This window comes from Stenotrophomonas sp. I18B00994 (genome assembly GCF_014145825.1).
Taxonomy (GTDB): Bacteria; Pseudomonadota; Gammaproteobacteria; order Xanthomonadales; family Xanthomonadaceae; genus Stenotrophomonas; species Stenotrophomonas maltophilia.
On sequence record NZ_JACIUW010000025.1, the window covers coordinates 1 to 56,856 of the forward strand.

A 56,856-nucleotide genomic window follows, 5' to 3' on the forward strand; every position below is an offset into this window, starting at 1 on the left:
AAGGCCAAGGGCAAAGCGAGCAAGGTGGCGCTCGTGGCGGTCATGCGCAAAATGCTGGTGATCCTCAACGCCCGTAAGCGAGACGCCGAGGTGGCCCTCGGCTGCCCCTGACAAGACAGTTGCTACTTCTTTGCGGCGGCCTTCTTCGCCGGGGCCTTCTTCGCGGCGGCCTTCTTTACTGCTTTCTTGGCCGTGGCCTTCTTGGCAGGCGCTTTCTTTGCAGCGGCCTTCTTCGGCGCCGCTTCCTTCTTCACTGCCGCCTTCTTGGCCGGGGCTTTCTTCGCGGCGGCCTTCTTGGCACCGAAGCCCTTGCGCACCGGCTTGCCGGTTTCTTCCATCAACTGCTGCACTTCAGCCAGGGTCAGCGACGCCGGTTCGCGATCCTTGGGGATCTTGCCGTTCATCCTGCCGTCGCTGATGTACGGGCCGAAGCGGCCGTTCAACACCTGGATGTCGCTGCCCTCGAACTCCTTGATGATCCGGTTGCGCGCGATCTCTTCCTTCTCTTCGATCAGGAACACGGCGCGCGCCAGGTCGATGGTGTACGGGTCGTCCTCCTTCTTCAGCGAGGCATAGGTGCTGCCGCGCTTGGCGAACGGGCCGAAGCGGCCGATGCCGACGCTGACCGGCTCGCCGTTGTCCTCGCCCAGTGCGCGCGGCATCAGGAACAGCTCCAGCGCGTCTTCCAGGGAAATGGTGTGCATCGACTGGCCAGGGCGCAGCGAAGCGAACTTCGGCTTCTCCTCGGCATCTTCGGCGGTGCTGCCGATGGCGGCATAAGGCCCGAAACGGCCCAACCGCACGCTGACCGGCTTGCCGGTCTTGGGGTCGGTGCCGAGCTCGCGCGCGCCACTGGCCTCCGCGCGGTCGACCGATTCCTTCTTGTCTTCGACCAGTTCCTTGAACGGTTCCCAGAAGCGCGACATCAGCGGGATCCAGTCTTCTTCGCCACGCGAGACGGCATCGAGCTCGTCTTCAAGCTTGGCGGTGAAGTCGTAATCCACGTACTGGGTGAAGTGGCTGGACAGGAACTTGGAAACCGCGCGGCCCACATCGGACGGGCGGAAGCTGCGCCCTTCCATTTCCACGTACTTGCGGAACAACAGGGTCTGGATGATCGAGGCGTAGGTCGAGGGACGGCCGATGCCGTACTCTTCCAGCGCCTTCACCAGCGCCGCTTCGGTGTAGCGCGGCGGCGGCTGGGTGAAATGCTGTTCGGCCTGGATGCGTTCCAGCGGCACGCGGTCGCCGGGCTTCATCGCCGGCAGCTTGCGGCCTTCGTCCTCGTCCTCGGCACTCTTGTTGTCCTTGCCTTCCTCGTACACGGCCAGGAAGCCGGGCACGACCACGGTGGTGCCGCTGGCACGGAACACGTGTTCGCTGCCGGCCGACAGGTCGACGCTGACCGTGTTGAGCGTGGCCGGAATCATCTGGCAGGCCACTGCACGCTTCCAGATCAGCTCGTACAGGCGGCGCTCGTCGTCGGTGAGGAAGCGTGCGACCTGGGCCGGGGTGCGCAGGGCCGAGGTCGGGCGTACCGCTTCGTGCGCTTCCTGGGCGTTCTTCGACTTGGTCTGGTAGGTGTTGGGCTGGTCGGGCAGCGAGGCGATGCCGTAGTCACGGGCGATCACGTCGCGGATCTCGGCCAGCGCATCCTGCGACAGGTTCACCGAGTCGGTACGCATATACGAGATCAGGCCGACGGTGCCTTCGTCACCAATCGCCACGCCTTCATACAGCTTCTGCGCCACCTGCATGGTCTTGCGGGTGGTGAAGCCGAGCTTGCGCGAGGCTTCCTGCTGCAGGGTGGAGGTGGTGAACGGCGGCGCCGGGCGGCGCTTGCGCTCCTTGCTGGCCACGTCGGTGACGTGCAGCGAGCCCTGCGCGGCCTGCTGGATGCGCATCCGCGCCGCTTCAGCGGTGTCGCCATCGGTGATGGTGAACTGCTCGAACTTCTGCCCGTCCAGCTTGATCAGCTTGGCGTTGAAGTGCTGCGACGGGTGCGCGCACTCGGCGGCGATCGACCAGTACTCGCGGGCGATGAAGGCTTCGATCTCTTCCTCGCGCTCGACGATCATGCGCAGCGCCGGGCTCTGCACGCGGCCGGCGGACAGGCCGCGCTGGACCTTGCGCCACAGCACCGGCGACAGGTTGAACCCGACCAGGTAATCCAGCGCGCGGCGCGCCTGCTGGGCATCGACCAGGTCGCTGGCGATCGCGCGCGGCTGGCTGATGGCTTCCTTGATGGCGCGCGGGGTGATCTCGGTGAACACCACGCGCTGCATCGGCTTGTCCTTGACCAGCCCGCGTTCCTTCAGGATCTCGGCGATATGCCAGCTGATCGCTTCACCCTCGCGATCCGGGTCGGTCGCCAGCAGGATGTCGTCGGCGCCCTTGGCGGCCTTGGCGATCGCATCGACGTGCTTCTCGTTCTTGTCGATCACGTCATAGTGCATGGCGAACCCGTTGTCCGGGTCGACCGCGCCTTCCTTCGGAATCAGGTCACGCACATGCCCATACGAGGCCAGGACGGTGTAGTCCTTGCCGAGGTATTTGTTGATCGTCTTGGCCTTGGCCGGCGATTCGACGATGAGCAGGTGCTTGGGCATGGCAGCAGGGTCTGTGGGGCGAACCGTGGGGAAGGGGCCGCTAGGGTGGAGCAAATGGCCGCATTAGTGAAGCGGCCACGCGCAAATCCATAAACTGAACGCCCGGTAATGTGCCGGGCGTTCAGGTTTCACCTTATTAGAGGAATCACGCCCGGCCAGCCCGTGTCAAGCAGCCAGCCGTGAGGATGGCCGTTCAGGAGGCCATCTTGGCGATGAAGCCGACCGCGAACACCAGCAGCGCCAGGCCCACCAGCGACAGTACTGCGGTCAACACCAGTACCAGCACGGTGACGGTGCCCAGCTCGCGGCGCTGCAGGTGGGGTTGGTCGGTGTAGGCCCAGCGGTCGACCACCAGAGTGTCGCAGATCATGTCGTGCAGGCCCTGCTTGCGCTCGGTGAAGGCCGCCATCAGGAAGCCGATGCCGAGGGTGAAGCTGCTCAGCAGCATGGCCCAGTAACGACCGAACGCGCGGGCCTTGGTCAGGCGCTCGCCGTTGCCGCGAACGACCTTGATGCCGACCGCCATCTTGCCCAGCGTGGCGCCGCCCTTCGAGGCATGGAACCAGGTGTAGTACGCCATGCCGATGCAGAGGTTGATCAGGGCACTGGCCAGCTGGGCCACGATCTCGATGGCCGATTCGCCACTGCCCACCGCGCCCATGCTGGCGCCCAGGATCGCACCGAGGATGGCCCCGATGATGCTGCCGGGGATGACCAGCACGAAGTAGTCGATCATGTAGGCCGCCACGCGCTTCCAGAAGCCTGCGTAGACCACTTCACCGCCAACCACAGGCTGTGCGTGGCCACCGCTGCCGACGGCGGCTGGAGCGCTGTATGGCGAGCTGCTGAGCGCGCCGGTGCCGGGCAGCGGTGCGGTGCCGCTGTCGATGGCGGCATAGTCGCTGCGCAGGTCGAACCCGCCGCTGCTGGTGGCCGTACTGGCATCGGCCAGCGTCTGCAGGCCGAGCTCGTCGACCACCTGGCGCAGTGCAGCCCACTGGGCCATGCCCTCGCGCCAGACCAGGGTGTCCAGGTTCAACTGGCCGCGCTGGAAGCGCTGGCGGATCTCCTGGACCGGCAGCGGGCCCTGGCGTTGCTGTCCTTCGGCGTAGTACCACTCAGTCATTGCATGTTCCCTGTTGAATCATCCTTGGAGGTGCTGGCGTGCGCGTGGCTCAGCCGCGGCACGTCGGCGGCAGGTACTTGTCGTTGCTTTCGCCACTGCATTCCCAGCGGCCGCTGTCGCGATCGTATTCCAGCCACAGCAGGTCGCCGTCGATGCCCTTGCCTGGTACCGCCAGCGTTGCTTCGATACCGCAGTGACCGTTGTTGAAGCGGCCGATGTTCACCGCCGACAGGCCCGCGTTGGCGAAGTCGCCCGGGGCCGGGAAGCCGGCGTCATTGGCACCCGGGCAGCGGCCTTCGTCATCGGCGAAATGCTGCACCTGGTCCTTCAGCGGCTGCAGCGCGGCCACGGCGCCGGCGACTTTGCTGCGCACGGTGTAGTCGTTGTAGGCCGGCAGCGCGATGGCGGCCAGGATGGCCACGATCGGGACCAGTACCAGCAACAGGGCACCACCGATGATGGCGGTCAGCGCACAGCCGGACAGCTTCTTTTTCGGTGCCGGCAGGACGGTGGCCGATGCACTGGCGGCGTAGGGCGTGGACGCCGGCAGTACCGGCGGCTGCGGCGGAGGCGGTGCGACGGGTTCCGGTTCCGGTTCGGGTTCGACCGGCGGTACGGCGGCGTCCAGCGCCGGCACGATCAGGCCGAGTTCGTCCACGACGGTGCGCAACGGCTGCCATTGCGGCAGTCCGTCGCGCCACACCAGGGTGTCCAGGGTGATCTGGTTGTTGCGGAACAGCTCGACCAATTGTTCCGCCGGCAGCGGACCTTGCTGCCGGTTGCCTTCTGCATGGAACCACTCGCTCACGGGGACGCTCCTGAATGCGCTATGCCCCCAAGTGTACGGTCAGTGCAGGGGTTCTGGCTCGTCCATGAACATCTGCGTCTCCATCCAGGCATAGGCCGCTTCGGAGCCAGGCTGGTTGAACAGCACCATCAGTACGACCCACTTCAGGTCGTCCAGGTCCAGTTCGTCCTGGTCCAGGGCCATCGCCCGGTCCAGCACCAGCTCGCGCTGGTCGGCGTCGAGGATGCCGTGCTGTTCCAGGTACAGCAGGAAGCCGCGGCATTCCACGTCCAGCTTGTCCAGCTCGGGGCCGTGGTAGACGCGCACGGGGCCGTCGACCCGTGCCTGGGCCACGCTCGGCCGCTGCGCGGCCAGGGCGTCGAGCCAGTCGAACGCCTTGTTGATCTCGGTTGGGCTGAAACCGGCCTGGATCAGGCCGTTCTGGAGCGAATCGCGGTCACGGATCAGGTCCGCGTCTTCGCTGAAATAGTGTTCAAACAGGTACAGCAGTACGTCCAGGATGCTCTCTTTCATTGCCCCTCGGCCTGCGTCGCGCGACGCTGTGGAGGTGAAGAAACTAGGGAGTTCGACAGTAGCGGCCGTGTACGCACACCACGATTCCCGCCAGTTCCATGGCCAGCAGCATGGAGGACACCTGGGGCGCCGTCAATGCACAGCGTGTGATCAGTGAATCCATACTGCTTGGGTCGTGGTCCAGGGCCCGCCACAAGCACTGGTAGTCAGGGTCGTCGGCCCAGCGCGCCGGCAGGAGCGCCGGCGGTGCCTGTTCAGTGGGGGTGCCCAGCCGTGATTGCAAGCCCGGCAGCTGCTGGCGAAGGGCAGGGGCCAGCAGTTCCAGCACTTCCTCGGGGCGCTCGACCAGTGCGGCCCCTTCACGGATCAGCCGGTGGCAGCCCGCTGCGCGTGGGTTGAGTACCGAGCCGGGCAGGGCACAGACTTCACGGCCCGCCTCGGCAGCCAGCCGTGCGGTGATCAGGGCGCCGGAGCGTTGCGCGGCCTCGACCACCACCGTCGCCAGCGCCAGCCCGGCCACCAGGCGGTTGCGCCTGGGGAAGTGGCCCGGGCGTGCCGGTGTGCCGGGCAGGTACTCGCTGAGCACCGCGCCCTCGGCGGCGATCCGCCCCTGCAACCGTTGGTGGCTGTTCGGATAGGCCCGATCAGGGCCGGTTCCGATCACCGCCACGGTGCAGCCGCCTGCCTCCAGTGTGGCCAGGTGGGCGGCCGCGTCGATGCCGGCCGCCAGGCCACTGGTTACGGCCAGTCCGGCCTCGACGAAGCAGCCGGCAAAGCGCGCGGCCAGCGCGCGTCCTCCCGGGGTTGGCGAGCGGCTGCCGACCAGCGCCACCGAGGGCCGCCAGGCCAGGCTCGGATCGCCCGCCACGAACAGCGCCAGTGGCGGGTTCGGGACGTCCAGCAGGGGCGGCGGAAAGGCCGCATCGGCGAAGGACAGCAGATGGTGGTCGTCGTCTTCCAGCCAGTGCCGTGCCACGGTCCAGGCGCGGGCGTCGGGGTGTTCCAGTGCAGCGCACTGCTCTGGCGTGCAACCGTGCGCGCGCCAGTTCGCGGCGCCCTGCGCGATCGCGGTCTCCGCGCTGCCCGCGGCCTGCAGCAGGGTCCGCCGTGGCGCCAGCGCGCCGCCTGCCATCACCAGGCGCAGCAGCGCCTCATCAGCTTGCTTGGTCATTCCCCACTATCGAGCGCATGCAACAAAGGCGCCCTAGGGCGCCTTCGCATGTGGCTGTCAGACTTTGCCGGAGACCGCCCCTGTAGAGTCGACTGTCACTCGACTACCGCGCGCAGCGCGGGCGCTTTCGGGGGGCGGTGAAGAGCAGTCGACTGTCAGTCGACTACCGCGCGTCCGGGTGCAGCGCGTTGTACCCCACGCGCACCGGCTTCACGCCCTGCATCACCAGCGCGTAGCTGACATTGTCGAAGGTGCGGAACACCATGGCATGCGCCGCGTACTCGTCCGGCAGCGAGACCCGGCCGGCGCCGGTGCTGAGCGAATCGTCCGTGCGCGACGAGTTCGGGTACTTCATGCGGTGCGCCACATGGCGGCCCGGGCGCCACAGCGAGAACACGGTTCCATTGTCCACGCCCTGCGTGCGACCAGCCGAGATCGCGATCACGTCGCGGGGGCCGCCGGCGGTGAACATGTCGGTGACGGCCAGCACGCGTACGTCGACGCCCTCGACGCCTGCGGCGGGGACATGGGGCACGAACTGCAGGTCGTACGGCCTGGCCTCGATCGGCACCAGGCGGTCGCCGGCACGCACCTCGCGGCCGCCTTCGTTCTTGTCCAGTACCAGGGTGGACGCCTCGACCTTGCCTCCGGCGACATGGGTGATGGTGCCGGTGGCGACCTGGGCCAGCTCATAGCCGAGCACGCCGCGGCGATGGTTGGGTGCGCTGTAGGCGCGCCACAGGTTGCCGCTGCCCGGGGTGACGTCGCCGTTGGCGGTCAGGTCCTCGGTCGGCTTGGGCTGGGCGTAGCGCACGGTCGGGCGGACAACCGCCCAGCGCTGGCCCACCTGGGCGTCGGCCAGGCGCACATAGACGGCGTGGCCGCTGGTGGCGCGCAGGCGTTCCTCTTCCAGGCCGGCCACGTAGGGCAGCTGCTCGATGCTGTCGACTACGCTCAGCTGCTTCAGGAACGGCTCGACCTGGGCCAGCGGAATGGCGTCGATCGGGGCCTCCTGGCGCGGGCCGGGCCGGGCCGCCACGGTCACCCGGTCCAGGTAGGCCAGGCTCAGGACGTCACCGGGATAGATCAGGTGCGGATTGGCGATCTGCGGATTGGCCTGCCAGATCTCCGGCCACAGCCACGGCTTCTGCAGGAAACGTGCGGCGATATCCCACAACGTATCCCCTTTTCGGACCACATAGGTGTCCGGGTGCCCGCCATTCACTTCCACGGCGGTAGCATAGGCAGCCACGGTCAGCATCGCCGCGGCGACGACCGTACGAAAACGAAGCAACATAGGTGTGAAGCCCTGATTCCCCAACAGGTCCGCGCACTATAGTCCAGAAACCGGGGCGCAAGGCAAGCGTTGGAGCTAGAATCTGCGACGTATGCCGGCGTGCCGGCCCCCTATCCGGAAACAGCCATGGCCCTTCTCCCCATTCTCGAGTTCCCCGATCCGCGCCTGCGTACCAAGGCCGCGTTGATCGAAGCTGCCGAAGTCACCACGCCGGCCTTCCAGGAACTGATCGACAACATGTTCCTGACCATGTACGACGCCCCGGGCATCGGCCTGGCCGCCACCCAGGTGGACGTGCACAAGCGCTTCATGGTCATCGACGTCAGCGAAGAAAAGAATGAACCGCATGTGTTCATCAATCCGGAAATCGTCGCCAAGGACGGGGGCCGGGTGTACCAGGAGGGCTGCCTGTCGGTTCCGGGCATCTTCGCCGACGTGACCCGTGCCGACACCATCACCGTGAAGTACCTGGATCGCAACGGCCAGGAACAGCAGATGGAGGCTGGTGACGTGCTGGCCACCTGCATCCAGCACGAGATGGATCACCTGGACGGCAAGCTGTTCATCGACTATCTGTCGCCGCTCAAGCGCGAGATGGTGCGCAAGAAGCTGGCCAAGCAGCGCAAGCACGTGGCGTGATCGCCAATCCGGGCCACCCTTCGGGTGGCCCGTGCCTGCGCGGCTCGCGCGGGCTCTACGGCGCCGGCCGACGGCGCCGTTTTCTTTCCTGCACGAATCCATCCTGCAAGTGGGGTAGCCATGAGGATTGTCTTTGCCGGTACGCCGGAATTCGCGGTGTCGTCGCTGCGCGCGGCTGCGCGCCACCATGAGGTCGTGGCCGTCTATACCCAGCCTGATCGCCCGGCCGGCCGAGGCCGTGGCCTGGCGCCTTCGCCGGTCAAGCTCGAAGCCGTGGCCCGTGGCATTCCGGTCTACCAGCCGGAGTCGCTGAAGGACGCGGCCGCCCAGCAGCAGTTGCGCGACCTGCAGCCGGACCTGATGGTGGTGGTGGCCTATGGCCTGATCCTGCCCAAGGCAGTACTGGCCATCCCGACCCATGGTTGCTGGAACGTGCATGCCTCGCTGCTGCCGCGCTGGCGCGGCGCTGCGCCGATCCAGCGTGCGATCCAGGCTGGTGACGCGAAGACCGGGGTGTGCCTGATGCAGATGGAGGCTGGCCTGGATACCGGCCCGGTGCTGCTGCACCAGGAGCTGCCGATCGCCGCCACCGATACCGGCGGCCAGCTGCACGACAAGCTGGCCGAGCTTGGTGCCCAGGTGTTGTCCGATGGCCTGGGCCTGCTGCGCGCGGGCATCAAGCCGATCGCGCGACCGCAGCCGGAACAGGGCGTGACGTACGCGCACAAGCTGGACAAGGCCGAAGCCAGGCTGGACTGGGCGCAGGACGCCGACGCGCTGGCGCGTACCGTGCGCGCGTTCAATCCGTGGCCGATCGCCGAGGCAACGCTGGCTGGCGAACGCGTGCGCATCCATGGTGCGGTGGCACTGGAGGCAGACCACGGCCAGGCGCCGGGCACCGTGCTGGCCGCCGGCCGCGACGGCATCGACATTGCCTGTGGCCAGGGCGCGCTGCGCCTGCGCGTGCTGCAGCGTGAAGGCGGCAAGGCGATCACCGCTGCCGATTACCTCAACGCTCGCCGCGACCTGCGCGTGGGGGCATAAGCGGTGTCCAAGCAGAACGATTTCTCCGTCGCCAAGGCGGCACCGGGCGCGGCCACGCGCATGCTGGCCGCACGCGTGCTGGCACAGGTGTTCACCCGTGGCCGTTCGCTGAAGGCCGAACTGGCCTGGGCGCTGCCGAAGCTGGCCGACAGCCGCGACCGCGCGCTGCTGGAAGCCCTGTGTTTCGCTGTGCTGCGCCGTCGCAGCACCTATGACGCGGCCTTGCAGGCCTGGATGCAGAAGCCGCTGTCGGCGCGCGATGCCGACCTGCGCACGCTGCTGATGGTCGGTTTCGCCCAGCTGGACGTGCTCGAACTGCCTGCGCACGCAGCGCTTTCGGCTACGGTCGATGCGGCGCGCGCGCTGGGCCGTGAGCGCCAGGCAGGACTGGTCAACGCGATCCTGCGCCGCGCCCAGCGCGAGGGGTTCCCCGAGCAGCCTGCGCGCGACGCTTTCCCGGAATGGTTGGCTGATGCGATCGAACGCGACTGGCCGGCGCAGGCCGAAGCGATCTTCAGCGCCAGCCTGCAACCCGCGCCCTTGTGGCTGCGTGCCAACCGCCAGCACGGCGGTCGCGACAAGGCCCTGGCGACGCTGGCCGAGGCCGGCATTGCCGCTGAAGCCACTGCACTGTGCGCCGATGCGTTGCGCCTGGCGACCCCCGTTGCTGTGAACCAGCTGCCGGGCTTCGGCGATGGTGCACTGTCGGTGCAGGACCTGTCGGCACAATGCGCGGCCGATGCGTTGGCACCCGTGACCGGTGCCCGCGTGCTGGATGCCTGCGCGGCACCCGGCGGCAAATCGGCGCATCTGCTGGAGCGTGATCCGAGCCTGCGCCTGCTGGCGCTGGATATCGACGCGCGCCGTCTGGCCCGGGCACGTGACACTTACACCCGCACCGGTGTGGGCGAGCATGTGCAGACCCTGGTCGCCGATGCCAGCGATCCCGGTTCGTGGTGGGACGGCGTGCCGTTCGACGCGATCCTGCTGGATGCGCCATGTTCGGCCACGGGCGTGATCCGCCGCCAGCCGGATGTGATGTTCCACCGTCGCGCCGAGGACGTCGATGCACTGGTGGGCGTGCAGGCGCGCCTGCTGGAAGCCTGCTGGTCGATGCTGCGCCCCGGCGGCGTGCTGCTGTACGCCACCTGCTCGATCCTGCGCGCCGAGAACATCGATCAGGTGCGTGCGTTCCTGAAGTGGCATCCGGACGCGGTGGCGCAGCCGCTGGGCGATGCGTTCGGCGTGGATTGCGAAGGCGTGGCACGCCAGCGACTGCCTGGTGACAACGATGCTGACGGTTTCTTCTACGCGCGTCTGATAAAAGCAGCCTGACCCCCGCTGCCGTTTCGAGTCCCATGCTGAAGACCCACGCGTCGCGCCAGACGTGGTTGTTCGTGGTGGTGGCCCTGCTGGTGCTGGGGGCCGGGCTCGGTCTCCGCGATCCGTGGCCCTCTGACGAACCACGCTTCGCGCTGGTGGCCAGGCAGATGGTCGACAGCGGTTACTGGTTGTTCCCGCATCGCGGTACCGAGCTGTATTCGGACAAGCCGCCGATGCTGATGTGGTGGCAGGCCTCGCTGTATGGCCTGGTTGGCCACTGGCGCGTGGCCTTCCTGCTGCCCTCGCTGCTGGCCGCATTGGGCACGCTGTGGTGCGTGGTCGATCTGGGGCGCCGGCTGTGGACGCGGCAGGTCGGGCTCTGCGCAGGGTGGGCACTGCTGTTCGCGCTGCAGTTCACCTTCCAGGCGAAAAAGGCGCAGATCGATCCGCTGCTGGTGCTGTTCATCACCCTGGCCAACTATGGCCTGCTGCGCCACCTGCTGCTGGGCCCGGCCTGGCGCTGGTGGTGGCTGGGCTGGTTCTTTGCCGGTATCGGGGTGATCACCAAGGGCGTGGGCATGCTGGCGCTGCTGATGATCGTGCCGGCGGCCATCGCTGCAGCCCTGCAGTGGCCCCGCGTTTCCCTGCACGCACGCGATGGCCGCTTCTGGCTGGCACCGCTGGCCTTCCTGCTGGCGATATCGCTGTGGCTGGCGCCGATGCTGCTGGCCGCGCTGGGCACCGGATCGGACGAGTACCGCGGCTACATCAACGACATCCTGGTGCGGCAGACGGCCCGCCGCTACACGCAGTCCTGGGACCATCACCAGCCGTGGTGGTACTTCTTCGGTGTCATGCCAACGATGTGGATACCCGCGTTCCTGGCGCTGCCATGGGCGATCCCGGCGTGGCGGCGGCGCCTGTGCCGCCGCGATCCACGCTACCTGCTGCCGCTGGCCTGGTGGTTGCTGGTCGTGCTGTTCTTCTCGATTCCCCAGGGCAAGCGTGATGTCTACATCCTGCCGGCGCTGCCGATGTTCTGCCTGGCGCTGGCGCCGCTGCTGCCCGGGCTGCTGAAGCGGCGCGATGTGCAGCGCGTGCTGGGAGGGTTTGCCGCGTTGCTGGCACTGGGATTGAGCCTGGTCGGGGCGCTCGCGTTGCTGGGTGATCCGCGCTTCGAGGTGAACCTTGCCCATGGACGCGGATTGCCGCCCGGCGCGACCGATGCACTGGCGTGGACGATCCTGGCGATGGGGCTCTGGGGTGGCTTGAGCCTGGTGGTGACCGGCTGGCGTCGAAGCCACCTGGCGCTGCTATCGACCCTGGCCGTGGCCTGGGTGCTCTACGGCCTGTTCGGCTACCCGTTGCTGAATGATTCAAGCTCTGCGCGTGGTCTGATGCGTGACGTCGGCGCGCGTCTCGGGCCAGGCGCGGAACTGGGGCTGGTGGCCTGGAAGGAACAGAATCTGCTGATGGCGGACCGCCGCGCGGCGACCTTTGGATTCGAGAACCGCTGGCATGAACAGCTGCAGGCGGCCGTGCGCTGGCAGCGGCTGGTTCCGCAGCACCGCTGGCTGCTGGTGAACGAAGATGCGATGCAGGCCTGCATTGACCGTGCGCAGGCCGAAATGGCGGGCATTTCCAATCGTCGCCGCTGGTGGCTGGTGCCTGCCGACGCGGTCGCCGGCACCTGCCGGCCGTCGGCGGCGGAACTCGAGCACGAGCGCCGCCTGCAGGGGCCCGGCCTTACCGATTGAGCGTTCGGGCAATGTGGCTCAGGTGCTGGCCAAGGCGGCGTGATAGCTGGCCAGGGTCGCCCCGGCGAAGGTCTGCAGGCCGAACTCACGCTCTGCATGGCGGCGGGCGGCCATGCCCATCGCCGACAGCGCCTGGCGTTGTTCATACATCGCCTGCACCTGTGCGGCGATGGCGGCCACGTTGCGGGTGGGCACGACCCAGCCGTCGACTCCCTGCTCGATGTTTTCCGGCAGCCCCGCGTAGTCGCTGACCAGCATCGGCCTGGCGCTGGCCATCATTTCGCGGCAGGCGAAGGAAATTGTTTCGATGTCGTTGGACAGCACGAAGCCGACGTCGCCGGCGGCGATCAGTGGGCGCGTATCGGCCAGCAGTCCGGTGAAGTGGACCTGCGTGGCGACATCGCCGAGGGCCTGCACCTGCGCGCGTTGCTGCGCGTTGGGCAGGTGACCTGCGACCGCCATGTGTACGTGCGGCCGGATCGCGTCGGGGAGCAGGGCAATGGCCTGCGCAAGGTCGATCCAGCCCTTGTAGTCATCGGTGCCGGCGTTGCTGACCAGCAGCAGCGCATCCGGGTCCTGCGTCCATTGCTGCCGCATTGCCTGGCCGGCGTCGGCCGGCAGCGGCGCGAAGCGGTCCAGGTCGACGCCGTTGCGGACCACATCGATCGGGCAGCGCCGGTACGGGCCCTGCTCCAGCAGGCGCCCGGTGTGTGCCGAAACCGCAATCACGCGGTCGGTGGCCCAGCGGGCCCTGAAGGCATTGCCAAGCGTACGGGTGGGCTTGCTGTTGTGCTTGGTCAGGATGATCGGCGGGCGGCGCATGCCGAGCAGTCCCTGCATCACGAAGCGGTGATCACGAGCACCGTTGACGTGGACCAGGTCGATGCCCTCGTCCCGCACCAGCCGGCGCAGCGCATGCTGTTCGGCCAGTTGTCGTGGCAAGGTCGGCAGGCCGCTGCCAAAGGCCATCGGCAGCGGGGTGGCGATTCCTTCCTCGGCCACCGTGCGCAGCAGGCGGCTGTCGGCGGGGGCTGCGACATGGAGCGTGTGCTGGCCATGCAGGGCGCGCGCCAGGGACACGATGTACGTGGTGTGGCCGCCACCGTCGCCATAGTGGAAGTTGGTGTACAGGATTTTCATGGGGGATCTTCAGGCAACGCGCGGCAAGTGTGACACAGCCGGCTCAGGGCCGTTCCACAGGGGCTGGAGGATCGGCCACCGCCTGGCCGTTGCCCAGCATCCACAGCATGATGGTCTTCTGCCGTACGTAGTTGGCACGCACATAGGCATAGACCAGGCCGTGCCAGCCGTCGCGGAAGCCGCCGCGGAACAGGAAGCCACGCCAGAACCGCCAGGCCGGCGCCAGCACCAGCTTGCCCAGCGTGGCGCGCTTGCCACGCGCGAACTCGTGCTCGGCCATCATCCGCGCATACTTCTCGGTCTTGGCCAGCTGCTGCTGCAACGATCGATAGGGATAGTGGATGAGATCGCCGCGCAGGGTGCCGACGCTGCCATCGACGCTGGCCGCCTCGTGGATCTCTCGCTTGCCGCGCCAGCCGCCCTGGCGGCGGTCGAACAGGCGCATCACCCGGTCCGGGTAGGCATTGCCGTGGCGCAGGAACCTGCCAAAGTATTCGGACAGGCGGGCGAAGCGGTAGCCGGCGTGGCCGGCGAAGCCGCCGTCACGGGCCTGTTCGATGGCCGCACGCAGCTCGGGGCTGATGCGCTCGTCGGCATCCAAACACAGTACCCAGTCGTGGCTGGCCTGCTCGACGCAGAACGCCTTCTGGCTGCGGAAGCCCTCGAACCGACGCTGCAGCACGCGGGCACCGGCAGCCTCAGCGATGGCCACGGTCGCATCGGTGGACTGCGAGTCCACCACCACGATCTCATCGCAGAAGGTCAGCGAGGCCAGGCAGTCGCCGATGCGCCCGGCCTCGTTGAACGCGATAATGCACGCCGAGATGCGAGGCCGTTCGATGGGAGCGGTCGTGGAGGACATGATGGCCGGGTACCTGTTGTTTGCGACGGAGCGCTATGCGCTGCCTATTCTCGCCCCGTTGGCGCAGGCGTTGCACGCGTCCGGGCAGGAGGTTGCGGCCTGGTTCGAAGGCGGCGCGGCCGGCAGCAGCCTGCCGGGGGTGGCCAACGTCGGCCTGAAGCAGGCCCTGGCAATGCGCCCGCGGGCGGTGTTCAGCGCGGCCAACTGGGTGCCGACTTTCCTTTCGGGGGCCAAGGTGCAGCTGTTCCATGGCTTCAACGTGGAAAAGCGCGACAGCGCGCGCGGCCACTTCCGGGTGCGCGGCATGTTCGACCTGTACTGCACGCAGGGGCCGGCCACCACCACACCGTTCCGCGAGATCGCGGCCCAGCAGGGCCACTTCGCGGTGGCCGAGACCGGCTGGCCGAAGCTGGACCCGCTGTTCCGCGATGACGGTGGCGAGAGCGCCGCACTGCGCGCGCCGGCCGGCGATCGCCCGGTGATCCTGTTTGGTTCCACCTTCACCGAGCGGCTGAGTGCGGCACCGCACCTGCATGCGCAGATCGCCGCCGATATCGCTGCCGGTGGGCGCTACTGGCTGCTGACCCTGCATCCCAAATGTCCGCCGGAACTGTTCGAGCGCTACCGCGCGCTGGCCGGTGCCAATGCCCGCTTCATCGAGCCGGAGCAGGTGATGGCCGCGCAGCGCGCCGCCGATGTGCTGGTGTCGGACACCTCGTCGATCGTTTCGGAGTTCATCGTCCAGCACAAGCCGGTGGTGACCTTCCGCAACCGCGTGCCGAAGCCGCACATGATTGATTTCGACGACCCGGCACAGCTGCCGGCGATGCTGCAGCGCGCGCTGCATCCGGACGCCGCGCTGCAGGCGGAAATCGTGCGTTACGCCGATGCCATCCATCCGTACCGCGACGGCCTGTCCAGCGAGCGGGTAATCGCGGCCACCGAGGATTTCCTGTCCGGTGAAATGGGTGCGCTGCGCCGCAAGCCTCTCGGCAGCTGGGTGCGCGATCTGCAGATCCGAAGGGACCTGGGCTATTGGGGCCCCTCGCAGCGATGATGCCTCGCTGACCCTGCTCGCGGTAGTGCCGGCCGCTGGCCGGCAAACTGGGGGATGTGCAGTTGCCGGCCAGCGGCCGGCACTACCTGATTCAGGCCGGGATCCGACCCCGCATCACCAGCGCAGTTTGCGCCGCGCCAGCGCGGCCGCCAGTTGATCCATCGCCTGCTGTGCCTGTGCCTGCGGCAGATGGTGCAGCGTGAGTGCCACGTCGCCATGCGCACCGGCGGTATCCAGTTGCAGGCTGCTGGTGCCCAGCACCTTGTCCAGCGGTGAACGCTGCAGGCGCAGGCCCTGCACCTTGTCCAGCTCGGCCCAGCGCCACCAGCGTTTCCACCAGCCGCCGCGCACGGCCACATAGTGCTCGTCCAGATACCAGCCCATGCGTGCCATCTGCCGGTGTGCGACCAACAACGCGACCGGCAGCCAGGCCAGCACGACCAGGCCCCATGGGCCCCAGCGCCAGTACGCGGCGGCGGCCAGCAGCGGCACCAGCAGCAGCGCGCCCAGGCACAGCCGCCACCAGCCACGTTGCGGGATGGACTGCCATTGCGCCGGTGGCCAGTGCAGCTGGGGGAGCAGGTGCTGCACCAGTTGCGTGCAATGCTCGCGGGTTGCCAGCGGCGCCAGTTCGCGCAGGGCGCGGTCCTCATCACGCGAAGGGCCACCGGCGGCACTGTCGATGCGCAGCTGGCGCAGCCCGAACCAGCGCGGCAGGGTGCCTTCGCGCAGCGTCCAGGCCTGGATGCGGCGACGTGCCACGCTGCTGCGGGTGCGGCTGAGCATCCCGGCCGACACCGTCAGGCGGCGGTCCTGCTCGACGAGGGTGAAGCCGTGGTAACGCAACAGGGTCAGCACCACCGACAGCACGCGCAGCGCCAGCCAGCCCAGCAGCAGGGCCGCCGCCGCCAGCAGCAACGCGCCGGTCACGCCGGGATGCAGGTGGCTGGCATAGCCGAAGGCCTCGCGGCCGCCGCGCTGGATGGCATCGTCCATCACCGGCCGTGGCACGGTCTGGAACAGGACGCCGAACGCGGCCACCGCCAGCGCCCAACCGCGGTTGGAGAGCAGGCCCATGCGCACCACGTCCCAGCTGGACAGTCGCAGCAGTACGCGTTCGCTGTCGACGTCGGCAATGGGCGGTGCATCGACGGCGTCGTTGGCCTGCGGCGTCTGTCCGCGTTGGCGGACCAGCCGTTCCAGCGCCAGTGCCTGGTCCAGCTTCAGTACCCGCATCTCCGCTTCAGGGCGCACACCGCCGGCCGATTCCAGGCGCAGCTCGGCCACGCCGAACAGGCGGTGCAGCGGGTTCTGCCGCACTTCCACGTTGTGGATGCGGGCGAACGGGATCTCGCGGCGGTTGCGCGCCAACAGGCCACTGCGCACGGTGATCGCATCGCTGCCGATGCGGTAGCGGTAGCTGAGGTACTGCATCACCGACACCAGGACCAGGGCGGCAATTGCCGTCAGCGGAATCAGCTGCGCCCACATCGGATCGCGGTCGCCGCGCTGGCCGAACACCAGCAGCGCGACCAGTGGCAGGAAGTAGTGGCGCAGCTGCATCAGCAGCACGAACAGCCACGACCACGGGTGCAGGCGGTGGTCCTCGGTACCGGAGGGCGGCGGTGCAGGCAGGGGCGGCGGCAGGCTCACAGGGCGTCGGCGTCCTGGTCGAGCTGGTGGGACAGGGTGTCGCGCAGGCGCTCCGCATCCGCCTCGTCCAGGCCGCTCACGGTCACCGCGCTCATGCGGGTGCCTGCGGTGTGCACGATCAGCGTGGCCAGGCCGGCACGGCGCTCCAGCGGGCCCCGGCGCAGATCGAGATGCTGCACCCGCGAGAGCGGGATGCGCGTCTCCAGCTGCCACATGAGGTCGCGGCGCAGGCCCAGGCCCTGTGCGTCCAGCCGCCAACGGGTGCGGACCAGGCGTCGACGGCCCAGCCACGCACCAAAAGCCACACCCATCAGCAGCCCGGCTGCAGCGGTCCACAGGCCACCGGGCAGATCGAAGAACCACGCCGCTGCCGCCAGTGGCAGGCCCGGGACGAACAGGCCGCCAAAGGCACCTTCCAGTGCGGCCAGGCGGGCTGCACGTTGCGGCAGTGACTGCCAGTCGGTGGCGGGTGGTGCGGGAATCGTGGCGTCGGTCACGCGGGCTCCGTCAGGCAGCAGGGCGGGCGGTAGCGGCCGTGGCCGCACCGCGCAGACGGTAGCAGGTCGGCTGCGTTACTGGGCAGCCTGGATCAGCGCATCGACATCCAGCAGGTGGCCGGCACGGTCGGCCTTGGTGCGCAGGTAGTTCTCGTTCTCGGCAGTGATCTCGCCGGTGACCGGAATGCAGTCCAGCACTTCGATGCCGGCATTGCGCAGGCGCTGTGCCTTGGTCGGGTTGTTGCTGAGCAGCGCCACGCGCGAAATGCCCAGGCCACGCAGCATCGCCACCGCGCTGCCGTAGCGCCGCTCGTCGGCACCGAAGCCCAGCTGCGCATCGGCGTCGATGGTATCCAGGCCGTCGTGCTGATAGCCATAGGCGCGCATCTTGGCGGCGATGCCGGTGCCGCGGCCTTCCTGGTCCAGGTACAGCAGCACGCCACCGCCCAGGTCCTTCAGCTTGCGCAGGCCACGCCGCAGCTGGTCGCCGCAGTCGCACTTGAGTGAACCGAACAGATCGCCGGTCAGGCACGAAGAATGCACGCGTACCGGCACCACTGCCGACAGGTCCGGCTCGCCGACGATGATCGCGACCTGGTCGCGCTGCGCCACGCCGCCGCGGAAGACTGCAAAGGTGGTCATGCCGACGTCGCGCAGCGGAACCGGCGAACGCGCCACCAGTTCGTAGTCGTGGGCCGCATGTGCTGCGCCTTCGGCCAGGTCGCACAGGGCCACCTCGGCCGCACCGTCGAAAGTGTGGTCATCGAGGTCCAGGCGCACCGCGACCATCGCTGGCAGCAGCAGACCCAGGCGGGCAAGCTCCACCGCGCCGGCATCGAAGGCGTCGCCGGCGCTCCAGCTTTCGGGCATCGGCCCGGGTTCGCGCAGGTAGCCCAGCGAGGGCAGGGCCTCGAAGGCCACGCCGCTCAGCGGCAGGCGCGCGCCCTGTGGTGCCTCCACGCCGAGCACGCGGGCGCGGGTGGCGGTCAGGAACAGGTAATGGCGCTCGCGGGCGGCAGCGGCGAAGGCGGCGAAGCTGCTGGTCGTGGCGCTGTCCAGCGCGATCACCGCCAGGCGCTGGCCCTGGCCATCGTGGAGCAGCACCGGGCGACCGGCGCGCAGTTCGGCCACCGCGCGTTCGCAGCGGATCGCGGCCGGATCGCCGAACAGGGAAGAAGCAGCAGGCATGGCAGGACCGGGGGAGGCGGACATCGCAGTCTCTATGGGGGCGCCGGCGTCGTATTCAACGTGGTGCGGCCAGTGGTCGCAGGCGGCCGTCAGTGGGGGTGTTCCTCAGTTGCGTACGGGTCTTCCTCGCTACTGCCCGGTGGCCGCAGCGTATAGCGCTTGTAGGTCCACTGGTACTGCGCCGGGTCGCGGCGGGCGATGCGTTCGATGCCGGCGTTGAGGGCAGTGGCCGCCACCAGCGGGTCCGGATCGGCCACCGCCGGGTCGGTCGGCTCGATGTGCAGGGCGAACTCCATGTCCGGCCCGATGCGTTCGCACCAGCCATAGAGCACGGTGGCACCCGTGCGTTCGGCCAGCCGGTTGACCAGGGTCATGGTCAGCGCCTGCACGCCGAAGAACGGCACGAACACGCCATCGCCGGCCTTGGGCTGCTGGTCGGGCAGGATGCCGGTGGCGCCGCCGTCCTTGAGCACCTTGAACAGCTGGCGCACGGCCGGGCCTTCGGCGCGCACCTGCTGTACGTTCTGGCCGCCGCGCACCAGCTGCAGGAAGGCATCGCTGGCCTCGTCCTCCGGCGGCTTGTAGACGATGGCGATCTGCCCGCGCGAGGCCAGCCACTGGTTCAGCAGCTCCCAGTTGCCGAAGTGCGGCGCGGCCACGATCACGCCCTTGCCGCTGGCCAGGGCGGCGTCGTACAGGGCCTCGCCATGGCGCTGCTTCAGGTGCAGGCGCAGGTTGTCGGCCGGCGCCTGGCTCCACAGCCGCAGGGTTTCGATGGCCTGCAGCGCGGTGGAGCGCAGCAGATCACGGTGCAGGCGGTCGCGCGCGGCGCCATCCAGCTCCGGGTAGGCCAGTTCCAGGTTGCGCCGGGTGACGCGGCTCTCACGGGCATCGAGGGCGATCCACGCCCACGCCAGGGCGCGCGCGAACGCCCGCAGCAGCGGCCAGGGCAGGCGGGCGAACAGGGTGGTGGCGCGGTAGACCAGCCGGGCTTTGCGTTGCGGATTCATCGGCGCCAGTTTAGCCAAGGGCGCTGCTATCGTGGCCGGCCCTGTTCATTGGAAGCCCACGATGCTCGTCCTGATCCAGCGTGTCAGCCAGGCTGCCGTCCATGTCGACGATGAGGCCGTGGGGCAGATCGGCCCTGGCCTGTTGGCCCTAGTCGGCATGGAGCCGGGCGATACCGAGGCCCAGTTGCGGCGGATGGCCGAGCGCCTGCTGGGCTACCGGGTATTCGCCGACGAGGCCGGGAAGATGAACCGCTCGCTGCGCGATACCGGCGGCGGCCTGCTGCTGGTCAGCCAGTTCACCCTGGCCGCCGACACCCGTTCGGGCATGCGGCCGAGCTTCACCACGGCCGCGCCGCCGGAAGAGGCTGAACGCGGGTTCAACCGTTTTGTTGAGATCTGTCGTGAAAATCACGCGCCAGGGGTGGAAACGGGCCGATTTGGTGCCCATATGGTCGTCAGCCTGGTCAATGACGGTCCCGTGACCTTCCTTCTCCGGCCCTGAGCCTGCGGGACCACCGCCCGGCAGGCAGGGCCCCGGGCTGGTATAATGCTACGTTCCCTATTTCTCCCTGCCGGTGGCGCGAGCACTACATGGCCAACGAACGTCCTGCCCAATCCGAAATCAAGCAACTGATCAGCAAGGGCCTGGAACAGGGCTACCTGACCTACGCCGAAGTCAATGACCATCTGCCGGACGACATGGTCGACCCGGAACAGATCGAAGACATCATCGGCATGATCAACGGCATGGGCATCGATGTCCATGAAGTTGCGCCGGATGTGGAAACCCTGCTTCTCAACGATGGCAACACCGGCAACCGCGAAGTCGATGACACCGCGGCTGAAGAAGCTGCCGCTGCGCTGAGCGCGCTCGACACCGAAGGTGGCCGTACCACCGACCCGGTGCGCATGTACATGCGCGAAATGGGCACCGTCGAGCTGCTGACCCGCGAAGGCGAAATTGCCATCGCCAAGCGCATCGAGGAAGGCCTTTCGCAGGTCCAGGCGGCCCTGGGCCAGTTCCCGGTTTCGGTCGAGTCGCTGCTGAACGACTACGAAGCCCACAAGGAAGGCAAGAAGCGCCTGGCCGAAGTGATCGTCGGCTTCAACGACCTGGTCGACGAAGAGCCGGCGCCGCCGGCGGTCGCTGCCGATGACAGCGCCGATGCGGACGCCGAAGGCGACGAGGACGAGGACGACGATGTCGACGGTGGCGATGAAGAAGCCGCACCGACCGGTCCGGATCCGGAGGAAGTCGCCGCGCGTATGCAGGCGCTGAGCGATGCCTTCAACGCCTTCAAGAAGGCCGCGACCAAGGGCGACAAGAAGAACCTGCCGCGCCTGCGCGAAGAAATGTCGGCGGTGTTCGTCACCCTGAAGCTGCCGCTGCCGCTGACCGACGTGCTGACCAAGCAGCTGCGCGACACCATGGCATCGATCAAGGCCCATGAGCGCCGCGTGCTGAACCTGGCGACCGTTACCGCCCGCATGCCGCGCAAGGACTTCATCCGTTCCTGGGAAGGCAACCAGACCAACCTGGAGTGGGTGGAAGACGCACTGAAGCGCAAGCAGAAGTGGTCCTCGGCGCTGCGCGAAGTGAAGGACCAGATCATTGCCGAACAGCAGGCGACGATCGACATCGAGACGCTGACCCAGCTGGACCTGGAAGAGCTGAAGGAAATCAGCCGTGCCATGGCCTACGGTGAAGCCAAGGCGCGCAAGGCCAAGAAGGAAATGGTCGAGGCCAACCTGCGCCTGGTGATCTCGATCGCCAAGAAGTACACCAACCGTGGCCTGCAGTTCCTCGACCTGATCCAGGAAGGCAACATCGGCCTGATGAAGGCCGTGGACAAGTTCGAATACCGCCGCGGTTACAAGTTCTCGACCTATGCCACCTGGTGGATCCGCCAGGCGATCACCCGCTCGATCGCCGACCAGGCACGCACCATCCGTATTCCGGTGCACATGATCGAGACGATCAACAAGTTGAACCGCATTTCCCGCCAGATGCTCCAGCAGTACGGCCGCGAGGCTACGCCGGAGGAGCTGGCCAAGGAAATGGACATGCCGGAAGACAAGATCCGCAAGGTGATGAAGATCGCCAAGGAGCCGATCTCGATGGAAACCCCGATCGGCGACGACGAGGATTCCCATCTGGGCGACTTCATCGAGGACACCAACGTGGAGTCCCCGATCGAGAACACCACCAACATCAATCTGTCTGAAACCGTGCGCGACGTCCTGGCCGGCCTCACCCCGAGGGAAGCCAAGGTGCTGCGCATGCGCTTCGGCATCGACATGAACACCGACCACACGTTGGAAGAGGTCGGCAAGCAGTTCGACGTTACCCGCGAGCGCATCCGCCAGATCGAAGCGAAGGCCCTGCGCAAGCTGCGTCACCCGAGCCGCTCGGAGCAGCTGCGCAGCTTCCTGGATATCGATTGATTTCCAGCGGCTGTTGAAGCGTTGAGAGGAACCCCGCCTGGTGCGGGGTTTTTCTTTTTGGGGGGTGTGTGCTTTCTGTAGAGTCGAGCCAGCTGCTGTTTGCGATGACGTATCCAGCAGGTCTTCTCAACGGCTGCGCGTTTGCGCCGCTACTGCATTGGGAAGATGTGATGCGCGACGAGCGCGAGGATTCACTGGGATTTGCCCGAAGAGCGACGCTGGCATTGCTGACGCAGTCTGGTGCTGGGTTGCTTGCGGGCTTCGGCGGCGACAAGCAGAAGGGGCTGGAAGAGGCCAGGAGGACGGTGGCGCTGTTCCAGGCACACCTGCGGCGGCAGCTGTGGTTTACGGACGTGGCGGAGAAGCGGTTGGGGCGGGTTGCTGAGGCTCTTGCTGCTGCCGGGTAGCCGATCAAGCGCAGCCTCCACTACACTGTGAGGCTGCGCAGGGCCTATAGCTCAACGGTTAGAGCAGGGGACTCATAATCCCTTGGTTTCAGGTTCGAATCCTGATGGGCCCACCACATTGACGTCCAATGGCGTCCCTGAGGCCATCGTGGTGCTTGATTCATGGCCGCATCCAGCGATATTCAGCGGCGTCCAATTGCATCCACAGAAAAGTGAGTCAGGCTGAGTGTCGGCGGGCGAGAGGCCCTGGACGACTCACAGTCTCTCACCTTTGTCTGGGGGCAATGAACCATCAGCTGTGAAGGGCGCCCTCCTAGGGGTAGCGCGGCGCCATCGTGCTCGCTCTCGCTGCGGCGGGAGGTACGGGCTTGGTGCCGTCCGGCCGCAATCATGTCGGCCTGCAGCATGCTGGGTGCCACGACCTTGAGTGGGTTTCCATGGGCAAACGCCCCGATCGCGATTCCTCGCAATCGGGGCCTATGTTTCAGCGGGTCCCTGTATGCAAGCGCCAGCCGGGGTTGTAGCGGGTTGCGGAGGCTGGTGAGAACAGCAGGCCATCCGTTGCCTGCCCGTACCGGATTTCCACATCATCATTCGCCGAGTGGATGAGTATGTCGGTGCGCCCGTCGCCATCGAAGTCGTTGGTCAGCAAGTGATGCCCAGGGCTCCAGCTGGAGACGCTCTGCGCGGAGAACCGAAGACCACCACTGGCTTGGCCGTAGCGGATTTCGGAGTGTCCGTTCGCTGCATAGATCAGAACGTCGTCTCTGCCGTCGCCATTGAAATCACCCGTCAACAGCGTGTGCCCGGTGGACCATAGGTCGGTCGTGCTCGGTGCAAAGCGCAAACCGCCGTTCATCTGCCCATAGCGGATCTCAGTGGCTCCGTCGGCGGCATAGATCAGCACATCGCTGTATCCATCGCCGTTGAAATCCGCAATCTTCAATGTATGGCCAGCCCGCCATTGATCATGCTGACCGGGTTCTGCGCGCAGTCCGTCGGTGGCCTGTCCGTAGAAGAGGTCGACCTCACCGTTGGGTCCATACAGCAACAGGTCATCAAGGCCGTCGCCATTGAAGTCGCCAACATGTGGGCGGCTGCCCAGGGCGACCTGCCGTTGCGATTGTGGGGCGAAGCGCAATCCGCGATCACTGCCTCCGTAGCGGATCTCGAGAGCGCCGCTGTCCTGCAGGATGAGTACGTCGCTCCGTCCATCACCGTTGAAATCTCCTGCCATCAATTGACTGCCCACATTCCATGCAGTGCGTGATGGAAGATGTTCGGTGAATCGAGCGTCAGGACGTCCATAGTGGAGCCGTACGCTACCGTCGCCGCCGTGCACCAGCAGATCGGAGAAGCCATCGGCGTCGAAGTCGCCACTGACCAGTTTGGCCGAGGTTGCCCATGGCGCCGAGGGGGCATCCGTCAGCGAATGGGTCACCAGGCCCGCATGGGGGGCCAGCTGTCCGGTTGCCACCGACGCGCTGCCAGAGGGTGGGTTGTACAGGATGACGTCGCCGCCACCATCGCCGTTGTAGTCCACAGAGCGCACTGCAGCGCAACTGCCATTGGCGCGGCGGAGACTTCCGGCATGATCGCCTCGCGCAGGACATGTTCGTGGTGCCAACTGCTCCACCTTGACCCAATCGACATGAAAATCTGCAGGCAGAACGGTGTTGGATGTCATCCGATTGTTGATGCCTCCAGGTGTTGTAGTCGGAGGTGCAAGATTAGTATTCAGATTCACGAGCATTGGAACGCTCGGAATATTCAGTGTTGTTCGATAGAACTCCACTCCATCCACAGAGTATGCGATGTGGATGGGGCTCCACTCTGCGGAGAACACATGATAGTTGCTGGAATAGTCGACAGATCCAAGCTTGGTGTAGGCTGAAAGCGTTGCATCCGCCACTGCGGTGGAGCAATCGGCAGGGTTCGTAAACCAGTAATGTTGCACATTGATCGTGCGCGGGTCGGACTTCTGCAGCCCAGTGGCCTCAAAGATATCTATCTCACCGCATGCAGGCCCATATGACACCAGCGAGAATGCGGGAATGACGCCTGGCGTGTTAGTCATTTTCACACGGGCAGAGTAGCGACCATAGGTGAAGTACCTAGGGTAGTAGATGCCACCTGTCTGATAGAACGGGAAGGTGTCTTGGACATCACCGCGGAAGACAGCATCTCCTTGGGCCACGAACGCATTTCCAGGCTTGTAGGTGTACGACACTTTCCCGGACTTGTCGGTCACATCCCCTGCCCACGGGATCCAGTAGCTGAGACTAGGGTCATCGAAATGCTCTTCCATGACGGTGATCCACTCATTCTCTGTATTCTGCGCTTGTGCAGCTGACACGACTGAAGTCGCAACCGATGCGGCGAGTACAAGCTTCCTTAACATTGCCAATTCCCTGATGTAGAGCCGCGGGATGCGACCGCCTGTGAGTTTGACAGTTTGGCGGTGACTTCTTAGTGGCCAGGGCTTGGGGATGAGCCGTGTCCGCGGATTGATTGCAAGCGAAGTGTCTCGGAGAGCGGATTACGATAGTCGAACCGACTAGATGCCAGAACTGGATCCCTCGGCCTAGAGGCTCGGGAAGTGAGTCGATTAGTGAGTCAAAAGTGGATTGAAGTGGATTGAATATCAATCAAATCAATTGTTTACTTTGTTTCTGCGGTTGCTGGTGGGCCACCAACCGACCTCGCCTGACCGGTCGCAGGTCTCATCGCTCCCCAGCGCGACCTGCAGCGTCGGTACCATCTGATCCGCACACAGGGATCGACCATGGCCAGCACCGATACGCCGGTGGAAGACTTCACCAACGAAATCGAAGACAGCCGGCACCTGTTTGCCTGGTGCCTGGTCCACTATGGACAGGTGCCCGAGGCGCTGGCACTTGAACAGGCACGCCAACGCTATCCCGACCAGAGCCCCGGCCGCGAGTACGAGCACGCGTTGATCTTCCACGATGAGCCGTGGCATTGGGCGATGCTGCACGTAAAGGGCGAGGGGTATTGGCACCGGCACCCGGAACTGGCGCAGCCGTCGCTGGACTACGAAGCCGAATCGGACGCACTGCACCTGGCCCGCGGTGAGCAGGTGCCACTGCTGGATGAGGACGAGTACCTTGGCGCGCTCGCGCATGCGCGCCACATGCGTGCATGGACGCTGGTCCATCAGGCGGGTCGTTCGCCGGATGAAGCGCGCCAGGAGGCGCTCGGCCACTACGCGTATCGTCCCCGCCATCATCGTGGTCGATTTCAGGTTCATGATCCGCGTGATGGCTGGCGTCATGTGATGAGCGTATTGCATGGCGACGATTACTGGGCGCGACCAGAGTTGCGGGAACCGCCACAGGCCTATTGGAGCGAGTCCCGCGCCTTTGTTTCGGCGCAGGGAATCCGCTTGCCGGACCCTCCGGGCTGAGGCCTGCTCGGCCGGCGAAGGCGCAGCACCGTCGATCACCGCACTCTGTGCCGAATGACACATGCCCCGCCATTTCTGCTGGCGGGAAGATGGCGGCATCCCGAAGTGGAGTGATCTGATGCCTGGTACGCTCAGTCGTCGCGCCTTCCTGGCCAATGTCGCGGCTGTTCCGGCGGCCACGCTCATGCCCACCGGTGTTGCCACGGCGGCGCAGCCCACCGTCACCACCGGGAACCTGATCGAAGCGGAGCGCAGCGTGATCCGCTCCGCCATGCAAGGCAGCGGCATCGGTGCCGCTGCCGTCTGCCTGGTCGAAGGCGGGCAGGTGCGCTGGCTCGAGGGCTTCGGGTACGCGTCGGGTCACGGTAGTGCAGCAGTAGACGCCAGTACGATGTTCAGCATCCAGTCCACCTCGAAGAATTTCGCGGCGGTGGCGGTGCTGTTGGCCGTGCAGGACGGCATCCTTGATCTGGATGCGCCCATTACCCGCTATCTGCCGTCGTTCACGGTGCGCAGTCGCTTCGAGCATTCCCCGCAGGAGCGCATCACCCTGCGCCTGCTGCTTGCCAATCGCGCGGGATTCACGCACGAGGCGCCGCTGGGCAACAATTACGAACCGGCGTCACCGGGCTTTGATGCGCACGTCCGCAGCATCTCGCAGACATGGCTGCGCTTTCCGGTGGGTACGCGCTATCGCTATTCCAACCTGGGCTTCGACCTTGCCGGTCATGTCCTTGAGCAGGTTGCGGGCATCGGCTATCCGGCCTGGCTGCAGCGCCGGATCTTCGAGCCACTGGGAATGCACGACAGTACGGCCGATGCGTCGGTCTACCTGGCAAGCAAGGGGCGGGCACTGGGAACCCAGGAAGGCCATGCGCAGGTGCCGCCGGTGACGCCGCTGGTGGTGTCGGGAGGCGTCTGGACCAGTGCTGCCGACATGGCGAAGTATCTTGGCTTCCTGCTCGGTGGCGGCCAAGCCGGCGCGCAGCAGCTGCTTGAGCCCCATCTCTGGGACGAGATGCATGGCTTCGGCCTCGGCGGTGACTACGGGCTCGGCGTAATGCGCAGCGAACGGCTCTACGGCAGTACACCGGTGCGGCTGCTGCACCATCGCGGCGGAGGCTTCGGATTCGGGTGCGTGTTCACCTACTGCAGGCAGGCCAACGCTGGATTCGCCGCGATGTTCAACCGCGCGACGTCCGCGGGGTACGGCATCGGCGAGCGTCTGCTCGATCAATTGCTGTCGGCGCGTTTCGGGCCCCGTCAGCCGCGTGTGCCGCTATCGTCCCTGGCGCCGATCAGGTTGAACCAGGACCAGCTGCAGCGGATGGCGGGAGACTGGATAGGGCGCAGCGGCAAGGCGAAGATCGTGGTTGCCGGAAGCGGTGAACTGCAACTGCATCGTGGGGCGCAAGCTGTGGGCAGACGGTTTGCGGCCATCGACGGCGACCAACTGTTCACCGCGGACACCGATGGAGAGGTTGCGACGTACCGTTACCATGCGGCGACGGAGAGGCTGCCGGCGCACCTGGAATGTACGAACGGCGAGGATGGCCTGGACCAGAACGATCCCATCGATGGGTCCACCGGGCCGCAGGCGTCCCATTGGCGACCCTGGCTGGGGCGCTATCGCATCGACCAATGGGGGAAACCGTCGATGTCCGTTGTGCTGGAGCAGCGACAGGGCTGGCTGTACATCGATGGCATCCGCCTGGTCACTGAAGTGGAGCCAGGCCTGCTGTTCACCAGCGATGGCGAAGCGGTGGATTTCCGCAGCTCCCAGCCGACATGGCGCAACCTGCGTCTGCAGCGCGTCCAGCCCGTGGGCAGGGGATGATGGCGGCATGCCGCGTGCTCATCCGCGCCGCCCACGCCCATCGATGCTGTAGCGCCCCGCCCCGGTGCAGGCCAGCAGCAGGAAGCCACCAGCCAGCCCCAGGTTCTTCAGGAACATGATCTGCTGGGTCGGGTCGGCAACGTTGTGGTGGAAGATGAAGGCGGTGACCAGGCTGAAGCCTGCCAGCACGATCGATACCAGCCGGGTCTGGAAGCCCAGCAGGATGCACAGGCCGCTGCCGATCTCAAAGGCGATGGTAGGCCACAGCAGGATGCCGGGTACCCCCATCGCTTCCATGTAGCCCTGGGTACCGTTGAGGTCGCCGAGCTTGCCGATGCCGGACACCAGGAACAGCGCCATCAGCAGGATGCGCGCAAGCAGGTAGGCGAGCGAATGCGATGAGTTGCTCACGTCGAAGTCCTCGGAGATGGCTGCCGAAGGCGATCGGAGCCCACCGGCAGTGAAGCCCGTGTCTACGTACCGGGCAAGGCGGCTTGACAGCTGGCCGGCCGCAGGACACCTTTCCATCATGACGATCGATATTGAATCGCTCAGCCTTCGGGAGCTGGGCGCCTTGGTGGTTGCCGCTGAACAGCGGAAACAGCTCATTTCCAGCCGCCGTCCGGCCAGCGCGGTGCGGCGGATGTTGAAGGCTGCCGCGGCCGAAGCCGGCTACACCCTCGAAGAACTCTTCGGTGGCGAAGCCTCGGAAACACCTGCGCCCGCCCGCAAACCCGCCCGCCGTAAATCCGGCAAAGTCGCGCCCAAGTATCGCGACCCGGAATACAAGCGCCTGACCTGGACCGGTCGCGGGCGCATGCCGCGCTGGTTGGCGTCCAAGGTCTCGATGGGCCACAAGGCCACCGATTTCCTGATTCCTGGTTTGGCCAGGCCGACCGCTGGCAAGACCAGCACCATCGGCAAGCGGACTGTCATCAAGAAGGGATGAGGCTGCAGCACTGCTACCCTGCCCGGGTCTTTCAACCAAGGAGCACCGGATGGCACACGAGGGTGGCATGACGATCACGCCGAAAGTCCTGTACACAGCCGCAGGCGTGGCCGTGCTGGTCAGCCTGTTGGCCTGGGCGGTGGAATGGAGCGGGATGGCCTATGTCTGCCCATACTGCCGCGTACAACGCACTGCCATCGGTGTGCTGGGCGTGCTGACATTGTTCGCGCGGCCGGGGAGCCTCATCGTGCCCTGGTTGTCGTACACAGCGGGCGGTTTCGCGTTCGCGGTTGCAGCGATGCAGCACTTCAATGGCTGGAAGCGCATTTCCGCCGGTGATTTCAGTCTCAACGCGCAGTGGTACATCGACCCGTGGCTGCTGTCAGGCTGCGCGATGCTGATCCTGGTAGCGCAGCTGATGCTGGTGCAGGCCGCCTGCCGGCGCAGCTTGCGCTGAGTGTTTCCACCCATGGCGTGGAACTACCCGTTCTGGAATACCGCCAACTGCGCAGCAAACGCGCGCTGATAGGCGGGACGCTGCGTCGCCCGTGCCACATAGGCCACCAGCAGCGGGTACTCGTCGAGCAGGCCACTGCTCTTCAGGCGCAGCAGCACCGAGACCATCATCAGGTCGCCCACGCTGAACCCGCCGTCCAGCCACGCCGCCGCGCCCAACCACGCGGACAGTTGCGAGAGACGCATCCGCACGCGCTCGTCCAGCATCACCAACCGCCGTGCATACCAGGGCTGTTCGCGCTCCAGCACCCAGGCCATCGAGCGCTCGACGATGGGTGGCTCCACCGTATTCAACGCGGCGAACACCCACATGACTGCGCGCATGCGTGCATCCGGACCGACGGGCAGCAGGCCGGCATGCTGTTCGGCGAGGTGCAGGACGATCGCGCCGGATTCGAACAGGACCTGGTCGCCCTCCTGCCAGGTGGGAATCTGTCCGAAGGGATTCCGCGCCAGGTGGGCAGGTTGCTTCATTTCGGCGAAGGTCAGCAGCTGCACGTCATAGGGCACGCCCAGTTCCTCCAGCGCCCAGCGCACGCGCATGTCACGGGCCAGGCCCTGGCCGCGGTCGGGGGAGGTGGCAAAGGCGGTGAGGATGGGGGACATCGCGGCGCTCCTGCAGGCGGGAAGGCCTGTCTCTTCTGTTCCGACGAACGACGAGGGCGGAAATCGACACCCCCCCCCGATGCGCTCTTCACCCCGCCCGATGCAGTTTCCGGTACTGGTCCGGCGTGCAGTGCGCGTGCCGCTTGAACATCTCTGCGAAGGCGCTGACGCCGGAGTAGCCCAGCTCCTCGGCAATCCGGCTGATCGGCCGGCGTGTGCACAGCGCTTCGGTGGCACGCACGAACTTCACCCGACCGCGCCAGTCACCGAGTGACATGCCCAGCTCGCTGCGTGCCATGCGCTCCAGCTTGCGTACGCTCATATGATGCCGCTGCGCGATATCGGCGACCGACTCGGCTGCGGACAGGTGCTTCTCGATGTACGCCATCACCTGTTTCAGGGCATCGCTGCTGGCGATCGGCAGGAAGCTGGGCAGCACTGCGGCATTGAGGATCTGGTCGATCACCACGGCGGCCATGCGCCGCTGGGCCGCCGTCCGCGGATCGGTCACGCCCTGTCGCGCCAGCTCGTGCAGCAGCTCGCGCAGCAATGGGCTGACTTCCAGCGCACTGCAGCGCTCGGGCAGGCGGCGTGACAACGCCGGCGACAGGTAGGCCGAGCGATAGGCCAGCCGCGACCGGTTGCGCGAATAGTGGGGCATTCCCGGTGGGATCCAGATCGCGTAATGGGGCGGGGACACCATCCACTCGCCGTCGATCTTCATCTCCATCACCCCTTGTGCGACGAAGTTGAACTGGCCCCAAGGATGGCTGTGCGTGCCCCAGTCGGTGGGCTCCATCGCACCCTGCCGGAAGTAGACCGGACCGGGCAGCTGGCGGAAGGTGGGGATGGGCTCCATCGGTTGCCGCAACCCGGGGTTGGAGTGACGCATTTTAAGGATGTCCTTGATATGCGCCAAGCGTACGCTGGCCATTCCCCCACGTACACCCACGCTCTTGAACTACCTCTTCCCAATCCTTGCCTGCCTGCTGTGGGGCGCGAATACCATCGTGACCAAGCTGGCCTCGGGCGCGGTCGGTCCCATCGATATTGGTTTCTTCCGCTGGCTGGTGGCGGCCATTGTCCTGTTGCCCTTCGCGCTGCCGCGGCTGCGCAACAACCTGCCGACCGTGCGCGCCAATCTCGGGCGCTTCCTGGTGCTGGGTTGCCTGGGTGGGGTGATGTACCAGTGCTTGGCCTACTATGCGGCGCACTTCACCTCGGCCACCAACATGGGGGTGATCCAGGCGTTGATTCCGTTGATCGCGCTGGCGCTGTCGCGCGTGTTCATGGGCCACCCGGTGCGAGGCACTTCCATTCTTGGCGCGGTGATCTCCACTGCCGGTGTGGTGGCGGTGGTCTCGCAGGGCGACCTGGCGCGGTTGGCAGCGCAGGGCCTGAACCGCGGCGACGCGATCATGCTGATCGGTGCATTGGCGTTCGCCACCTACAACGTGCTGATGCAGCGCTGGAAGATTCCGCTGTCGGTACTCGAATCGCTGTTCCTTCAGGCCACGGCTGCGTCGCTGATCCTGTTGCCGGTGCAGCTGTTGATTGGCACCGGGATCAACAACCTGACGGCGGTCGGGTGTATCGGTTTCGCTGCTGTGTGCGCCTCGATCCTGGCGCCGCTGACCTGGATGACCGGCCTGTCGCGCCTGGGTGCTGCGCGCGTCTCAGGCTTCTTCAACCTGGTGCCGATCGTGACCGCCGCGCTGGCCGTGCTGCTGCTGGGCGAAACACTCAGTGGCTGGGTACTGGCAGGGGGCGTGCTGGCGGTATCCGGTGTGGTCTTCGCCGAGTACGCAGCGAAGCGCGCGACGATGGCGAGTGGGGGCGAAGCGTCCTGACGCGGTCGGGCCGGACCCGCGCGGACCTCAGCCGTGGCGTGTCGTCCCGCACAGCGCCTGCTCCACCTCCTGCTCCAGGGCGTCGGCGTCGTAGCCGCGCTTGCCCTGCAGGCTCAGGTACAGCGACAGCGGGTCCACGCGGTCACCGCTACCGGTGAAGGCAGGCGGATACGACCATATCTGCAACGTTCCGCTGCGCGTGCAGTCGCGGCCGGCTGCAGGCAGTGCCCCCAGCTTCCGCCAGGCATCGATGTACAGGGCGCGTGTGATGCCGTGGTCTTTCGACGGCACCGCAAGCATTGCTTCCGTCCCTGCCTGGGGGGCGGATTGAGCATGTCGGGCCAGAACGTCGGCGACCTGTTCCCAGCAGACCTCCACTTCCTTCAGCACGGGGGAGCGCAGGAACGGCTGCGCTCCCGCCCAGACCTCGCCGCGGCTGCCGGCGAGTCTCAGGAAGCGTTCGCGTCCGCCGGTGGAGCGTTCGGCCAGTCCGCGACCGACCAGTTCAGCGGAGAGCCTCGACGCGGTCATCGAGGTGTATCCGGCAGCACGGCTGACCTCACGCGGCGACCACCAGCGTGCCTGGCCGGACAGGAGTACGTGGATGAGCACGGCCTGCGCCGAAGGCAGCAGCGAAATCGCTTTCTTCTCGTGGTCGGGCGCATCGCGGAACTCGATCGCCAGGCTGGGGGCGTACAGCTGGTTGTGCGGTACCACGAAGTCGATATGGTTCTCGACCAGGAACCTGCGCTGGGTGGGGGTGAGGTACGGCGAGACATACAGCACCATGGCCTTTGCCGCTGAGCGCAGCACTTTCACATCCTGGATGACGCGGCTGCTGGATTCGCCCGGGACGCGTGGAACTGCCAGCATCGCCGGCGTTTCACCATAGAGGGTCAGCTCGGCGATGTGATAGCGCGAGGCCATGGTCTGCGGGATGAAGCGTGCCGCAGCCACGGGGCCGACCACCGAGGCCAGGCCGGGCAGGATCCGGCGCAGGTAGCGCTGCGCATCCATGACCAGATCGGTCAAGCCACTGTGTACTGCCGTTGTCATCGCTTGCTTCCCTTGGACCAGCCCCATCCCCGCAGCGGGGAGGGGGTGGTCCATCGCATTCAGTGGTGAATCCGGAGAGGTCGGGCGAGGTGGATGCCACGCGGGCGATCCTCGCTTGCCTGCTCCATCTGCTGCCGTTGCGCCAGTGTTGCCGGGGATGTTGGAGATTGGGTCGAAGTAGCGTGGAGATTGGGTGGAGGTTGTGTGCGGCGTGGCCGGCGGAACTCCCCTTCCGCCGGCCACGTGCACGGACGCTACGGTCAGAAGCGCTGCGAGTACTTCACGTACACCGTGCGGCCGATATCGAAGCCGCCGTAGTAGGGGAAGGAACTCTCCGGCTTGGAGAACATGATCGGGCCGCGATGGTCGAACACATTGTTCGAGCCCACTGCCACGGTGCCATCCCAGGGCAGCCTGTAGCTGACCTGGATGTCGTGGAACGCATTCGAGCCGACCCTGCGCACGGCATCCGGTTCGCCGTTGGCGATGCGTTCGGGCGCGGTGCAGGGCCGGTTTGGCATGCAGCCTTCCATCATCCCGGAGTGGTAGCGCACCGTGTACTGGGCCGAGAGGTTGCCCAGCTGCCAGTTGACGCCGAGATTGGACCGCAGGCGGAACACCCCCGGGCGTCCAATACGACCGTCCATGATGGTGTCACCGGCCGAGTTCTGCTTCTCCTCGTCGTACTTGGAGACGTAGCTGTTCTGCAGGTCAAGGGTGAAGCGACCGAACGCGTACTCCGGCAGGCGGTAACGGATGCCCAGGTCCCACCCCTCGGTCTTCATCGCGCCGAGGTTGGTCAGGCCGTAGAACATGCTGGTGATGTGGCCATCAGCGGCACGCTTGACGCTGCCGCAGCGCGAGGCATTGCCCAGCACGTAGCAGTCACGGAGGATGCGATCGACGTTGTCCTCGATGATCATGTTGGTGATCTTGTAGCTGTACCAGTCCAGGTTGATGTCCAGACCGTTGACCCAGCGCGGGCTCCAGACCACACCGACGGTCTTGCTCTTGGACTCTTCCGGGCGCAGGTTCGGGTTCGAGCCCGTGGTGAACTCGTTCGGGGTGGCGCACGGGTAGCTGGTGCAGGGCTTCAGGCCCTGGGCCAGCTGCTCGTAGCCACGCGGAACACCGGCGGCGTTGCAGGCCGCGTTGCCGTTGACGCTGTTGGTGGCGCCGACGCCGCAGGGGTCCACGTAGGTTTCGAAGCTGGTGCCCAGGCCGCCATACAGGTCGGAGATGCTGGGAGCACGGAAGCCCTCGGCGAAGGTGCCGCGCACCATCAGCTCCTCGACCGGGCGCCAGGCGAAGCTGGCCTTGGTGTTGGTGGTGCTGCCGAAGTTGCTGTAGTCGGAATAGCGTGCCGCAACGTTGACGGTCAGCTCCTTGGCGAACGGAAGGTCACGCAGCACCGGCACATTCACTTCGGCGAAGACTTCATTGAGGCTGTAACCGCCCGCAGTGGTCTGTGCCCCCAGTGCAGTGCTCTGGCGCGACTGGGCAAAGGCGTCGGGAACGTAGCGTCCTTCTTCCTTGCGGTACTGGTAGCCCATCGCCACCGAGAGCTCGCCCGCCGGCAGTTCCAGCACCGGGCCGGAGATGTTGGCGAAGTAGCTTCGGGTCTTGGTGATGCCGGTATCGGTGAACGTGGGGAACAGGAAGCGCTGCAGTTCCGGGTCGGCAAGCGAGCCGGCGCCAGCAACGCCGTACGGCAGCAGCGGATTCCAGGCCAGGCAGCCGGCGATCGGTGCACCTGCGCTGCCACAGCGTGCTACACCGTTGCCATCAACAAAGGACTGTCCCAGCGCTTGGCGCGAGGCGATCAGGCTCATGTCACCACGGCCGGTCTTGGTCACCTCGTTGCGGTTGAACAGCGCGCCCACCTCCCAGTCGAACGTTCTGCTGGCCAGTTCGAAGTAGCCCGACAGCGTCGGTGCCACGCGCAGCGACTTCAGCTTGCTTTCGGTCGTGCGCGGAAGCTCCCACAGGCGGCGGTTGAAGGCGATGTCATGGCCGACCGGGTTGAACGCACTGTTGCCGGCCAGCGGCGTCCCGAACTTGGTCGATTCGTAGGGGTAGCCGGCAATCTGCTGGTCCGAGATGCGCTCGTTGTAGCCGATATCGGTGGTGAAGGTGATCTGGTCACTCAGTGCATAGTCGGAGCTGAGGAACAGCGACCGGCGCTCGATGCCGGTCTGCACATGCATCTGCTCGTTGCCGTTGGAATACTCGGCCGGCGTGATCGGATGGTAGTCGTTCGGATTCTTCGGGTCGCCACCACGATTGAGTGTCTTGAACACGGAATTTCCGGTGGCACAGTCGTAAAGCGCCGGGTCACACCAGGAGCCGTTCTGGCTGAGGTCGCTCCAGCCCGCGCGCGGATAACCCGGCCCCGAACCACCATGCCTGGAGAACCAGCGGTCGCGGGCGAACACCGGGTCGGCCTTCTGGTATTCCAGGGCCAAGGTGTAGCCACCTCGCTCGCCGCGCGCGCCGGTAACGAGCGAGAACGTGCTGTCCTTGCCGTCGCCCTGGCTGAACTGGCCATGCTGCGCCGAAAGCTCCAGCCCCTCGACGCTCTTGCGGGTAATGATGTTGATGACACCGGCGATGGCGTCGGATCCGTAGAGCACCGAGGCGCCATCCTTGAGCACGTCGATGCGCTCGACCGCGCTCATCGGAATCTGGCTCAGGTCCTGCAGGCCGCTGGTGCTGGCGCCCAGGCGCTTGCCGTTCACCAGCACCAGGGTACGGGTGGCGCCGAGGTTGCGGATGTTTGCGTAGCTGCCGCCGACGTCTTCGCCGGACGACAGCGTGCGCGAACGCGAGAGCGCTGGTGCGCCGGCCGACGTGAGGTTCTGCAGGACGTCGGCGATGGTGGTGAAGCCCTGCTGCTCGATCATCTTGCGCGAGATGGCAAGCACCGGCTGCTGGGTTTCCACATCCACGCTGCGTATCGCCGATCCCGTCACCTGGATGCGGTCCAGGTTCTTCGGAGACTTCGCAGCGTCGTCCTGTGCATTGGCAGCCGGCGAGAAAACGGCAGCCAACACGGCGCCGATCCCTCCCGAAAGCAGAGTGTATTTGTAGTGCATTGTTTCTCTCTCCAAATCCGTTGTGTGGTCGCAATGCGCGCGGCGCTACGACCGGTCTGCATTCCGTTACCCGGAATCGAGAGGAACCTAACATCCCGCTCACATTTGAACTGCGTTATGGACGCGTTATCTTCGCGCGCCCTTGGCCGCTGTCCTGCACGGGGAGTGCACGTCGCGTCGACGTTGTGCAATGTCGTTTCGCTTCAGTCTGGCAGCTCCTTTCCCGGCATACACAGGAGGCCGCCGATGAATACGCCTGGCAAGCCGAAACCCAGCTGGAAGCAATGGCATGTGCTGCTGGTGATTCTGGCGATTGCGCTGCTGATCAGTGTGATCATCGTCATCGCGCCATGGTGAGGCAGGCATCGCATGCTTGTTTTCCGTGAACATTCAATGATGCCGGCAATGAAGAAGTCAGCACGTGTTCCGCATGGTGATGTGTACATCAATTCGTACTCACCTGGCCGGCACACGAGGACGATGATAGTGAGGTCGAAGGCAGTGCCGACGCGCTGCCATTCTCCACTGACTTTCGAGCACACAGGAGCGACGCCATGAGCACCCAGTCCACCATCGAACATCGCCTCAACGACCTGATCGAGATCGCCCGTGATGGCAAGTCCTTCTATGAGGAAGCCGCAACGAAGGTAAAGGATGCCGAACTGTCGGCACTGTTCACCCGTATCGCCGGGGTCAAGGCGCGGATCGTCGCGGCGCTGAGTGGTTCGGTTGCCGCCAGCGGCGGCAAGCCGGCCGAGCACGGCACCATGGTCGGTTCGATGCAGCAGTTCTACGGCAAGGTGCGCGCCGCGTTTGGTGATACCAACTACGGCTACGTGGCCGAACTGGAAGAATCCGAAGACCGCCTGCTGGGCGCGTTCAAGGATGTGCTGCAGGACAACGATCTGCCGCCGGCGGTGCGCCAGGAAGTGACCCAGCTGCTGCCGGATGTGCAGGAGTGCCACAACGTCATGCGGGCACGCAAGCACGCCATGAAGGCCGCCTGACGTCCCGCACCGGGCGGCCGATCGCGGCCGTCGAGCCCCGGAGGCGCGTCATGGCCCGGGAACCTTCGCAGCCCGGCAGGGCTGCGAAGGACCGGGCGTCCCGCCCCGTTTCCATGGTTATACTTGGCCGAGTCCAGGGAACAGGCGCGGCATGACGAAGGGGGCCTCGTCCAGCATCAACGTCAATCGCCAACCGGATGCAGCCGCGTCCGGTTTTGTGCGTGTGCGCGGTGTGCTGTGATGTGCGCTTCGCCGGTCTTTCCGTTGCCTGGTCCTGGTTGTCCCATCGCCATCCATTGCGAACAGGCCCACTGACGATGCGTCGAGTCAATGCACTTTCCGCGATGATGTTGCTGGGCACGGTTGTGGGAAGTGCGGGGGCGCAGTCCTACAGCAAGACCAACGTCATCACCTATCACGATGATCTGTCGAAGTGGGTGCTTGGCCAGGTCCGGACGTCGGTCAACCAGGACACGGGCCGGACCGAGTCCCAGGTGGATTATGACCCGGCCACCGGGAAGCCCCAGCGGATCCATGCCTTCGGCCAGCTCCAGCAGACCATTCACTACAACAGCGACGGTACCGTTCGCGCCGTGGTGGACGGGCGTGGCAATACCGTGAGCCTGTCCGGCTGGAAGCGCGGCATCCCCGGGAACATCCAGTATGCGGATGGTTCGACCCAGTCTGCCGGCGTGGATGACAATGGCTGGATACGCTGGATCACCGATGGCCGGGGCAACACCACGCGTTACGACTACGACGCGATGGGGCGCATGTCGCTGGTCGACTACCCCGACGGCGATACGGTGGACTGGGCGTCCACCACGACACAGTTTGCCCAGGTGGGCGGCGCCGAGTACGGCATTCCTGCTGGTCATTGGCGGCAGACGGTCAGCACCGGCAATGCGCGCAAGGTCACCTACTACGATGCGCTGTGGCGCCCATTGCTGGTGCGCGAGTACGACGCGGGCAATGAAGCCGGCACGCAGCGGGCCTCGGTGACCGCCTATGACACGGAAGGGCGGGTCACCTTCCAGTCCTATCCTGTCGCGGGGGGCGGTACGGTCCAGGACGCCGGAACTGGCGTCCGTACGACGTACGACGCACTTGGGCGGGTGGTCCAGGTCAGCCAGGATTCCGAGATTGGCGCGCTGGTCAGCACAACCGAGTACCTGCCGGGGCGGCGCGTGCGCACGACCAATGCCAGGGGTATCCCGACCGTCGTGACCTACACCGGTGCAGATGCCGCGAAGCTTGACTGGCCGGTACGTATCGAACTGGCAGAGGGAGCCGTGCTGGATATCCCGCGGGACGTCTTCGGCAAGCCGACGTCGATCACCCGCAGGGCCAGCAATGGCTCGGTGACGTCGACCCGGCGCTATGTCTACGATGCGGCGCAGCGGTTGTGCAAGACGATCGAACCGGAAACCGGCGCCACCGTATTTGACTACGACGCCGCATCGAACCCGGTTGGAAGCGCGCAGGGGTTGGACCTGTCCGATGCAGGGAACTGCAACCAGGACATTGCCGCGGCGAGCGGGCGCCGGGTGGTGCGTTCCTATGACGCACGCAACCGGCTCGCATCACTGCAGTTCCCCGACGGCAATGGCAACCAGCGCTGGAGCTACTGGCCCGATGGCCTGGTCAAGCAGGTCACCACGTTGAACGCCGGGGTGGAGACGCACAACAGCTATGCGTACAACCGTCGCGGGCTGCTCATCGGTGAGGTGCAGAGCCCCACCGATGGCGAAGCGCTGGCGATGGGGTATGCCTACGACGCACTGGGCAACCTGTCCGCGCATCGCTATCCCTCCGGCAACGTGGTCGCGTATGCGCCCAACGCACTGGGACAGGCCGGGCAGGCGGGCTCCTACGCCGCTGGCGTGGTCTATTACCCCAACGGGGCGATTCGTCAGTTCACCTATGGCAACGGCATTGTCCACTCGATGGTGCAGAACGCGCGCCAGTTGCCGGATGAAAGCCAGGACACCCTTGGCGCAACCCGGATCCTCAGCGACGGCTACGACTACGATGCGGTCGGCAATGTGATGGCAATCACTGACGGTGCCACGGGCCGCAACCAGCGTGGCAACCGCAATCTGGGCTATGACGCGCTGGATCGGCTCGTTTCGGCTTCCTCGCCCATGTTCGGCTCGGCGAGCTACAGCTATGACGCGTTGGACAACCTCACGCGGGTGACGATTCTCGGCCGTGACCATCACTACTGCTATGACAACGCCTGGCGCTTGACCAACGTGAAGATCAACGGGTGCGGAGGGGCAACCGTGGTCGGCCTGGCCTACGATGCCCAAGGCAATCTGCGGGCGAAGAACGGACAGCCGTTCACCTTCGACTTCGGCAACCGGCTGCGTGCGGCGGCAGGTTCCGAGAGCTACCGTTACGACGCTGACGGTCGCCGCACACAGACAGATTCATCGTTCGGACGGATCACCTCGATGTACGACCACGCCGGCGTCCTCCGCTACCAGGCGAGCGAGCGCGAGGACAAGCGGACCGATTACATCACGCTGGGCGGAAGCCTGGTCGCCAAGGCAATGGTGCCGATGCGGCGTTCGCCGGCCGCGAAGGACTTCGTTGGGTGGTCGCCTGTGGCCTCTGCCGTCCGCTACGTCGTCGAGGAAAGCGTGGACGGGGTGACCTGGACCACGGTCTACGAAGGCAACGCCGCGAACTGGACGTCTGCCGCACGCCCTGCCACCAGCTATGCGTATCGCGTGCTTGCCTGTGGCGCCACGGGGAGCTGCACGCCGGTGTCCGATGTCTCGCATGTCCAGCGTCCGCAGGGTGACATCGTGCCCCTGCTGTACCAGCTGCTGCTGGGCTGAGCGTAGCGGGCTGCACCGGCCGCAGTGGACCGTCAACCGGTTGTTCATGACAGGGGAAGGAAGAACATGGCTGGAGTACGTGCTGTATCGCGCCCGCGTGGCGCCATCGGCGGCAAGGTCCTGCTGGCGGTGGTGGCAGTGCTGGGAACTGGCCTGGCCTCAACGGCAAATGCTGAGCCTTACAATCTGGAAGGCCATCGGATCGTATCCGTCGCAACTGGCTGGGGCGGGGAAGGGTTCTACCTGGTGACGCAAGGTGTGCTTCCAGCGGGCTCGGATTGTGGGGGTGGCAATCGCTTCATTCTCCTCAATGATCATCCAATGCAGAGGGAGATGGTCTCGATGCTGCTCATCGCCTGGCAGAACAAGCTGCGTGTCGGATTGCGTGTCGACGGCTGCACCTCCGGGGTAATGCAGCTGAGGGCCGTGACGATGCCTGAGGCCTGATGTCTGAATCCACAGGGGAACTACATGATGATGAGTGACGCGACGCCGGGCTTCCGCAGGAGGTTGGGAGCGGGGTTGGCCTTGACGTTGGCCTTGTGCCTGTCTGCACCACTGAAGGCGGAGCCAACCAGCGATCAGATGACGATTCTGTCGCTGCGGCCGTACATGGACGGCCCGGCGGGAATTGTGTACGTGCATGTTTCGAGTACGGCTTTCTGCAATACCGATACCTTTGCAATCGACATGTCCCGGCCGGGAGCCAAGGAAGCCTACGCGGCGGCGTTGGCAGCGCTGACATCGGGGAAGAATGTCCGGCTCGAGGCGTTCAACTCCACCGGGTGCAATGGCTGGGCGACCCGGCTCCAGTCGATCTTCATTCACGCGTAACCCTCCACGGATGGATCCAGGACGCGATGATCCTGGGGTATCGCGCATGGCCCTGGGGCGTGGATAAAAAAGGGGCGGCCCTGAGGCCGCCCCAAACCGTCAGGAGAACACGCGTCTAGAAGCGAACCGACCAGCGCATGTTGGCGCTGTGGTCGCGGCTTTCACTGCCGTACTGGCCGCTGTAGCCCAGCTCCAGCTGCTGGCGCGGGGTCAGCCAGGCCGACAGCCCCAGCTCGGCCACAACGGCGCTGTCGGCAATCGGGGCGCCTTCGACCGCGAAGGTGGTGGTGCTGTTGGCGAATGCGAGGTCGGCCAGCTGGCTGCGGTCACCCGAGGCACGACGGTAGCCCACGCCCCCACGCAGGTGCAGCCAGCTGTCCTGCTGGAACGATGCCTTCAGGCCCTTGTCGAAGCGCAGGCCAGCGGTGGCGATCGTGGTGCCGGTGTCGTCCACATTGCCGTGCAGGGCGGCTGCACCACCGCGCTCGTTGATCTGCTTCAGGTCCACCTCCACGCGCGCGACCTGCAGGTAGGGTTCCAGCCCGGCCTCCGGGCCACCAAAGCGGTAGCCGGCTTCGATGAAGGCCTGGCGGGTATGCGCGTTGTAGCGGGCGCTCAGGCTGTCTCTGAACCCTGCGAAGTCGACATCGCGGGTGCTCTTCACCTTGTGCTTGCTCCAGGCGACGCCGCCACGCAGGCCGAGGCCGCCCCAGTTGTGACTGGCATATGCACCGAAGTGGGTGTTGTCTATCTTCGACTTGGCACGAAGCGCCTGCTGCTTGACGTCGGTGCGGCCGGTGCCAGCCAGCACGCCGACCTGCCAGCCAGAGAACTCGTGGTCGATACCGGCCAGCAGGCCGTTGCTGTTGGCTTCGGTGCGGGCGGTATTGCTGTTGCCGTCCAGCCTGCTGTTGCCGCCCAGAGCCTGCACCCAGGCGCCGGTGGCGTCGCCCGCATCGGCACCTGGCGCGACTGCACCTGCACGGCGGGACAGCACGGCATCGCGAACGTAGCGGCTGCCTTCCACCAGTGCGAGCGGCGTGGCTGCGTGCAGTTCGCCGCTGAGGCCGTCGAGCACGCCGCCGACCTGCTGCGGGAACAGCTGGGTCAGCGGCCTGGGCAGGCCCTGGTTGATTGCCAGCAGGTCCGCCGCGGCGGCCACCGCGCGCTGGTTCGGGGTGGTGGCGGCGCTGGCCAGCGAGGCACCGCGTGCCACGTCGATGCGGGTGCCATTGGCCCCGTAGGCGAGGCTGAACTGCAGGAACGGCGAGAACGCGCTGAAGTCGGTTTTCGCGAACTGGCCGTTGATGCCACCGTCGGCGCGGATGAAGTTGAACTGCTCGCCGAGATAGTAGATGCCTGGTTCCGGCAACGCGACCAGCGTGCCGCCGAGGGTGGCGGTACCGGTCACGTGCAACTGGTCGCTGCGCCCGCCAGGCGCGAGTTCGGCGGCGTAGACGCCGGTCGCGCCCTGCACGTAGTCGCCGTTGATGGTCAGCGTGCCGATCGAATTGCCAGGCGCGATGGTGCCGTCCACTCGGGTGCTGCCCAACGTGCCGATACCCTTCAGCAGGCCGTTGCTGCCGACCGTGGTGGTGCCGCCGGTCTGCATGCCATTGAAGGACACCACGCCGCCATTGACGGTCAGGTTCCCGTCCTTCAGAACGCCGCTGGCGCTGACCGTGCTGACGCCACCGGTGGTGGTGAGTGCGGTGGAGACCAGGCTGCCGTTGAGCAGGAACCGGCCGCCTTGCACATCGACTGCCGAGGTGAGGGTGTTGCTGCCGTTCAACTCCAGCGTGCCCTCCCGCAGCACCGCGCCGTTGAAGCTGTTGTCGCCGCTCAGGCGCAGCCAACCGATGCCGGATTTGGTCAGCGTGCCGGGGCCGCCGATGTCATTGGTCCAGTCGTCCCAGGCATCGCCCTCCCACACCTTCAGCCCGCCGGCCCTCTGGTTCATCACCACGTTGGTATCCACGCGCAGCGAGCCATAGCCCTCGATGGCCCTGCGCAGGTCAACCATGCCCCAGCCGTAGATCGGGTCGACGCCTGCCGCACCGAGATCGCGCGCGGTGGTCAGCAGGACGTCGCGCACCTGGGCGTTGTCCAGGTAGGGGAAGCGCTCCATCAACAGGCCGAGTGCGCCGGTGATATGGGGGGCGGCCATGGACGTGCCGGTCTTCAGGCCGTAGTCGTACGTGGGATTCTGGCTGTCGATGAGAAGACGGACGTAGTCTGCGGTCTTCTCCAGCCGTCCCTGGATGTCACCGGAAACGATGGTGCTGAGGATTGCCGTGCCGGGTGCGGAAATGCACCAGTTGGCGGCAGCGCCACAGATGCTCGAGCCTGCGTTGATCACGTAGTCGGTTTCACCATTGGCTGTATTGGGCTGGCGAACGTTGGCGACGGCCAGCCAGTAGGGCTCGATCTCCGGCTTCCAGCGCGGCAGGGCCGCGGTGATACCGGCGACGGCGCCGCTGCCATTGCCGGCCGACCAGACCTGGATCAACTGCGAAGCGGGGGCGTTCGCACTGTCCTTGTAGATGCTTCCGTATACGTCGTAGCCGGCACCGATGCGTGCGTACTGGGCATCCAGTGCGGCCACGGTCATGTTCCGGGTGGAGATGCCCCAGCTGTGATTGATGGCACGCACGCCTTGTGCCTGCAGCTGCGCGTACATGTCCAGCCTTGCGGCACCATCGGGATCCGTCCGTTCCACGGCTTCAGGCAGGTAGCCTCCGCTCGCCTGGCGCCTCCATTCGTAGTAAGTGTCACCAAATACACGGGCGGTCGTCAGATCGGCACCGAAGGCGACGCCGTGCATCCCCGTGCCATTGCGGTTGGCGCCAATGGTTCCGAGGACATGCGTGCCGTGATCGGCATAGCGGAAACCCCATTCACGGCCTGCGGCAATGATGTTGGCCTGCAGGGAAGCAGGCACGCCCGCGCCGAGCGTGTAGTAGTTGATACCCGGTTGATCACCCTGTGTCTGGCTGCACGCGCCGGTACCGCCGACGGTTCCCGGTGACGCACAGTTCGGGCCGATGGTGATGCTGGAGGTGTTGCGGCCGGCGAATTCGGGGTGAGCCAGTGCCGAGCCGGTGTCGAACAGCGCCAGGCGCACGCCCTTGCCGGTCAGGCCGCGGGCATACGCGTGGTCGGCCCCCATCGCACCCAGGCCCCAGTCGGCGTTGAATTCATCGCTGCGCCAGCTGGCGGCATCGCCCGGAATGCCGAGCAGGGCGGTGGCGGTTGCCGCGGGCGTGGCGGCCGTCGACGCTGCAGGCGCGCTGACGGCGGGCTGTGCCCACGCCGCCTGCAGCTCGCGCTGTTGCTGCCATGCGTCGAGCGCCTCGCCGGCCATGGCGGGCGCGGCAGCGGCAAGCAACAGAGAGCTGGACACGGCCAGCGCGAGGCGGCTGTGCAGCGGGGAGCGGGAGTGGGACGAACGGCCGTGCAGCGGGTGATTCATCGGGCAACTTCCTTGGTGGACGGGCAACAAGGCCGTTAACGCCAATCCGTGGCGACATCCCCCATGCATGTGAAAGGAAAATTGTGAACAGGTTAAGTGTGCGTGACAGTGGGCTTCACTTCGTCTCCCCGTGTCCTCGCTAACGTGGGCCGGCCTGGGCTCACCAGGCTTATCAAGGAGTGATGGCGATGCGTGTTGTCAGGAAGGTGATCGCAGTGGCGGTATTCGCGTTGGCGTGTACCGGTTCGGTGGCAGTGGCAGGGCCGGTCGAGCCCTGCGACCAGCCGTGCTGGCGGGCTTATCAGATGTGCCTGGCCAGTGGCACCGATGCCGGTGAATGCCAGCAGGCGTACAACACCTGCGTGGTCGATCTGTGCATGGGCGTGTGAGTCGCGCCGTTTGAGCCGTACGCGGAGCCCCGTCATCGACGGGGCTCTTCTGTTCCAGCGATCGCCTCAGGTGGCGATGCGGGCATCTGGCCTGAGCCCGCTTGCGGGCCATGCACGCAGCGGCGAGGATGTGAAATCGCACCGGAGCCGCTGCACATGGCCGTCAAACGCATTGTCGCCAACATCGCCACGCCCGACCCGGCGCGTGCCGCAGCGTTCTATGGCGGGCTGCTGGGCATGCCGGTGGTGATGGATCATGGCTGGATCGTCACCCATGGCGGGCAGGGCAGTGCGCTGGCGCAGGTGAGCTTTGCCAGCGAAGGGGGTTCCGGCACCGCGGTGCCCGATCTGTCGATCGAAGTGGACGACCTGCAGCAGGTGCTGGAGCGCATGCACGCGGCCGGCATCCCGCTGGAGTATGGCCCTGCCGACGAGCCGTGGGGAGTGCGTCGTTTCTTCGTCCGCGACCCGTTCGGGCGGCTGTTGAACATTCTCGCCCACACCTGAGCGGGAAGCGTTGCGTCAGCGGCGTCTGCCGCTGCGCGTCGGCGCTGCCGGAACGCCGACCATGCGCAGGCAATCCGCTTCCACAGCGGCGATGAAGGCATCGGCATCCTGTGCGGGTGTGGCGATCAGGTCGTCGGTGGCACCGTGCACGCCGGCATAGATCAACGAGGCGGTGACCTGTGGAGCAGGCAGCTGCCACAGTCCGGCTGCGTTGCCCGCTTCGAGGATGCCCAGCAGCTGCTGCTGGATCGCATTGCGCTCGGCATTGCCCCGCTGGTGGTGGTGATGGTTGGCGTACACCACGTCATGCAACGCGTGGGTGCGCGCGTAGATCTCGATGTTGGCGCGGATCCAGGCGCGCAGGCGCGCTGCGCCATCACCGGCAGGGTGCTGCTGCACTGCCTGCTCGACCTCGTCCATGAACTGCCGCGTGTAGCGCTGCGCCAGCGCCTGCAGGATCTCGGTGCGGGAGGCGAAATAGGTATAGAAAGTGCCCTTGGCCACGTCGGCCGCGGCGACGATGTCGCTGATGGTGGTGGCGTCCACACCCTGCGAAAGGAACAACGCCTGCGCGGCGTCCATCAGTTCCTCCTGGCGGGTTTCGGCGGGCTTGGTGCGAGGCCTGGCGACAGCTGGGGTCTGCATGGTTGGCGGTATCCGGGTGTGACGGACGCCATTCTAGCTGCCCCTTCGCACTGACTGACCGCCAGTCATTGACCGACGGTCAGTCAGTCGATAGGATGCGCGCACATCCTCCCCCCGGATCCACGCATGAGACGCCTCCAACGGCCCGCCCTGGTGCTGGCGGCCTACCTCGGTACATTCCTCGCTTCGCTGGACATCAGCATCGTCAACGTGGCCCTGCCAACCCTGCAGCAGGCGCTGCAGACCGACATGGCGGGCCTGCAATGGGTGATCAACGCCTATGCGATCGCACTGTCGGCGCTGATGCTGTCGGCCGGTCCGTTGGGGGATCGCTACGGTCATCGGCGGATGTGGCTGCTGAGCGTCGCCACCTTCACCATGGGCTCGCTGCTGTGCGCCTGCGCCAAGGACCTTTCGACCCTGGTCGCCGGGCGCGCGGTGCAGGGCGTGGCAGGTGCGCTGTTGATTCCCAGTGCGATGCCGATCCTGAGTCACGCATTTCCCGATCCGGGCCAGCGTGCACGCGTGATCGGTGGCTGGTCCGCCTTCAGCGCCCTTGCCCTGGTGCTTGGCCCGTTGCTGGGCGGTGCGCTGGTGCAGCGGGCCGGCTGGCCCAGCATCTTCCTGATCAACCTGCCTTTGGGGCTGCTGGCGTTTGTGCTTGGCGCCTGGGGCATCGCCGAGCGACGGCACCCGCAGCACGCCGCGCTGGATCCGGCCGGGCAGCTGCTCAGTATCGGCGCGCTGGGCGCACTGTGCTATGGCCTGATCGCGATCGGTGAGCAGGGCCTGTTGGCCCCGGTGACGCTTCTGGCGCTGGGCGCCGCAACTGCGGGGCTGATCCTGTTCGGCATCGTCGAGCGGCGGGTGGCACGCCCCCTGCTGCCGCTGGACCTGTTTGCCGACGGTCGCTTCCGCATGCTCAACCTGGCCTCGTTCGTGCTGGGCTTCACCGCCTATGCGAGCCTGTTCTTCCTGTCGCTGTTCTTCCAGCAGGCACAGGGGCACAGCGCGGCGCTGGCAGGCTCGCAGCTGGCTCCCCAGTTCCTGTTGATGGGTGTTGTCTCGCTGTTGTTCGGGCGCCTGGTTGCCCGCCTCGGGCTGCATGCCGCGCTGGTGCTGGGCTACGTCCTGGCCGGTGTGGCGATGTGCGCAATGGCCACGTTCGAACCGGCTACTTCGCGCGCTCATGCCACTGCCGTGCTGATGCTGCTTGGCATTGGAATGGGGCTGGCGGTGCCAGCGACCGGCATGGCGATCATGGCCAGCGCACCGGCCGAACGCGCAGGTATCGCGTCAGCCACGATGAACGCGCTGCGCCAGGCAGGCATGAGCCTGGGCATCGCGCTGATGGGCAGCCTGATGGGCCAGCGTGCCGTACAGCAGTTCACCGCCTGCGCACAGGCCGCAGGGCAGCAGCGGCTTGTTGCGCAGGCGCGTGAACTGATCCTGCACCCGGGCTCGATGCACGCCACGCCGCAGGTGCTGACCTGGTACCGCAGTGCGATGGCCAGCGGGTTCGGTTGGGCGATGGCGGTGGCGGGTGCGCTGGCCCTGCTTGCGGCGCTTGGGCTGCATCGGCAGCGTGCATCGGCTTGACGCGCAGCATTCAGCCTTGCTGGCGTTGCGGGTCCTCTGCCGTGCGTTCGATCGCCTGAGGCTGTTGTTGCTGCTGGCGCGCGTTGGCGTGGCGTGCGTGTCCACCTTCGCGTCCGATCGTGGCCATGTGCTGGCGGTCGCGGCTGATCGCTTCGCCACCCTTGCGGCCTGCGACACGTGCTTCGGCCGGACTGAATTCGTGCGCATTGCCGGAGGCATGTGCCGCGCGCCCGCCCTTGGCGGCGATCGCGCGCTGTTTGTCCTGGTCCATCGAGGCGAAGCCCCGGTTGGAGCTGCGCGGCTTCTGCTCAGTCATGTGAAATCTCCTGCAGTGTGGACGCCGCCTTCGTGGGCGACGGCGTCCATGCTTGGCCACCGCACGCTAAGTCCAGGTCGCCATCTTCGCCCCGGTTTTCACGCGCCCTGCGCACCGTGATGATCACGCAGCCGGACCGGCGGCCGCATTCGTCGCGTATTCACTGCCGGCCCTCGGATGTGCGCGCAACGCCGGCGGCCGCAGTGGCGGTGCCGCACATATGTTCGATGATCCTGTGCTGCTGCCCGATGGCTATCAGATAAACGTTCCGCACCGGCAACCGATCAAACTGCGCACCGGTGGCAACGGCGAACGGACCGGTGTCGCGCCCCACGCGGCAGGCGGCGACGATCCGCTCTCCATCGCACGTCAACTGCTGGCTCCGCCGAAGTCGTCAGGATGAACGCACAGTTGCGCGGTCGTCCTATCGCAGATGTTCCGTTGCATGCCTAGAATCGAAGCATCCCGGTAGTTCCCGGGCGCTTCGAGTGAATGGACTCAATGAAGATTCTGTTGACCGGCAGTTCCGGGCGGATCGGGCGCGCGATCTTCGGCGCGCTGGCGGCTGCCCATGAAGTGGTGGGTCTGGACCGCAGTCCGTTTGCCACCACGCGCATCATTGCCGATGTCACCGATCATCAAGCCGTCGTGCGCGCGGTGCAGGGCGTCGACGCGGTCATCCATACCGCGGCCCTGCATGCGCCACACGTCGGCCTGGTACCGGACGCGGTGTTCCAGCAGATCAACGTGGACGCGACTGCGCACCTGCTGCAGGCGGCGCGCGAGGCAGGCGCACGGCGGTTCGTGTTGACCAGTACCACCGCGCTGTACGGCCACGCGGTGGTGGCAGGGGGATGCCGCTGGATCGATGAGGATACCGAGCCGCTGCCGCGAACGATCTACCACCGCAGCAAGCTGCAGGCCGAGGCCCTGGCTGAAGCTGCCGCCGCACCGGACTTCGGGGTGCGCGTGCTGCGGATGGGGCGCTGCTTCCCGGAACCGCCGGAACGGATGGCGATGTTCCGGTTGCATCGTGGGATCGACGCCCGTGACGTGGCCAGTGCCCATGCCGCGCTGCTGCTGGATGAGGGGCCGGCCTTCGCCCGCTACATCGCCTGCGCCGCAACCCCGTTCCGGCGCGAGGATTGCCTGGAACTGGCCACCCAGCCGCGCAACGTACTGGCCCGGCACGTACCGCAGCTGCTGGCCGAGTTCGAGCGCCGCGGCTGGCCGTTGCCGCTGAGCGTCGACCGCGTCTACGACAGCGCCCGCATCCGCAGGGAGCTGGGGTGGCAGCCGCGTTTCGGGCCGGACGCCGTGCTGCAGCAGTACGCCGCAGGCAGCATCGAGGTGTTGCCACGCGCGGCGTGGATCAAGGATCGGGTGGCCGAATAGGGGAAGCGGGGACGGATCCCTTTCCCGTCCCTGAGTGGATTCAGGAATGTGTAGGCCGGTCGCCTCAACCTCGTTGGCAGGCGGCCGCTAACCCGGTGCGCTTCCTGCGCCGGGCGGGTCCCGGCGGCCGGTGGCCTGCGCGACGGATCGCGCGCCTGCGCGGTGCCCTCCCGGTGCCGGTCGTCCTGAACTGCCTTGCGGACCCCTCCATGCCTTCTTCCCGTTCCGCCGCTGCCCGCCGCCCGGGCAGCATCGCCCACAAGCTGATGCTGGGCACCGCCGTCATCGCGCTGCTGTGCTTCGGCCTGACGGCGTTCCTGATCTATCGCCAGGCCAGTGCCAGCCTGATCGATGCCTCGCGCCAGACCATGACCAGCGAGGCCAACGCTGAAGCGCGCCAGGTCGCCGCCGACCTGGGCACGGCGTTTGCCAGCAACGATGCCATGGTCGAAGCCGTGCTCGCCCAGCGTGCGCGGGGCGACGTGCCCGATCGCGCCAGCCTGGCTGCCGTGCTGGGCGAGCAGCTGCGCACCCACCCGGAGTGGCTGGGCAAGAGCACCATGTGGGAGGCCGATGCCTTCGATGGCAGGGATGCCGAGTTCGCCAACACCGCGATGCACGATGCCAGCGGCCGCTACATGAGCTACTGGGCCTGGCATGACGGCAAGCCGCAGCAGTCGACCATGACCGACTACACCGAAGCCGCCGACGGCTCGGCCGACTGGTATGTGGTACCCAGCCGCGACAAGCTGCCCAAGGTCAGCGAGCCCTATGCCTACGACATCGCCGGCCAGCAGGTGCTGATGAGCACGTTGAGCTCGCCGATCGTCGAAAACGGTACCTTCCTCGGCGTGTTCACCGTCGACTTCTCGCTGGCGGCGCTGCAGAAGCACCTGGCGACGCTGACGCCGATGGGCGCAGGCCGCGTCGAGCTGCTTTCGCCCAACGGCGTGGTGCTGGCCTCGGCGAATGCCGCCGAGATCGGCAAGCCGCGCACCGACGCATTGACCCGCAGCATGCTGGCCGACATCGCCGCCGACCGCCGGTTCGAAGCCTTCACGCCCGATGCAGCCGGCAACGTGCGCGTCTACGTGCCGCTACGCGTGGGCAATGCCCCGCAGCGCTTCGCGCTGGGCGTGGTGATGCCGCACGCGGTGATCGTGGCCGAGGCGCGCCAGCTGCTGTGGTTGACGCTGCTGGTGGGCGTGGTGGCCGCGCTGACGCTGAGTGCCGGCGTCTATGTGCTGCTGCGCCGCCTGGCGATCCGCCCGTTGGCCGAAGCGGTGCGGGTGGCGGGTGACGTCGCCGCCGGCAAGCTCGACAGCACCTTGCCTGCGCGCAGCAACGATGAAGTGGGCCGCCTGCTGGACGCGATGCAGGGTATGCGCGGGCAGCTGCAGGCGGTGATGGCGGCGCAGGCGGAAATGGCGCGCCGCCACGATGCTGGCGAGCTGAGCTACCGCATGGACGCCACTGCCTTCCCCGGCGAGTACGGCCGCATGGTGGCCGACAGCAACCAGCTGGTGGCTTCCAGCAATGCGGTCACCCAGCGCCTGGTCGAGGTGATGCAGCGTTACGCGGTGGGTGACCTCAGCGTGGACATGGAAGCGCTGCCGGGCGAGAAGGCGGTGTTCACCGCAGCGATGGCCACCACCAAGAGCAACCTGGCCGCGATCAACGAGCAGATCCAGCAGCTGGCCGCCGCCGCGGCAGCCGGCGACTTCGCTGTACGCGGTGATGCCCAGCGCTTCGACCACGATTTCCGCCGCATGGTGGAGACCCTCAACATCATGATGCAGGTCAGCGATCACAACCTGGCTGAGCTTTCGACGCTGCTTCGCGCGATTGCCGCCGGCGACCTCAGCGCACGCATGCGCGGTGATTTCCATGGCGTGTTCGCGGTGATGCGCGACGATGCCAACAGCACCGTGCGGCAGTTGACCCAGATCGTCGGCCAGATCCAGCAGTCGGCCGCCAGCATCCGCCTGGCGGCGGGTGAGATCGCTGCGGGCAACAGCGATCTCTCGCGTCGTACCGAGCAGCAGGCCGCCAACCTGGAAGAAACCGCCGCCTCGATGGAGGAGCTGACCTCCACCGTGCGCCAGAACGCCGACCACGCGCTGCAGGCCAATACCCTGGCAGGATCCGCCGCTGACGTTGCCAGCGAGGGCGGGGAAGTGGTCAACCAGGTGGTGCAGACCATGGAGCAGATCGAGGCCTCCTCGCAGCGCATCGCCGAGATCATTTCGGTGATCGACGGCATCGCGTTCCAGACCAACATCCTGGCGTTGAATGCGGCGGTGGAAGCGGCGCGGGCCGGTGAGCAGGGCCGCGGCTTCGCGGTGGTCGCCAGCGAAGTGCGCGCGCTGGCGCAACGCTCGGCGGGCGCAGCGAAGGAGATCAAGGAACTGATCGACGCATCCGTGGCGCAGGTCGGTGCCGGTGCGCAGCTGGTGCACGGTGCGGGCCGTACCATGCAGGCCATCGTCGGCCAGGTGGGGCGCGTCAACGAGATCATGGCCGAGATCTCGGCTGCGTCGCGCGAACAGTCCGCCGGCATCGAGCAGGTCAACCAGACCGTGGTGCAGATGGATGAGACCACCCAGCAGAACGCCGCACTGGTGGAGGAGGCAAGCGCCGCGGCGCGGGCGATGGAGGAGCAGGCCGAGCAGCTGGCCGTGGCGGTCTCGCGCTTCCGCCTGCAGGCCGAACCGGAGGCCATGGCCCGCCGCGCGGCCTGATCCCGGAAACGAAGACGCCCGGAGGGGGCCGGGCGTCGGTTGCATCCTTGCCGCGCATCCTGCGCAGGTCTGATGGCTCAGAACATTCCTTCAAACGGGTTCCAGCTGGTACGGCCTTCCACCTTCTCCAGGTAGTAGCTGTAGTTGGTGCTGGAGGCGACCAGCAGGTTCATGGCGATGAACAGCATGCGCCCGACGACGTCCGGAAGGAACATGGAGACGATGGCCAGCACGATGTTGATGCCGATCACCACCAGTGCCTTGCGCCACATGCCAAGAATCAGCAGGTAGATGGCACCGAAGAACAACGCGAAGAAGTTCAGGTTGATCTTCAGGCGGTCACCAAAGGACAGCGCCTTCCAGGCCTGCTTGAAGCCGGGGTTCTTGGGGGCGCCGTGCTGGCGGAAGAAGTTGAAGCGGAACTGCCACTTCGGGCTGAACTGGGACAGGTCAGTGGTATTCATTGGGGGGAGACATCCCTGTGAGAAAACGTTTTCATGATAGGGCAAGTCCTATTCAGGATCCAAGCGTCACCGTCAAAAATGTGACGCCTGCCTTGTTCCGGCTGCTGCGGCAGGGGCGCGCACCGTCACCCGCCAGCCTTGTTTTTAGGATAGGGTGCGCAGTTCCGCTGCCGCACCAGCTGAATCCGTGCGGCGGCGGGATGTCCATGGAGGTTGCATGACCACACCTGCTACACCGGAAAACGCACCGGGACCGGTGCTCCTGCCGACACCTGAAGTGGTGCAGGCACAACAGCTGCTCGCACGCCAGCAACTGGCGGTGGCGATGGACCGTGCACGCACGGCGGCTACGCAGAGCGCGGCGCCCGCCGCCGCATTGGAAAGCGAGTAATCCGCAACACCGCCGATCGCGCTGGCCCGTCGCCAGCGCGATCGCGGCGGACGCTCTTGGTCAGAACCGCGCGGTCATGCTGAGGAAGTAGCTGCGCCCGGCCACGAAGTAATCGGTGGAGCCTTCCGCATACAGCTTCTTGTCGGCCAGGTTGCTGACGCCGCCACGCAGGGTCAGTACCTCATTGACGTTCCAGGCCGCGGTCAGGTCATACAGCGTGTAGGCCTTGAGGAAGGTCGTCGCCGTGCCGGCCTGCCTGCCGGTGTACTGCGCCGATAGGCTGCTGGAAAACACCGCGTCGGGCGTCCAGTCCAGCGACGAATAGCCCGAGAATTCGGGGGTATCGATCAGGTTGCGGCCGGTGGTCAGGTTCCTGGCTTCCTTCATCCACGTCGCCGAGGTGCGCCAGCGCCAGTGCTCGCCGAAGCGGACATTGAAGTTGCCTTCCATGCCGCTGGTGCGTGCGCGCTGCACGTTGCTCATCCGCGTCCACCAGATGCCGTTGAACCTGCCCAGCGGTGCGTACTCGATCTTGTTCCTGAAGTCGGTGTGGAAGTAGGTCAGGCCGGCATCCACCAGATCGTTGTCGAAGCTGATGCCGATCTCGCGGTTGGTGCTGGTTTCCGGGTCCAGGTCCGGGTTGCCGGCCATGTAGCAGCCGCCGCGGGTATAGCCCAGCGGAATCAGCGAGGTGCAGCCACGGCCACCGGACTGGGTGGCGGCGCTGGCGGAGTTCTCGGTCAGGCTGGGGGCGCGGAAGCCCTTGGAAACGCCACCGCGGATGGTCCATTGCTCGGCCGGATGCCAGACCAGGTAGGCGCGCGGGCTGACGTGGCCACCGAATTTCTCATGGTGATCCAGGCGCGCGCCCAGGGTCAGTGCCAGGGTGCGGTGCAGCTTCAGTTCGTCTTCGACGAACAGGGCCCAGGTATCCACTTCCAGATCGGAGCCGCTGACGGCATTGCCGGCATAGTCGATCGGCGCGCGGCCGATGGTGTCGGTGTTGGTCAGCTCCTGGCGCTTCCACTGGCCGCCCACGGCGAACTGGTGTTCAACGCCGAGGGTGAACGGCGTGGTCAGGCTGCCCTCGATGATCGTATCGGTGGCTTCGGAACGGCCGGTAGCACCGATGTCGTTCCTGTACTCGGTCCAGTACGCACTGATCTTCGAATTGCCGAAGCTCCACTTGCCATCGTGGTTGAGCGCCAGCGAGCTGCGCTTGAGTTCGCTGGCACCCCAGGCGCCTTCATCCTGCTTTTCCAGCGAAGCGTCGATGAAGGCCTGCTGCACGCCATGGCCGGCTTCGAGCGACAGTTCCTGCGCGTCGCTCAGTTTCCACTGCAGCAGCGCATCGACATTGCGGTCCTTCTCGCCTGCATACGCGTTGCCGTAGACACCACCATTGGAGCGATCCGAATCGCGGCGCATGCTGTTGGCACCGATGCGCAGGCCGAAGCGCTCGCCGAGCGGGCCGGAGAACGTCGCACCGATCTGCTGGGTGTCGCCGCGCTTGCCGTCGCCCGGGCGGGTATAGCTGTGGGTGGCGCTGCCGCTCCAGTCATCACCGATGCGCCGGGTGATGATGTTGATCACGCCGCCCATGGCGTCGGAGCCATACAGCGACGACATCGGTCCGCGCACCACTTCGATGCGCTCGATCTGGTCGGGCGAGATCCAGTTCAGGTCCTGGCGGCCCAGGTCCGGCCGGTAGTTGGTCGAGGCCGAGCTGCCCATGCGCTTGCCGTCCACCAGCACCAGCGTGTAGTTCGACGGCATGCCGCGCAGCTTGATCTTGGACTGCTCGCCAACCGCACTGAGGCCACCGGTCACGCCGGGCACGCGGCTGAGCAGGGTGGCCAGGTCGTGCACCGGCTGGCGCGCGATGTCCTCGCGGCTGATCACGCTGATGCTGGCCGGCGCATCCTTGATCCATTGCTGGTTGCCCGAAGCGGTGACCACCACGGTATCCAGGTCCTTGGTGGAGGCATCGGCGCTGGCCTCTGCAGCGGCCAGGCCGGGCAGGGCCAGCAGGCAGGCAGTGGCCAGGGCACTGGCCAGGCGGGTGCGCGGCGGGCGCGCGGAACGGGAGCGGAACGGCTGGGACATGACGGCTTCCAGCGAATGAGGGGGGACCGGATGGAAGCAACGGGCACACGCAGACAAGCAGGCAGGCCCCCCCTTCCATGGGTCGTAGGGCGCACGGTTCGGGCCGGCGCAGCTGGGTGGGTCTCGGCCGTACGGAGGACGGCGACCTGCCTGGTTAATAAAATGATAACCGTTCTCGTTTGTCACGATCCAGTACCCGGCGCCACGAAGCGACATTCCGCTGCGCGGTCCACCATCGCCTGCTGTTTGCTGAATGGGGATAAATCCCGGCGTAGACCTTCGCACTCGGCTTACATCCGGCGCCCTAGACTGGGCCGCATTTTCGATTCCGCCCCGTTGGAGATCGTGTGGGTTCCGGTAGTGACAGACAGCGACTGTGCGGCCAAGGGCCGGTACAGCCAGGACAAGTGCGGGCGCCGGGAAGGCGCGCCGGGAACCTTCGCGCATGCAGCCCGGCCGGGACGGCCGGCCATGCCGATCGTGGGGAGTAAGCGGTGATGGGGGGTCAAACCATCCACGCGGAAGCGGATGCGCCCCGGCTCGACGCCGGCTGGGCGCTGCTGCCGGCCGAATCTCCGCTGCCGATGCCCGAACAGACCCTGCGCGAAGGCAAGCTGAAGGTCCGTCGGCACCGTACCTCGCCACGCATGATCGGCCTGCGCCGGTTCTACATCTTCGGCGGCACCCTGGCCATGACCGCCATCGCCACCCGCATGATGTGGCGGGTGCTGTCTGCCAATGGCATCAGCGTGCTGGAAGCCTGCCTGCTGGTGCTGTTCGTCGGCCTGTTCGCCTGGATCGCGCTGTCCTTCGCCAGCGCCGTGGCCGGCTTCCTGACCGCCGTGTTCGACCGGGGTTACCGCCTTGGCATCGACCCGGACAAGCCGCTGCCGGCGGTGCATAGCCGCACCGCGCTGCTGATGCCGACCTACAACGAAGACCCGCGCCGGCTGCTGGCCGGCCTGCAGGCGATCTACGAGTCGGTGGCCGCCACCGGCCAGCTCGAACGCTTCGACTTCTTCGTGCTCAGCGATACCCGGCGCGAGGACATCGCACGCGCCGAGGAGCAGGTATTCGCCGAACTGCGCGAGCGCGTGCCGGACGGCCAGACGCGGCTGTTCTACCGCCGCCGTGGCGACAACAGCGGGCGCAAGGCCGGCAACATCGCCGACTGGGTGCGCCGCTTCGGTGGCGCTTACCCGCAGATGCTGATCCTGGACGCCGACAGCCTGATGACCGGCGACAGCATCGTGCGCCTGGTGGCCGGCATGGAACACAACGCCGATGTCGGCCTGATCCAGACCCTGCCCTCGGTGATCGGTGGCCGCACCCTGTTCGCACGCATGCAGCAGTTCGGCGGTCGCGTGTACGGCCCGGTGATCGCCCGTGGCGTGGCCTGGTGGCATGGCGCCGAGAGCAACTACTGGGGCCACAACGCCATCATCCGCACCCGTGCCTTCGCCGACCACGCCGGCTTGCCAGCGCTGCCGGGGCGCAAGCCGTTCGGCGGCCACGTGCTCAGCCACGATTTCGTCGAAGCGGCGCTGATGCGCCGTGGCGGCTGGGCCGCGCACATGGTGCCGTACCTGGGGGGCAGCTACGAAGAAGGCCCGCCGACCCTGACCGACCTGCTGGTGCGCGACCGTCGCTGGTGCCAGGGCAACCTGCAGCACGGCAAGGTGGTCGGCAGCCGTGGCCTGCACTGGATCAGCCGCACCCACATGCTGATCGGCATCGGCCATTACTTCACCGCGCCGATGTGGGCGATGCTGATGCTGATCGGCATTGCGATCCCGCTGTTCCAGGAAGGCATCGATTTCAATGCCCTGCTGCACCTGTCACCCAGCGTGTACTGGCGGGCCCAGGACGAGGAGCAGGTGGTGCGCCTGTTCGCCGCCACCATGGCCGTGCTGCTGCTGCCCAAGGTGCTGGGCTATCTGGCGATGCTGCTGGACCCTGTCGACCGCCGCGGTTGCGGCGGTGCGATCCGTGCGTTCGTGTCGATGCTGGTGGAGACCGTGCTGGCCGCACTGATGGCACCGGTGGTGATGTACGTGCAGTCGCGCGGCGTGGCCGAAGTGCTGTCCGGCCGCGATTCCGGCTGGGACGCACAGCAGCGTGACGATGGTGGCATCTCGTGGATGGCGTTGATCCGTGGCTACGGCGGGCTGGGTGTGTTTGGTGCGTTCATGGGTGTGCTGGCGTGGACGGTGTCGCCGTCGCTGGCAGCGTGGATGGCGCCGGTGGTGATCGGCATGGTGC

Annotated in this window: 47 protein-coding genes, 1 tRNA gene and 2 pseudogenes (1 of these 50 only partly in view); 27 read left to right on the plus strand and 23 right to left on the minus strand. The window is 66.3% G+C overall.

Features of this window, described 5'->3' with window-relative positions:
• A pseudogene (locus H4O10_RS19535) lies at positions 1-111 on the plus strand (IS110 family transposase); the annotation flags it as partial.
• An 11-nt stretch (positions 112-122) separates the two neighbouring features.
• Here H4O10_RS19535 and H4O10_RS19540 read toward each other — a convergent pair.
• The 6 genes from H4O10_RS19540 to H4O10_RS19565 all read right to left on the minus strand — a co-directional run bounded on the left by H4O10_RS19540 (position 123) and on the right by H4O10_RS19565 (position 7,524).
• Positions 123-2,609 (minus strand): DNA topoisomerase I, encoded by a 2,487-nt coding sequence (locus tag H4O10_RS19540; protein ID WP_049452064.1) that lies wholly within the window; start codon positions 2,607-2,609, stop codon positions 123-125.
• Positions 2,610-2,802: 193 nt separating this feature from the next.
• Positions 2,803-3,735: an RDD family protein gene (locus tag H4O10_RS19545; protein WP_005411197.1), complete on the minus strand. Its 933-nt coding sequence runs from the start codon at positions 3,733-3,735 to the stop codon at positions 2,803-2,805.
• Between the two features lie 49 nt (positions 3,736-3,784).
• Positions 3,785-4,543 carry a pilin gene (locus H4O10_RS22440; RefSeq protein ID WP_005414606.1) on the minus strand — a complete coding sequence of 253 codons (759 nt, stop codon included), beginning with the start codon at positions 4,541-4,543 and terminating at the stop codon, positions 3,785-3,787.
• 39 nt (positions 4,544-4,582) lie between these two features.
• Positions 4,583-5,056 carry a DUF494 family protein gene (locus H4O10_RS19555; RefSeq protein WP_005411195.1) on the minus strand — a complete coding sequence of 158 codons (474 nt, stop codon included), beginning with the start codon at positions 5,054-5,056 and terminating at the stop codon, positions 4,583-4,585.
• Between the two features lie 43 nt (positions 5,057-5,099).
• Positions 5,100-6,227, minus strand: a complete 1,128-nt coding sequence (gene dprA / locus H4O10_RS19560; RefSeq protein ID WP_111118886.1) for a DNA-processing protein DprA — start codon at positions 6,225-6,227, stop codon at positions 5,100-5,102.
• Between the two features lie 163 nt (positions 6,228-6,390).
• Complete coding sequence (locus H4O10_RS19565) at positions 6,391-7,524, minus strand: LysM peptidoglycan-binding domain-containing protein (RefSeq protein ID WP_005414604.1); 1,134 nt, start codon at positions 7,522-7,524, stop codon at positions 6,391-6,393.
• A gap of 126 nt (positions 7,525-7,650) precedes the next feature.
• Between H4O10_RS19565 and def the strand changes: the two genes are divergently transcribed.
• From def to H4O10_RS19585, 4 genes are all read left to right on the plus strand, one after another.
• Positions 7,651-8,163, plus strand: a complete 513-nt coding sequence (gene def, locus H4O10_RS19570) for a peptide deformylase (protein ID WP_005411192.1) — start codon at positions 7,651-7,653, stop codon at positions 8,161-8,163.
• A gap of 120 nt (positions 8,164-8,283) precedes the next feature.
• Positions 8,284-9,207 (plus strand): methionyl-tRNA formyltransferase, encoded by a 924-nt coding sequence (fmt, locus tag H4O10_RS19575; RefSeq protein ID WP_024957899.1) that lies wholly within the window; start codon positions 8,284-8,286, stop codon positions 9,205-9,207.
• Between the two features lie 3 nt (positions 9,208-9,210).
• Entirely contained in the window at positions 9,211-10,542 is a 1,332-nt protein-coding gene (gene rsmB, locus H4O10_RS19580) for a 16S rRNA (cytosine(967)-C(5))-methyltransferase RsmB (protein ID WP_049452066.1), read from the plus strand.
• Between the two features lie 23 nt (positions 10,543-10,565).
• Positions 10,566-12,287, plus strand: a complete 1,722-nt coding sequence (locus H4O10_RS19585) for a glycosyltransferase family 39 protein (RefSeq protein WP_033834008.1) — start codon at positions 10,566-10,568, stop codon at positions 12,285-12,287.
• 18 nt (positions 12,288-12,305) lie between these two features.
• Here H4O10_RS19585 and H4O10_RS19590 read toward each other — a convergent pair whose 3' ends face one another.
• Together H4O10_RS19590 and H4O10_RS19595 are read right to left on the minus strand one after the other, a co-directional pair.
• Entirely contained in the window at positions 12,306-13,427 is a 1,122-nt protein-coding gene (locus H4O10_RS19590) for a glycosyltransferase family 4 protein (protein ID WP_049452067.1), read from the minus strand.
• Between the two features lie 43 nt (positions 13,428-13,470).
• The gene (locus tag H4O10_RS19595; RefSeq protein WP_088470147.1) at positions 13,471-14,289 is read right to left on the minus strand and encodes a glycosyltransferase family 2 protein; all 819 of its coding nucleotides are present in this window, start codon (positions 14,287-14,289) and stop codon (positions 13,471-13,473) included.
• Here H4O10_RS19595 and H4O10_RS19600 point away from each other — a divergent pair.
• Entirely contained in the window at positions 14,288-15,346 is a 1,059-nt protein-coding gene (locus H4O10_RS19600) for a CDP-glycerol glycerophosphotransferase family protein (RefSeq protein ID WP_012481363.1), read from the plus strand. The genes H4O10_RS19595 and H4O10_RS19600 overlap by 2 nt on opposite strands.
• Before the next feature lie 114 nt (positions 15,347-15,460).
• Here the strand turns inward: H4O10_RS19600 and H4O10_RS19605 are convergent, their stop codons facing one another.
• From H4O10_RS19605 to H4O10_RS19620, 4 genes are all read right to left on the minus strand, one after another.
• Positions 15,461-16,999 (minus strand): PH domain-containing protein, encoded by a 1,539-nt coding sequence (locus tag H4O10_RS19605; protein WP_049453984.1) that lies wholly within the window; start codon positions 16,997-16,999, stop codon positions 15,461-15,463.
• Entirely contained in the window at positions 16,996-17,496 is a 501-nt protein-coding gene (locus tag H4O10_RS19610) for a PH domain-containing protein (RefSeq protein WP_005411183.1), read from the minus strand. Before H4O10_RS19610 ends, H4O10_RS19605 begins: the two co-directional genes overlap by 4 nt.
• Before the next feature lie 75 nt (positions 17,497-17,571).
• The gene (gene ribA / locus H4O10_RS19615) at positions 17,572-18,708 is read right to left on the minus strand and encodes a GTP cyclohydrolase II RibA (protein WP_012481360.1); all 1,137 of its coding nucleotides are present in this window, start codon (positions 18,706-18,708) and stop codon (positions 17,572-17,574) included.
• A 65-nt stretch (positions 18,709-18,773) separates the two neighbouring features.
• Positions 18,774-19,694, minus strand: a complete 921-nt coding sequence (locus H4O10_RS19620; RefSeq protein ID WP_012481359.1) for a lauroyl acyltransferase — start codon at positions 19,692-19,694, stop codon at positions 18,774-18,776.
• Between the two features lie 61 nt (positions 19,695-19,755).
• Between H4O10_RS19620 and dtd the strand changes: the two genes are divergently transcribed.
• The 4 genes from dtd (at position 19,756) to H4O10_RS19640 (ending at position 22,662) form a co-directional block, all read left to right on the plus strand.
• The gene (gene dtd / locus H4O10_RS19625; RefSeq protein WP_005411180.1) at positions 19,756-20,196 is read left to right on the plus strand and encodes a D-aminoacyl-tRNA deacylase; all 441 of its coding nucleotides are present in this window, start codon (positions 19,756-19,758) and stop codon (positions 20,194-20,196) included.
• An 89-nt stretch (positions 20,197-20,285) separates the two neighbouring features.
• The gene (gene rpoD / locus H4O10_RS19630) at positions 20,286-22,139 is read left to right on the plus strand and encodes an RNA polymerase sigma factor RpoD (RefSeq protein ID WP_005411179.1); all 1,854 of its coding nucleotides are present in this window, start codon (positions 20,286-20,288) and stop codon (positions 22,137-22,139) included.
• Between the two features lie 104 nt (positions 22,140-22,243).
• A complete protein-coding gene (locus H4O10_RS19635) occupies positions 22,244-22,546 on the plus strand; it encodes a hypothetical protein (RefSeq protein ID WP_049453990.1) in 303 nt (100 codons plus the stop codon).
• Positions 22,547-22,586: 40 nt separating this feature from the next.
• A tRNA-Ile gene (locus H4O10_RS19640) sits at positions 22,587-22,662 on the plus strand.
• A 368-nt stretch (positions 22,663-23,030) separates the two neighbouring features.
• On the opposite strand, the gene H4O10_RS19645 is transcribed toward H4O10_RS19640, so the two are convergent.
• A complete protein-coding gene (locus H4O10_RS19645; protein WP_161801843.1) occupies positions 23,031-24,854 on the minus strand; it encodes an FG-GAP-like repeat-containing protein in 1,824 nt (607 codons plus the stop codon).
• A 477-nt stretch (positions 24,855-25,331) separates the two neighbouring features.
• On the opposite strand from H4O10_RS19645, the gene H4O10_RS19650 reads away from it, so the two are divergent.
• Both H4O10_RS19650 and H4O10_RS19655 read left to right on the plus strand, forming a co-directional pair.
• Complete coding sequence (locus H4O10_RS19650) at positions 25,332-25,973, plus strand: hypothetical protein (protein ID WP_049431604.1); 642 nt, start codon at positions 25,332-25,334, stop codon at positions 25,971-25,973.
• 61 nt (positions 25,974-26,034) lie between these two features.
• The gene (locus H4O10_RS19655) at positions 26,035-27,810 is read left to right on the plus strand and encodes a serine hydrolase domain-containing protein (protein WP_239667823.1); all 1,776 of its coding nucleotides are present in this window, start codon (positions 26,035-26,037) and stop codon (positions 27,808-27,810) included.
• Between the two features lie 18 nt (positions 27,811-27,828).
• Here H4O10_RS19655 and H4O10_RS19660 read toward each other — a convergent pair whose 3' ends face one another.
• Positions 27,829-28,221, minus strand: coding sequence for a DoxX family protein (locus H4O10_RS19660; protein WP_043034583.1), 393 nt, complete (start codon positions 28,219-28,221; stop codon positions 27,829-27,831).
• A gap of 118 nt (positions 28,222-28,339) precedes the next feature.
• On the opposite strand from H4O10_RS19660, the gene H4O10_RS19665 reads away from it, so the two are divergent.
• Together H4O10_RS19665 and H4O10_RS19670 are read left to right on the plus strand one after the other, a co-directional pair.
• The gene (locus tag H4O10_RS19665; protein ID WP_049453980.1) at positions 28,340-28,759 is read left to right on the plus strand and encodes an H-NS histone family protein; all 420 of its coding nucleotides are present in this window, start codon (positions 28,340-28,342) and stop codon (positions 28,757-28,759) included.
• 49 nt (positions 28,760-28,808) lie between these two features.
• Positions 28,809-29,216, plus strand: coding sequence for a hypothetical protein (locus H4O10_RS19670; RefSeq protein ID WP_049453978.1), 408 nt, complete (start codon positions 28,809-28,811; stop codon positions 29,214-29,216).
• 23 nt (positions 29,217-29,239) lie between these two features.
• Here the strand turns inward: H4O10_RS19670 and H4O10_RS19675 are convergent, their stop codons facing one another.
• Together H4O10_RS19675 and H4O10_RS19680 are read right to left on the minus strand one after the other, a co-directional pair.
• A complete protein-coding gene (locus H4O10_RS19675) occupies positions 29,240-29,881 on the minus strand; it encodes a glutathione S-transferase family protein (protein ID WP_024957910.1) in 642 nt (213 codons plus the stop codon).
• A gap of 88 nt (positions 29,882-29,969) precedes the next feature.
• The gene (locus tag H4O10_RS19680) at positions 29,970-30,773 is read right to left on the minus strand and encodes a helix-turn-helix transcriptional regulator (RefSeq protein ID WP_049453976.1); all 804 of its coding nucleotides are present in this window, start codon (positions 30,771-30,773) and stop codon (positions 29,970-29,972) included.
• A gap of 7 nt (positions 30,774-30,780) precedes the next feature.
• Between H4O10_RS19680 and H4O10_RS19685 the strand changes: the two genes are divergently transcribed.
• Positions 30,781-31,731 carry a DMT family transporter gene (locus tag H4O10_RS19685; protein WP_176425396.1) on the plus strand — a complete coding sequence of 317 codons (951 nt, stop codon included), beginning with the start codon at positions 30,781-30,783 and terminating at the stop codon, positions 31,729-31,731.
• A gap of 27 nt (positions 31,732-31,758) precedes the next feature.
• On the opposite strand, the gene H4O10_RS19690 is transcribed toward H4O10_RS19685, so the two are convergent.
• Together H4O10_RS19690 and H4O10_RS19695 are read right to left on the minus strand one after the other, a co-directional pair.
• Positions 31,759-32,787, minus strand: a complete 1,029-nt coding sequence (locus H4O10_RS19690; protein WP_049453973.1) for a hypothetical protein — start codon at positions 32,785-32,787, stop codon at positions 31,759-31,761.
• A 260-nt stretch (positions 32,788-33,047) separates the two neighbouring features.
• The gene (locus H4O10_RS19695) at positions 33,048-35,882 is read right to left on the minus strand and encodes a TonB-dependent receptor (RefSeq protein ID WP_053091539.1); all 2,835 of its coding nucleotides are present in this window, start codon (positions 35,880-35,882) and stop codon (positions 33,048-33,050) included.
• Between the two features lie 554 nt (positions 35,883-36,436).
• Here H4O10_RS19695 and H4O10_RS19700 point away from each other — a divergent pair.
• The 4 genes from H4O10_RS19700 (at position 36,437) to H4O10_RS19715 (ending at position 40,569) form a co-directional block, all read left to right on the plus strand.
• Complete coding sequence (locus tag H4O10_RS19700; RefSeq protein ID WP_005411167.1) at positions 36,437-36,889, plus strand: PA2169 family four-helix-bundle protein; 453 nt, start codon at positions 36,437-36,439, stop codon at positions 36,887-36,889.
• A 197-nt stretch (positions 36,890-37,086) separates the two neighbouring features.
• Positions 37,087-39,735, plus strand: coding sequence for an RHS repeat protein (locus H4O10_RS19705; protein ID WP_239667820.1), 2,649 nt, complete (start codon positions 37,087-37,089; stop codon positions 39,733-39,735).
• Between the two features lie 66 nt (positions 39,736-39,801).
• Positions 39,802-40,182 (plus strand): hypothetical protein, encoded by a 381-nt coding sequence (locus H4O10_RS19710; protein ID WP_005411165.1) that lies wholly within the window; start codon positions 39,802-39,804, stop codon positions 40,180-40,182.
• 24 nt (positions 40,183-40,206) lie between these two features.
• Complete coding sequence (locus H4O10_RS19715; protein ID WP_032967009.1) at positions 40,207-40,569, plus strand: hypothetical protein; 363 nt, start codon at positions 40,207-40,209, stop codon at positions 40,567-40,569.
• A 115-nt stretch (positions 40,570-40,684) separates the two neighbouring features.
• Here the strand turns inward: H4O10_RS19715 and H4O10_RS19720 are convergent, their stop codons facing one another.
• Positions 40,685-44,041: an autotransporter serine protease gene (locus tag H4O10_RS19720; RefSeq protein WP_049453969.1), complete on the minus strand. Its 3,357-nt coding sequence runs from the start codon at positions 44,039-44,041 to the stop codon at positions 40,685-40,687.
• Positions 44,042-44,229: 188 nt separating this feature from the next.
• Between H4O10_RS19720 and H4O10_RS19725 the strand changes: the two genes are divergently transcribed.
• Positions 44,230-44,430 carry a hypothetical protein gene (locus H4O10_RS19725; protein WP_005411162.1) on the plus strand — a complete coding sequence of 67 codons (201 nt, stop codon included), beginning with the start codon at positions 44,230-44,232 and terminating at the stop codon, positions 44,428-44,430.
• Positions 44,431-44,586: 156 nt separating this feature from the next.
• A complete protein-coding gene (locus tag H4O10_RS19730) occupies positions 44,587-44,937 on the plus strand; it encodes a VOC family protein (protein ID WP_005411161.1) in 351 nt (116 codons plus the stop codon).
• Positions 44,938-44,952: 15 nt separating this feature from the next.
• Here H4O10_RS19730 and H4O10_RS19735 read toward each other — a convergent pair whose 3' ends face one another.
• Entirely contained in the window at positions 44,953-45,582 is a 630-nt protein-coding gene (locus H4O10_RS19735; RefSeq protein WP_005414565.1) for a TetR/AcrR family transcriptional regulator, read from the minus strand.
• Between the two features lie 126 nt (positions 45,583-45,708).
• Here H4O10_RS19735 and H4O10_RS19740 point away from each other — a divergent pair, with 126 nt between their 5' ends.
• Positions 45,709-47,181 carry an MFS transporter gene (locus H4O10_RS19740; RefSeq protein ID WP_088470149.1) on the plus strand — a complete coding sequence of 491 codons (1,473 nt, stop codon included), beginning with the start codon at positions 45,709-45,711 and terminating at the stop codon, positions 47,179-47,181.
• Positions 47,182-47,191: 10 nt separating this feature from the next.
• On the opposite strand, the gene H4O10_RS19745 is transcribed toward H4O10_RS19740, so the two are convergent.
• A complete protein-coding gene (locus tag H4O10_RS19745) occupies positions 47,192-47,497 on the minus strand; it encodes a KGG domain-containing protein (protein ID WP_033833971.1) in 306 nt (101 codons plus the stop codon).
• 133 nt (positions 47,498-47,630) lie between these two features.
• Here H4O10_RS19745 and H4O10_RS19750 point away from each other — a divergent pair.
• The 3 genes and pseudogenes from H4O10_RS19750 to H4O10_RS19760 form a co-directional block, all read left to right on the plus strand.
• Positions 47,631-47,900, plus strand: a pseudogene (locus tag H4O10_RS19750) (peptidase S41); the annotation flags it as partial.
• A 98-nt stretch (positions 47,901-47,998) separates the two neighbouring features.
• Positions 47,999-48,892, plus strand: a complete 894-nt coding sequence (locus tag H4O10_RS19755; protein ID WP_049453964.1) for an NAD(P)-dependent oxidoreductase — start codon at positions 47,999-48,001, stop codon at positions 48,890-48,892.
• Between the two features lie 209 nt (positions 48,893-49,101).
• Positions 49,102-51,633 carry a methyl-accepting chemotaxis protein gene (locus tag H4O10_RS19760; protein WP_049453962.1) on the plus strand — a complete coding sequence of 844 codons (2,532 nt, stop codon included), beginning with the start codon at positions 49,102-49,104 and terminating at the stop codon, positions 51,631-51,633.
• Positions 51,634-51,710: 77 nt separating this feature from the next.
• On the opposite strand, the gene H4O10_RS19765 is transcribed toward H4O10_RS19760, so the two are convergent.
• The gene (locus H4O10_RS19765) at positions 51,711-52,097 is read right to left on the minus strand and encodes a DUF2628 domain-containing protein (protein WP_005414559.1); all 387 of its coding nucleotides are present in this window, start codon (positions 52,095-52,097) and stop codon (positions 51,711-51,713) included.
• A 217-nt stretch (positions 52,098-52,314) separates the two neighbouring features.
• On the opposite strand from H4O10_RS19765, the gene H4O10_RS19770 reads away from it, so the two are divergent.
• Positions 52,315-52,488: a hypothetical protein gene (locus H4O10_RS19770; protein ID WP_005411154.1), complete on the plus strand. Its 174-nt coding sequence runs from the start codon at positions 52,315-52,317 to the stop codon at positions 52,486-52,488.
• Positions 52,489-52,548: 60 nt separating this feature from the next.
• Here H4O10_RS19770 and H4O10_RS19775 read toward each other — a convergent pair whose 3' ends face one another.
• Entirely contained in the window at positions 52,549-54,594 is a 2,046-nt protein-coding gene (locus H4O10_RS19775; protein WP_049453960.1) for a TonB-dependent receptor, read from the minus strand.
• Positions 54,595-55,091: 497 nt separating this feature from the next.
• Between H4O10_RS19775 and mdoH the strand changes: the two genes are divergently transcribed.
• Positions 55,092-56,856, plus strand: partial view of a glucans biosynthesis glucosyltransferase MdoH gene (mdoH, locus tag H4O10_RS19780; protein WP_049453958.1) — the 5' portion only. Its footprint extends 161 nt past the window's final position; the window shows 1,765 of its 1,926 coding nt (coding positions 1-1,765); it begins with the start codon at positions 55,092-55,094; its stop codon lies off the right edge, out of view.

What these genes read in the sequence shown, in the direction of transcription:
- H4O10_RS19585 (WP_033834008.1), top strand. Translation starts at nt 10,566, where the DNA reads ATGCTGAAGACCCACGCGTCGCGCCAGACGTGGTTGTTCGTGGTGGTG.
- H4O10_RS19720 (WP_049453969.1), bottom strand. Translation starts at nt 44,041, where the DNA reads ATGAATCACCCGCTGCACGGCCGTTCGTCCCACTCCCGCTCCCCGCTG.
- H4O10_RS19650 (WP_049431604.1), top strand. Translation starts at nt 25,332, where the DNA reads ATGGCCAGCACCGATACGCCGGTGGAAGACTTCACCAACGAAATCGAA.
- H4O10_RS19655 (WP_239667823.1), top strand. Translation starts at nt 26,035, where the DNA reads ATGCCCCGCCATTTCTGCTGGCGGGAAGATGGCGGCATCCCGAAGTGG.
- H4O10_RS19600 (WP_012481363.1), top strand. Translation starts at nt 14,288, where the DNA reads ATGATGGCCGGGTACCTGTTGTTTGCGACGGAGCGCTATGCGCTGCCT.
- H4O10_RS19765 (WP_005414559.1), bottom strand. Translation starts at nt 52,097, where the DNA reads ATGAATACCACTGACCTGTCCCAGTTCAGCCCGAAGTGGCAGTTCCGC.
- H4O10_RS19635 (WP_049453990.1), top strand. Translation starts at nt 22,244, where the DNA reads ATGACGTATCCAGCAGGTCTTCTCAACGGCTGCGCGTTTGCGCCGCTA.
- dprA (WP_111118886.1), bottom strand. Translation starts at nt 6,227, where the DNA reads ATGACCAAGCAAGCTGATGAGGCGCTGCTGCGCCTGGTGATGGCAGGC.
- H4O10_RS19675 (WP_024957910.1), bottom strand. Translation starts at nt 29,881, where the DNA reads ATGTCCCCCATCCTCACCGCCTTTGCCACCTCCCCCGACCGCGGCCAG.
- H4O10_RS19685 (WP_176425396.1), top strand. Translation starts at nt 30,781, where the DNA reads ATGTCCTTGATATGCGCCAAGCGTACGCTGGCCATTCCCCCACGTACA.
- H4O10_RS19620 (WP_012481359.1), bottom strand. Translation starts at nt 19,694, where the DNA reads ATGAATCCGCAACGCAAAGCCCGGCTGGTCTACCGCGCCACCACCCTG.
- def (WP_005411192.1), top strand. Translation starts at nt 7,651, where the DNA reads ATGGCCCTTCTCCCCATTCTCGAGTTCCCCGATCCGCGCCTGCGTACC.
- H4O10_RS19770 (WP_005411154.1), top strand. Translation starts at nt 52,315, where the DNA reads ATGACCACACCTGCTACACCGGAAAACGCACCGGGACCGGTGCTCCTG.
- H4O10_RS19710 (WP_005411165.1), top strand. Translation starts at nt 39,802, where the DNA reads ATGGCTGGAGTACGTGCTGTATCGCGCCCGCGTGGCGCCATCGGCGGC.
- rpoD (WP_005411179.1), top strand. Translation starts at nt 20,286, where the DNA reads ATGGCCAACGAACGTCCTGCCCAATCCGAAATCAAGCAACTGATCAGC.
- H4O10_RS19690 (WP_049453973.1), bottom strand. Translation starts at nt 32,787, where the DNA reads ATGACAACGGCAGTACACAGTGGCTTGACCGATCTGGTCATGGATGCG.
- H4O10_RS19705 (WP_239667820.1), top strand. Translation starts at nt 37,087, where the DNA reads ATGCAGCCGCGTCCGGTTTTGTGCGTGTGCGCGGTGTGCTGTGATGTG.
- H4O10_RS19745 (WP_033833971.1), bottom strand. Translation starts at nt 47,497, where the DNA reads ATGACTGAGCAGAAGCCGCGCAGCTCCAACCGGGGCTTCGCCTCGATG.
- H4O10_RS19760 (WP_049453962.1), top strand. Translation starts at nt 49,102, where the DNA reads ATGCCTTCTTCCCGTTCCGCCGCTGCCCGCCGCCCGGGCAGCATCGCC.
- fmt (WP_024957899.1), top strand. Translation starts at nt 8,284, where the DNA reads ATGAGGATTGTCTTTGCCGGTACGCCGGAATTCGCGGTGTCGTCGCTG.
- H4O10_RS19545 (WP_005411197.1), bottom strand. Translation starts at nt 3,735, where the DNA reads ATGACTGAGTGGTACTACGCCGAAGGACAGCAACGCCAGGGCCCGCTG.
- H4O10_RS19665 (WP_049453980.1), top strand. Translation starts at nt 28,340, where the DNA reads ATGACGATCGATATTGAATCGCTCAGCCTTCGGGAGCTGGGCGCCTTG.
- H4O10_RS19775 (WP_049453960.1), bottom strand. Translation starts at nt 54,594, where the DNA reads ATGTCCCAGCCGTTCCGCTCCCGTTCCGCGCGCCCGCCGCGCACCCGC.
- H4O10_RS19540 (WP_049452064.1), bottom strand. Translation starts at nt 2,609, where the DNA reads ATGCCCAAGCACCTGCTCATCGTCGAATCGCCGGCCAAGGCCAAGACG.
- H4O10_RS19755 (WP_049453964.1), top strand. Translation starts at nt 47,999, where the DNA reads ATGAAGATTCTGTTGACCGGCAGTTCCGGGCGGATCGGGCGCGCGATC.
- H4O10_RS19680 (WP_049453976.1), bottom strand. Translation starts at nt 30,773, where the DNA reads ATGCGTCACTCCAACCCCGGGTTGCGGCAACCGATGGAGCCCATCCCC.
- H4O10_RS19695 (WP_053091539.1), bottom strand. Translation starts at nt 35,882, where the DNA reads ATGCACTACAAATACACTCTGCTTTCGGGAGGGATCGGCGCCGTGTTG.
- H4O10_RS19740 (WP_088470149.1), top strand. Translation starts at nt 45,709, where the DNA reads ATGAGACGCCTCCAACGGCCCGCCCTGGTGCTGGCGGCCTACCTCGGT.
- H4O10_RS19670 (WP_049453978.1), top strand. Translation starts at nt 28,809, where the DNA reads ATGGCACACGAGGGTGGCATGACGATCACGCCGAAAGTCCTGTACACA.
- H4O10_RS19555 (WP_005411195.1), bottom strand. Translation starts at nt 5,056, where the DNA reads ATGAAAGAGAGCATCCTGGACGTACTGCTGTACCTGTTTGAACACTAT.
- ribA (WP_012481360.1), bottom strand. Translation starts at nt 18,708, where the DNA reads ATGTCCGCCTCCCCCGGTCCTGCCATGCCTGCTGCTTCTTCCCTGTTC.
- H4O10_RS19590 (WP_049452067.1), bottom strand. Translation starts at nt 13,427, where the DNA reads ATGAAAATCCTGTACACCAACTTCCACTATGGCGACGGTGGCGGCCAC.
- H4O10_RS19730 (WP_005411161.1), top strand. Translation starts at nt 44,587, where the DNA reads ATGGCCGTCAAACGCATTGTCGCCAACATCGCCACGCCCGACCCGGCG.
- H4O10_RS19645 (WP_161801843.1), bottom strand. Translation starts at nt 24,854, where the DNA reads ATGGAAGAGCATTTCGATGACCCTAGTCTCAGCTACTGGATCCCGTGG.
- H4O10_RS19595 (WP_088470147.1), bottom strand. Translation starts at nt 14,289, where the DNA reads ATGTCCTCCACGACCGCTCCCATCGAACGGCCTCGCATCTCGGCGTGC.
- H4O10_RS19725 (WP_005411162.1), top strand. Translation starts at nt 44,230, where the DNA reads ATGCGTGTTGTCAGGAAGGTGATCGCAGTGGCGGTATTCGCGTTGGCG.
- H4O10_RS19735 (WP_005414565.1), bottom strand. Translation starts at nt 45,582, where the DNA reads ATGCAGACCCCAGCTGTCGCCAGGCCTCGCACCAAGCCCGCCGAAACC.
- H4O10_RS19715 (WP_032967009.1), top strand. Translation starts at nt 40,207, where the DNA reads ATGATGATGAGTGACGCGACGCCGGGCTTCCGCAGGAGGTTGGGAGCG.
- H4O10_RS19700 (WP_005411167.1), top strand. Translation starts at nt 36,437, where the DNA reads ATGAGCACCCAGTCCACCATCGAACATCGCCTCAACGACCTGATCGAG.
- H4O10_RS19565 (WP_005414604.1), bottom strand. Translation starts at nt 7,524, where the DNA reads ATGTTGCTTCGTTTTCGTACGGTCGTCGCCGCGGCGATGCTGACCGTG.
- dtd (WP_005411180.1), top strand. Translation starts at nt 19,756, where the DNA reads ATGCTCGTCCTGATCCAGCGTGTCAGCCAGGCTGCCGTCCATGTCGAC.